The 43,335-nt window shown below is 57.9% G+C and carries 33 protein-coding genes and 1 pseudogene; 13 read left to right on the top strand and 21 right to left on the bottom strand.

Annotated features, from left to right (window positions below; genetic code table 11):
* Positions 1–304: 304 nt before the first annotated feature.
* Positions 305–1,546, top strand: coding sequence for a hypothetical protein (locus ACVWXE_RS08640; RefSeq protein ID WP_457490091.1), 1,242 nt, complete (start codon positions 305–307; stop codon positions 1,544–1,546).
* On the opposite strand, the gene ACVWXE_RS08635 is transcribed toward ACVWXE_RS08640, so the two are convergent.
* From ACVWXE_RS08635 to ACVWXE_RS08620, 4 genes are all read right to left on the bottom strand, one after another.
* Entirely contained in the window at positions 1,524–3,338 is a 1,815-nt protein-coding gene (locus ACVWXE_RS08635) for a SulP family inorganic anion transporter (RefSeq protein ID WP_414417687.1), read from the bottom strand. The two genes, ACVWXE_RS08640 and ACVWXE_RS08635, sit on opposite strands and share 23 nt — an antisense overlap.
* Positions 3,335–3,916, bottom strand: coding sequence for a rhodanese-like domain-containing protein (locus tag ACVWXE_RS08630; RefSeq protein WP_414330942.1), 582 nt, complete (start codon positions 3,914–3,916; stop codon positions 3,335–3,337). Before ACVWXE_RS08630 ends, ACVWXE_RS08635 begins: the two co-directional genes overlap by 4 nt.
* A gap of 56 nt (positions 3,917–3,972) precedes the next feature.
* Complete coding sequence (locus tag ACVWXE_RS08625; RefSeq protein WP_457444790.1) at positions 3,973–4,440, bottom strand: DUF29 domain-containing protein; 468 nt, start codon at positions 4,438–4,440, stop codon at positions 3,973–3,975.
* 131 nt (positions 4,441–4,571) lie between these two features.
* Complete coding sequence (locus ACVWXE_RS08620) at positions 4,572–5,288, bottom strand: MBL fold metallo-hydrolase (RefSeq protein WP_011433521.1); 717 nt, start codon at positions 5,286–5,288, stop codon at positions 4,572–4,574.
* Positions 5,289–5,432: 144 nt separating this feature from the next.
* On the opposite strand from ACVWXE_RS08620, the gene ACVWXE_RS08615 reads away from it, so the two are divergent.
* Positions 5,433–5,798, top strand: a complete 366-nt coding sequence (locus ACVWXE_RS08615; RefSeq protein ID WP_457490090.1) for an ArsR/SmtB family transcription factor — start codon at positions 5,433–5,435, stop codon at positions 5,796–5,798.
* 48 nt (positions 5,799–5,846) lie between these two features.
* On the opposite strand, the gene ACVWXE_RS08610 is transcribed toward ACVWXE_RS08615, so the two are convergent.
* Positions 5,847–6,794 (bottom strand): UDP-glucuronic acid decarboxylase family protein, encoded by a 948-nt coding sequence (locus ACVWXE_RS08610; RefSeq protein WP_457490089.1) that lies wholly within the window; start codon positions 6,792–6,794, stop codon positions 5,847–5,849.
* A gap of 24 nt (positions 6,795–6,818) precedes the next feature.
* Positions 6,819–8,225, bottom strand: coding sequence for a UDP-glucose dehydrogenase family protein (locus ACVWXE_RS08605; RefSeq protein ID WP_457490088.1), 1,407 nt, complete (start codon positions 8,223–8,225; stop codon positions 6,819–6,821).
* Between the two features lie 135 nt (positions 8,226–8,360).
* Here ACVWXE_RS08605 and ACVWXE_RS08600 point away from each other — a divergent pair, with 135 nt between their 5' ends.
* The 3 genes from ACVWXE_RS08600 to ACVWXE_RS08590 all read left to right on the top strand — a co-directional run bounded on the left by ACVWXE_RS08600 (position 8,361) and on the right by ACVWXE_RS08590 (position 11,160).
* On the top strand, positions 8,361–9,266 hold the full coding sequence (locus tag ACVWXE_RS08600) for a cation diffusion facilitator family transporter (protein WP_457490087.1): 906 nt from the start codon (positions 8,361–8,363) through the stop codon (positions 9,264–9,266).
* A 709-nt stretch (positions 9,267–9,975) separates the two neighbouring features.
* Entirely contained in the window at positions 9,976–10,665 is a 690-nt protein-coding gene (locus ACVWXE_RS08595; RefSeq protein ID WP_414350122.1) for a hypothetical protein, read from the top strand.
* 6 nt (positions 10,666–10,671) lie between these two features.
* Positions 10,672–11,160: a hypothetical protein gene (locus ACVWXE_RS08590; RefSeq protein WP_414350121.1), complete on the top strand. Its 489-nt coding sequence runs from the start codon at positions 10,672–10,674 to the stop codon at positions 11,158–11,160.
* 299 nt (positions 11,161–11,459) lie between these two features.
* Here the strand turns inward: ACVWXE_RS08590 and ACVWXE_RS08585 are convergent, their stop codons facing one another.
* On the bottom strand, positions 11,460–12,623 hold the full coding sequence (locus ACVWXE_RS08585; RefSeq protein ID WP_457490086.1) for a metallophosphoesterase family protein: 1,164 nt from the start codon (positions 12,621–12,623) through the stop codon (positions 11,460–11,462).
* Between the two features lie 114 nt (positions 12,624–12,737).
* On the opposite strand from ACVWXE_RS08585, the gene upp reads away from it, so the two are divergent.
* Positions 12,738–13,373 (top strand): uracil phosphoribosyltransferase, encoded by a 636-nt coding sequence (upp, locus tag ACVWXE_RS08580; RefSeq protein WP_414329961.1) that lies wholly within the window; start codon positions 12,738–12,740, stop codon positions 13,371–13,373.
* A gap of 72 nt (positions 13,374–13,445) precedes the next feature.
* Here the strand turns inward: upp and ACVWXE_RS08575 are convergent, their stop codons facing one another.
* The 6 genes from ACVWXE_RS08575 to ACVWXE_RS08550 form a co-directional block, all read right to left on the bottom strand.
* Complete coding sequence (locus ACVWXE_RS08575; RefSeq protein ID WP_457490085.1) at positions 13,446–18,905, bottom strand: response regulator; 5,460 nt, start codon at positions 18,903–18,905, stop codon at positions 13,446–13,448.
* Positions 18,906–19,096: 191 nt separating this feature from the next.
* Positions 19,097–21,589, bottom strand: a complete 2,493-nt coding sequence (locus ACVWXE_RS08570) for a methyl-accepting chemotaxis protein (RefSeq protein ID WP_457490084.1) — start codon at positions 21,587–21,589, stop codon at positions 19,097–19,099.
* Between the two features lie 291 nt (positions 21,590–21,880).
* A complete protein-coding gene (locus tag ACVWXE_RS08565) occupies positions 21,881–22,399 on the bottom strand; it encodes a CheW domain-containing protein (protein ID WP_011433530.1) in 519 nt (172 codons plus the stop codon).
* Between the two features lie 115 nt (positions 22,400–22,514).
* Positions 22,515–22,880 carry a response regulator transcription factor gene (locus ACVWXE_RS08560; protein ID WP_457490083.1) on the bottom strand — a complete coding sequence of 122 codons (366 nt, stop codon included), beginning with the start codon at positions 22,878–22,880 and terminating at the stop codon, positions 22,515–22,517.
* Positions 22,877–23,254, bottom strand: a complete 378-nt coding sequence (locus ACVWXE_RS08555) for a response regulator (RefSeq protein WP_457490082.1) — start codon at positions 23,252–23,254, stop codon at positions 22,877–22,879. Before ACVWXE_RS08555 ends, ACVWXE_RS08560 begins: the two co-directional genes overlap by 4 nt.
* A 188-nt stretch (positions 23,255–23,442) precedes the next feature.
* Positions 23,443–24,585 carry a response regulator gene (locus ACVWXE_RS08550; protein ID WP_414350115.1) on the bottom strand — a complete coding sequence of 381 codons (1,143 nt, stop codon included), beginning with the start codon at positions 24,583–24,585 and terminating at the stop codon, positions 23,443–23,445.
* A 233-nt stretch (positions 24,586–24,818) separates the two neighbouring features.
* Between ACVWXE_RS08550 and ACVWXE_RS08545 the strand changes: the two genes are divergently transcribed.
* On the top strand, positions 24,819–25,103 hold the full coding sequence (locus tag ACVWXE_RS08545) for a YggT family protein (RefSeq protein WP_011433534.1): 285 nt from the start codon (positions 24,819–24,821) through the stop codon (positions 25,101–25,103).
* A 22-nt stretch (positions 25,104–25,125) separates the two neighbouring features.
* Here ACVWXE_RS08545 and ACVWXE_RS08540 read toward each other — a convergent pair whose 3' ends face one another.
* The 3 genes from ACVWXE_RS08540 to ACVWXE_RS08530 all read right to left on the bottom strand — a co-directional run bounded on the left by ACVWXE_RS08540 (position 25,126) and on the right by ACVWXE_RS08530 (position 28,745).
* Positions 25,126–26,244: an electron transfer flavoprotein subunit alpha/FixB family protein gene (locus ACVWXE_RS08540; RefSeq protein ID WP_457490081.1), complete on the bottom strand. Its 1,119-nt coding sequence runs from the start codon at positions 26,242–26,244 to the stop codon at positions 25,126–25,128.
* 172 nt (positions 26,245–26,416) lie between these two features.
* The gene (locus tag ACVWXE_RS08535; RefSeq protein ID WP_011433536.1) at positions 26,417–27,241 is read right to left on the bottom strand and encodes an electron transfer flavoprotein subunit beta/FixA family protein; all 825 of its coding nucleotides are present in this window, start codon (positions 27,239–27,241) and stop codon (positions 26,417–26,419) included.
* 421 nt (positions 27,242–27,662) lie between these two features.
* Positions 27,663–28,745 (bottom strand): ABC transporter substrate-binding protein, encoded by a 1,083-nt coding sequence (locus tag ACVWXE_RS08530; protein ID WP_457490080.1) that lies wholly within the window; start codon positions 28,743–28,745, stop codon positions 27,663–27,665.
* A 310-nt stretch (positions 28,746–29,055) separates the two neighbouring features.
* Here ACVWXE_RS08530 and argS point away from each other — a divergent pair, with 310 nt between their 5' ends.
* Entirely contained in the window at positions 29,056–30,852 is a 1,797-nt protein-coding gene (argS, locus tag ACVWXE_RS08525) for an arginine--tRNA ligase (protein ID WP_457490079.1), read from the top strand.
* Positions 30,853–31,135: 283 nt separating this feature from the next.
* Here the strand turns inward: argS and ACVWXE_RS08520 are convergent, their stop codons facing one another.
* Entirely contained in the window at positions 31,136–31,501 is a 366-nt protein-coding gene (locus tag ACVWXE_RS08520; RefSeq protein WP_011433539.1) for a hypothetical protein, read from the bottom strand.
* A gap of 98 nt (positions 31,502–31,599) precedes the next feature.
* Here ACVWXE_RS08520 and ACVWXE_RS08515 point away from each other — a divergent pair, with 98 nt between their 5' ends.
* Entirely contained in the window at positions 31,600–32,817 is a 1,218-nt protein-coding gene (locus tag ACVWXE_RS08515; protein ID WP_457490078.1) for an RNA-guided endonuclease InsQ/TnpB family protein, read from the top strand.
* Between the two features lie 35 nt (positions 32,818–32,852).
* Here the strand turns inward: ACVWXE_RS08515 and ACVWXE_RS08510 are convergent, their stop codons facing one another.
* A complete protein-coding gene (locus ACVWXE_RS08510; RefSeq protein WP_457490077.1) occupies positions 32,853–34,529 on the bottom strand; it encodes a hypothetical protein in 1,677 nt (558 codons plus the stop codon).
* Positions 34,530–35,128: 599 nt separating this feature from the next.
* Here ACVWXE_RS08510 and ACVWXE_RS08505 point away from each other — a divergent pair.
* A complete protein-coding gene (locus ACVWXE_RS08505) occupies positions 35,129–36,157 on the top strand; it encodes a LysR substrate-binding domain-containing protein (RefSeq protein WP_457490076.1) in 1,029 nt (342 codons plus the stop codon).
* Here ACVWXE_RS08505 and ACVWXE_RS08500 read toward each other — a convergent pair.
* Positions 36,039–38,492, bottom strand: a complete 2,454-nt coding sequence (locus tag ACVWXE_RS08500) for a phospholipid carrier-dependent glycosyltransferase (protein ID WP_457490075.1) — start codon at positions 38,490–38,492, stop codon at positions 36,039–36,041. The two genes, ACVWXE_RS08505 and ACVWXE_RS08500, sit on opposite strands and share 119 nt — an antisense overlap.
* A 136-nt stretch (positions 38,493–38,628) precedes the next feature.
* Here ACVWXE_RS08500 and ACVWXE_RS08495 point away from each other — a divergent pair, with 136 nt between their 5' ends.
* From ACVWXE_RS08495 to ACVWXE_RS08485, 3 genes are all read left to right on the top strand, one after another.
* Entirely contained in the window at positions 38,629–40,206 is a 1,578-nt protein-coding gene (locus ACVWXE_RS08495) for a cryptochrome/photolyase family protein (RefSeq protein WP_457490074.1), read from the top strand.
* Positions 40,207–40,281: 75 nt separating this feature from the next.
* The gene (gene nrdR / locus ACVWXE_RS08490) at positions 40,282–40,824 is read left to right on the top strand and encodes a transcriptional regulator NrdR (protein WP_011433544.1); all 543 of its coding nucleotides are present in this window, start codon (positions 40,282–40,284) and stop codon (positions 40,822–40,824) included.
* A 263-nt stretch (positions 40,825–41,087) separates the two neighbouring features.
* On the top strand, positions 41,088–41,891 hold the full coding sequence (locus ACVWXE_RS08485; RefSeq protein ID WP_457490073.1) for a hypothetical protein: 804 nt from the start codon (positions 41,088–41,090) through the stop codon (positions 41,889–41,891).
* A gap of 489 nt (positions 41,892–42,380) precedes the next feature.
* On the opposite strand, the gene ACVWXE_RS08480 is transcribed toward ACVWXE_RS08485, so the two are convergent.
* Positions 42,381–42,602 (bottom strand): amidohydrolase family protein, encoded by a 222-nt coding sequence (locus tag ACVWXE_RS08480; RefSeq protein ID WP_041436618.1) that lies wholly within the window; start codon positions 42,600–42,602, stop codon positions 42,381–42,383.
* 69 nt (positions 42,603–42,671) lie between these two features.
* Positions 42,672–43,129 (bottom strand): annotated as a pseudogene (locus tag ACVWXE_RS08475) (amidohydrolase family protein); the annotation flags it as partial.
* Between the last annotated feature and the right edge of the window lie 206 nt (positions 43,130–43,335).

Below are 43,335 nucleotides of genomic sequence, written 5' to 3'. Positions count from 1 at the left end.
AGGACTTGGGTCATGGTTCTATCATAACTTCCGCATTCCTCCCGACACTGACCCTACGGGTACAGTGCGGGGCTCCTGCGATTTCTAGCTGAAATGAAATCTATTTGTAAGCTAACTGTTTGAGACTAAAAATTAGGTAGGGATCCCGCTACGGCCTGCTTCGGTTTCCCGGTAGGATGGCTAGGGTTCAGGAGAAGAGCTAGAGCGTACCTGTAGTCTAGGGTGTTGTGGTGGACAAAGGGGCAGACTTTAGCAGGGTTTAAGGACTTGGAGGAGTGGGATCCCAATGGCAACAAGCAGCAGCATGGTGAATCGTGGCGTATTGGCCACAGTGCTGGCTGGGGCAGGACTCAGCCTATGGGGGGCTTGGCGTTGGCTGTGGGATCCCTGGGGCTGGGCTCAGGTAGTGGCCGGGTTGCTGCTGAGTTTGGGCAGCTTGCTCTACTGGCTCAAGACCCGCCCCGCCGATCACCTGGTGGTGGAGCCCCAAGGCTGGCGCATCAGCCGCCACACCCCCGAGCACTGGGTCATTCAAGCGGAGTTTGTGGCCCGCAACCTCAACCCCCTCTTTGAGGTCACCTTGGCCCAGGTGCAGCCGCGACTGCATTTGCTCAGCGCCGGATCCCTAGAAGGCATTCACACCCGCCTACGCCTGCGCTCTCGCCATCCGGATCTTCCCCCCCGGCAAGACAACTACTGGCAGGCTTATATCCTCACCCCCCAGAGCCAGACTGGCCTAGAAGTCGAGATCGAGCTGAAGGGGAAAGGGCTAGCGGATCTGCGCTCTGGCTGGCTGGAGTTGGACTACATTCAGTACGGGCGGCAGCGGCGCACCCTCAAGACCAGCCACCTCATCCTGCCGTTGCAAGAGGTGGAGCCCTTGCCAGAGCTGAACTGGCAGAAGCAGGGATCCCTCCTTTGGGCCGCCGTTCCCACCCATCTGCTGACCCCCAGCGATGACTTGGCCGAGGTGCTGCAGCGGTACGTGAGCCCTCACGTCCAGCCTGGGGATGTGGTGGCTATTTCCGAGAGTGCCGTGGCCATTGTGCAGGGCAACTTTCGCCATCCTCTCCAAGTCCAACCCGGCTGGCTGGCCCGCACCCTGTGCTACTTCTTCCCCTCCAAGACCAGTCTTTCAAGCTGCTACGGGATGCAGACTTTGATCGACTGCTCCGGGGCCTGGCGGGTGGTGTGGGCTTTTGTGGTGGGATCCCTGGCCAAACTGCTGGGGATCCCGGGGGTCTTTTATGCCCTGGCGGGGGAGCAGGCCGATCTCATCGACGACGTTACTGGCACCCTGCCTCCCTATGACCAGTTCATCGTGCTGGGGCCGCGGGATCCGGCCAAGTTGGTGGGGGATCTGCATCGGCAGACGGGCTACGAAGTGGCCATCGTGGATGCCAACGATCTGGGGCAGGTCAAGATCCTGGCAGCCAGCCCCGGCGTAGAGCGGGAGCTGGTGGAGCAAGCCCTGGGCAAGAACCCCGCCGGCAATGCCGCTGAACAAACCCCCCTTGTGCTGATCAGGAAGATGACACCTGACTGAGGCTCTGCTGGGATCCGAGGGCTTGCATCGCCTGGTGAGTGGAGAGGAAGAAGCGCTCAGCGCCCACTTTCTCCACAAACCCAGCCTTTTGGAGGCGATCCATTACCGGCCCCTTCACCTCGGCCATGGCAAAGCCCACCCCTGCCTGCTGCAAACGTTCCACCAACTGGGTCAGCACTTCCAAAGCGCTGCCGTCGATGAAGTTGATGGCGCTGGCAACGAGCAGCACCTGCTCCACTGTGGGTCGCGCCGCCACCTCTCGCAGCAGATACTCCTGCAAGTAGGCTGCGTTGGCAAAAAACAGGCTCTCGTCCACCCGCACTGCCAAGATACGGGGATCGGTAATCACCTCATGGCGCTGCACGTTGCGGTAGTGCTCCGTACCGGGCACCTGACCCACGATGGCAATGTGAGGACGGCTAGCCCGCCAAAGAAAGAGCAGGATGGAGACTAACACCCCTATTCCGATCCCTTGCTCCACTCCGATCCCCAGCACACTGGCAAAGGTTACCAACCAAACCAGGGCATCGCCACGGTCGTAGCGCCAGCTTTGCAGCAGGGGGTGAAAATCCACCAGGGCCAGCACCGCCACCAGAACAATGGCCGCCAGGGTGGTCTGGGGCAAGAAGGTGAACAGGGGCATCAGCCAGATGACCGTCAAAGCCACCAACAGGCCGGTGATTAGGGAGGCCAGGCCACTGTTGGCGCCTGCTTGAAAGTTCACCACCGACCGGCTGATGCCTCCCGTTACCGGATAGCCGCCACTGCAGGCTGCTGCCAAGTTGGCTGCCCCCAAAGCCACCAGATCTTGGTTGGGATCCACCTTCTGCCGCCGCTGGCTGGCCAAGGACTGCCCCACGGCATAGCTTTCCGTGAAGCCCACCAAGCTAATGGCCAAGGCGGTGGGCAGAAGCGCTGTCCACTGTCCCCAGCTCAACGAGGGAAAGCCCAAGGGGGGCAACCCGGAAGGAATGGAGCCAACAACGGATACCCCTGCCCTCTCCGAGAGGTTTAGGCCCCAGACCAACAGGCTGGTCACGAGCACAGCCGCTAGCGGTGCCCCCTTGGTCAAAATCAAGGCCCAACCTGGAGGCACACCCCAACGCCGCAGTTGGTGGGGCAACTTTCGCTGAGCGTACACCAGCAGGGATACGGCCAGCAGCCCCAAGCCAAAGGTTACCCAGTTTACCTTATCCAGGCTTTGCCACAGCCGCTGCACCAACAGCAAGAAGGACTCCGTATTGGCGATCTTGACCCCCAGGAGGTGGCGGAGCTGGCTGAAGCCGATGATCAAGGCCGCCGCGCTGCCAAAGGCAGTCACCACCGTGTGGCTTAAGAAATTGGCCAAAAACCCCAGCCGCAACAACCCCATCGCCCCTTGAATCAAACCCACTTCCAAGGCCAGGCCTAAAGCCAACTGCCCGTACTCTGGGCTGCCCGGCAAGGACTCCGTCCCGCTGACGCGACCGGCCAGGGGCTCTAACCCCGCCGCCACCAAGAGGGAGATGATGGCCACTGGCCCTACCGCCAAGGCGCGGCTGGATCCCAGTAGTCCATAGACGATCACCGGCAAAATACTGGCGTACAGGCCCACTTGGGGGGGCAACCCGGCCAACAGGGCATAGGCCATGCTCTGGGGCACCAACAGAATGGCCACCACAAGGCCGGCGATCAGATCTCCCGGCAAATCTGATCGTTGATAGTGGAAGACCCAAAGGGACTCCTTAGCAAAGGGCAGGTACCGCGCCAGGATCCCTTGCCCCGAAGAGGAAGCAGAAGGGATCCCACTCATAGCGCCTGACCTCGGTTCCAGGGCATGCGAGCCAAGAGCAGAGCCATGCCACAGGTGTTGGTTACACCCGCAAACACCAGCCCAGCGCCCACAAAGCCACTCAGCAGCAGCCACCAGGGGTTGACAAAGGCCCCCAGAAGGGTTCCGGTGAGTACCAGGGATCCCGCCGCAATCTGCACCTGCCGCATGATGGAGATGGGCGCATTTTGGGTGCGGGTAACGGGCAGCTTGGCCGCTTTCCAAGCCTCGATCCCGCCCTTGAGGCTAATCACCTCCGGCCAGCCGCGGTCTAGCAACTGACAACCGGCGCGGATGGAGCGGCTGCCCATGCGGCAGTGCAACACCACCGGCTTCTCTGGCGTGGAAGCAGGCACTTTGGCCGGGTCAAAGGTAGATAGGGGCATGTTGATGGCCCCCGGGATCCGCTCATCGGCATATTCTCCCGGCTCCCGCACATCAATGAGCTGGACTCGCCCCTGATCCAGCCACTGTTTTAAGGTCAGGGCATCGATCTCCTTGAGACGGGGATCTCGTTCTTGCGAAGCGGAAGGGATAGGGTTTTGTTGGGTTACGGTCATGGTTGTCTCCTTGCTTCTAGCGTTGTCTAAAATGCAAAATGCAGCGATTTTTGGGATTAATCCCCCTCCTCAAGCAAATGACTGGGCTCACCGGGGTAAAACCGGCTATCCAGGATTTGCTCTGAGGAATAAGGGCAGGTTTTGGGGAAAATCTTTCTGGGCAGCTTGGTCTCCTCCAGGGCCAGCTTCAGCGCTCCCAAGTAAGACTTGGAGATGGCCTCTGGCAAATAGGGCTTGAGACTTGGGCTTTCTTCAAGAAGCTCCAGAACTTCCTGCCGCTGCAGCTGGAGGGTGAGGAGCCAGCTTGCGGATCTCCCCTCTGGCTGGTACTCCCACTTGAGGAGATGCCCAACCAAAACTGCAAGTCGGTTTCGCAGTTCCTGCCGCTGTTGCCTGCCCAACGATTCAATCTCCTCGACTAAATTGGGCAGATCCAGCTTCTCCCAGGCCCCATCCCGCAGAAATTGAGCTTGTTGCTGGATCCAAGCGTAGAAATCGCTCTCATAGAGACTTTCTCGATCCACGCTCAAACTCTCCATTTCTGGCAAGCCAATTGAGAGAAGGTTACCCAGAGCAGCGGGCCCTCACCATCGGAGTTTCACATGGGCTCCCCAGCCGGCGGGGGCTTACCCTGCACCTCGCTGCCCAGAAGGAATTAAACCGCTGCTGCCACTTGGCCGCACTGCTCGTTGGCCGGCACCGCTTCCTGGATCTTCTTCGGCTGGGGCAGGTTGAGGCTGTTCATCAGGGCAATGAAGCTCTCACGGGAACGCAGGTTGCCCGTTTCCGGATCCACAAAGCGCGGGTTCCAGCGCTTCTCCTCGCCAATGGTGGAGACGGTGTGCCCGCGATAGTCGTGGCCGGGGTAGACCAAAGTCTCGTCGGGCAGCGTAAACAAGTGCTGGGTAACATGGTCGTACATCAGGCCGGGATCCCCGCTTTGGAAATCCGTGCGCCCACAGCCGCGGATCAGCAGGGCATCTCCGGTAAGGACGCGATCCCCATTCACGCGGTAGGTCATGTGGCTGTCGGTGTGGCCCAGGGTAGCGATGGCTTCAATGACGACGGATCCCACTTGCAGCGTTTCCCCATGACCGATGAAACGATCTGCACATTGAGCCTTGGCCTGTACTGGCACCACCCCTTGGCAACCGGTCAGTTCCCGCAGCTTCCCGGTTCCCGTAATGTGATCAGCGTGAACGTGGGTTTCCAGGCAGTACTTCAAGGTTAGACCCAATTCCCGAATCAGCTTCAAATCCCGCTCCACCTGCTCCAGCACTGGATCCACCAGGGCGGCCTCGCGAGTTGCCGGATCCGCGATTAAATAGGTGTAGGTGCTTGTTTCTGCGTCGAACAGTTGGCGAAATAGCATAGTGCCCTCCTGTCTGGTATCGAAAGCCCGACGTGAACTTGGACTTTCTAGGAACACTATATAACTATCTAGTGTTAAAATCAAGTTGCATGGACGGCGCAAGCAGGTTTGTTGATTGGGGAAAAGTCGGTGAGCAGAGCGGATGTGAATGAGTGTCGCACAATCCTGACGCCGCAGGTTCTCGACAGCGTGGCAGAGTACTTCAAGGTTTTGGCGGAACCCAACCGCCTGCAGATCCTGTGTCAGTTGCGCTCGGGGCCCAAGAACGTCACCCAAATCTTGGAAGCTACGGGTATGGGCCAGGCCAATGTTTCCAAGCACCTCAAGATCCTGACCCAGGCAGGGATCGTCAGCCGTCAGCCCAAGGGGGTGAGTGTTTATTACCAAATTGCGGATCCCATGTGCTTTGAGCTGTGTGAAATGGTATGTCGGCAGTTGGTGAGTCGGCTGCAACAGCAAGCCCGCCAACTGGAGCCGCTGGCAGCCATTCACCCAGGTCAATCGAGCTGAGGCGAAAATGGTTCTCAAACGGGTTGGGATTTCGCGAGCACCCGAAGGTTATTCCAGCCCCAGCCGCCGACGAAAGTAAGGGATGGTCTGTTGCAGCCCAACTTGCAGCGGGATCCGAGGCTCCCAACCCAAGAGGGCGCGGGCTTTGCCAATATCCGGCTGCCGTTGTCTGGGATCGTCCGTCGGCAGAGGCCGGTAAACGATGGGAGAAGGGCTGCCGGTGAGGGCGAGCACCTGCTGGGCCAGCTCCAGGATCGTGAACTCCTCTGGGTTGCCCAAGTTAAAGGGTCCGGGGTAGGGGCTGTTCATCAGCCGGATCAAGCCTTCCACCAGGTCGGAGATGTAGCAAAAGCTGCGGGTCTGGGATCCATCCCCATAGACCGTCAGGGGATCCCCGCGCAGGGCCTGGACGATAAAGTTGCTCACCACGCGGCCATCGTCCTCCCGCATGGCGGGGCCGTAGGTGTTGAAGATGCGGGCTACCCGGATCTCCGTCTGGTATTGCCGCTGCCAGTCGAAGGTGAGGGTTTCTGCCAAGCGCTTGGATTCGTCGTAGCAGGCCCGCGGGCCGATGGGGTTGACGTGGCCCCAGTAGTCTTCCGGTTGGGGATGCACTTGGGGATCCCCGTACACTTCTGAAGTCGAGGCCAGCAGGAACCTCGCTCTCGTTTTCTGGGCCAGTTGCAGCAGGTGGTAGGTGCCCCAGAGGCTGGTGCGGATGGTGCGGATGGGATCCGCTTGGTAGTGGGGGGGAGAAGCGGGGCAGGCCAGGTGGTAGATCTGCTGGATCCCGGCCTCTTCCAAAGCGGGCGGCAAGGGATCCGCCACGTCGTGCCAGATGAGCTGAAAGGCGGGGTTGTCCAGATGGGCCTGGACATTGAGCTGCCGGCCTGTGGAGCCATTGTCCAGGCAAATGACCCAGTGGCCTTCTTGCAGAAGGCGGGTTACCAAGTGGGATCCGATAAATCCCAGGCCACCCGTAACCAGGATCTTCATGATTTCCCCTGATTTCCCCAGCACCTACCAGCCCACTCCAATGAGGGTTATGCCCGCCTGCCGCACCGCCTCCCGATCCAGACAGTTACGGCCATCGATGAGCAAGGGCCGCCGCATCAGCTCTGCAATCCGTCGGTAATCCAGCGACAAAAACTCCGGCCACTCCGTCACCAGCACCAGGGCATCGCAGTCCTGGGCCAGCCGGAACACATCCGTTTCCACCACCACATGGGCTAGCCCCTCCCGCATCCCTGAAGCGGACACAACGGGATCATACGCCTTCACCTTTGCCCCAAGGCGGTGGAGCTGCTCGATTAAGGTCAGGGAAGGGGCATCCCGCAGGTCGTCGGTGTGGGGTTTAAACGTCAGACCCAGTAGGCCAACGGTTTTACCCTTGAGCACCTTGAGGGCTTGCTGCAGCTTTTCCACCAAACGTTGCCGCTGTTCTCGGTTGACCTCCACCGTGGCCTGCAACAGCTTGGCCTCATAGCCGTAGTCAGCAGCGGTTTGAATGAGAGCCGCCAGATCTTTGGGGAAGCAGCTTCCGCCCCACCCTATGCCGGCGTTGAGAAAGGCGCGGCCAATGCGCCTATCTAGGCCGATCCCTTCCGCCACCTGGGTGATGTCGGCGCCGGTGCGCTCACAGATGTTGGCCATTTCGTTGATGAAGCTAATCTTGGTGGCCAGGAAGGCGTTGGCGGCATACTTGATCATTTCGGCAGAAGCCAGGTCGGTGACCAGCAAAGGCACGGGATCCCCTTGCAGGCCCTGCTGGCAGTTGAGGATGGGTTCATACAGCTGCCGCATGATTTCAATGGCGCGGGGGCTGTTGGAGCCAATCACAATGCGATCCGGGTAGAAGGTATCTTGGATGGCGCTGCCCTCCCGCAGAAACTCGGGGTTGCTCACCACGTCAAACTGCGGCGTCCAAGGCGAGAGCTCCAAGGTGAGAGATCTGGCCTCAGGATCCCTCCCCACTTCCCGGCTGCTCAGCCGCTGCTTGGCAGCTTCAGCGGCCCCGTCCAAAATGAGCATGCGCACCCAGTCCCCAGAGCCAATGGGCACAGTGGATTTGTTGACAATGACTCGGTAGCGCTCGTCCAGATGCTGGCCAATTTCCCGCGCCACTGCTTCCACGTAGCGCAGATCGGGATCCCCGCTGGGCAGGGCCGGGGTGCCCACGGCAATAAACACCACCTCGCTGGCCTGGATCCCAGAGCCCAGATCGGTGCTAAAGTGCAGCCGACCCGCCGCAGTTCCCTCCCGCACCAGCTCTTCCAGGCCGGGCTCGTAGATGGGCAGGCGACCCCGCTGCAGCCCTTCAATCTTGGCGGGGTTGTTGTCCACACAGATAACGCTATTTCCTAGGTGAGCCAGGCAGGCTCCTGTTACCAGGCCCACATAGCCAGCGCCTACCACAGCAACGTGCATACTCAGAGTTCGCTCCCCAATCGGCGGCCACTTGACTAAGCCTTAGCAGCTTGCTTTTAGGGTACCCTCCCTTACCCCTATTGAGGTCGGTGACAGAATAAAGCAGGATATCTGTGGATCCCCGCCCGAGCTGCAGTGAGCTTTCTGGATTCTGCTGCCATAGCCAGCCGCCGTCAGCGCCAAGTGCAGAGGGTGCTGTACGTCACGCTAGGGCTAAATGTCCTGGTGTTTCTGATCAAGTTAATCCTGGGGCTGACGACGGGATCCCTAAGCCTCATTGCCGATGCCCTGCACAGCTCCACCGACAGCGCCAGCAACATTTTGGGCTTGGTGGCCGTGCGCTTTTCTTCGCCAGAGCCCGATGACGACCATCCCTACGGCCATCGCAAGTTTGAAGCCATTGGAGCGCTGGGGATCGCCGCCTTTTTGGGGATGGCCAGCCTGGAGATCCTGCGCACAGCCGTGGAGCGGTTTTGGGAGCCCCAGCCCCACCTGCAGATTGACGAGCTAACCTTGGGGGTGATGGTGGGGGTGTTGGGCATTAACGTCTTTGTCACCCTCTACGAGCACCGCTGGGGCAAAGCTCTGTCCAGCTCGCTGCTGTTGGCCGATGCGCGCCATACCCTCAGCGACGTTGGGGTGACGCTGACAGTGTTGCTGGGGTTGGCCGGCATGCATTATTGGGGGATCCCTTGGTTGGATCAAGCCCTGGCTTTGCCGGTGGCGCTGCTGGTGCTCCGAAGCGGCTGGGAAGTGCTGCAGGAGTATCTTCCCTACCTCACCGACCGGGTGGCGATCCCCTCTGAGGCCCTGCGGGATCTGATCCTGAGCGTGCCAGGCGTGCTCGACTGCCATGACATCACTTCCCGCGGGATCCCAGGGGAAATGGTCTTTATCGAGATGCACCTGGTGGTGGAGCCACAGGACATTGAGTCCGCCCACCGCCTCACTGAGGAAGTCGAACACCTCCTGCAAGGGCGCTACGGGCCGGCGCGGATCCTCATCCACCTGGAGCCTCGCTCCCATATCGAGCAACCCTAGCAGGAGCTCGCCACCTGCCAACAGATAGCCTAGCCAAACCTCAGGGATCCTGATGTTTCCAAAAGAACACCAAAACGGTATCAACGCCTCTGCGAGCGTCCCTCAAAATCTCGGAAAAGCCCATTCTTTCTTCGGATCCCTCGACGCCTTGTGCCACAAGGCTTTCCGGCCCCAAAACCCCCTCGCCGAAACTCTTTTTGCCCCCTTTTTTCCGGATCCCTCGCAAACGGGTCTTGCATCCCTTGCCCTGCTTGGCTTTAATAGGGGTGGGGTTCCCCCTTCGGGGGGATCCCTAGAAATTGGAAACGTCAGGGCAATTGAGGATAGGGATTTCGATGGGGTTCCCCCTTCGGGGGGATCCCTAGAAATTGGAAACGGTTTGAAGGATTTCTTCCATAGTAAACATATTACCTCCGTTCCCCCTTCGGGGGGATCCCTAGAAATTGGAAACGAGAATCACATACCATTCTCGCCGGCGAGAATGGAAAGCACTAGAACTGTTTGATTGCTAGTTCCCCCTTCGGGGGGATCCCTAGAAATTGGAAACTCCACAAGTACAACAAGGATTCTCTGAGTATAAAGTATTTGTTCCATTTAGACCAACAGACAGCAAACTCAAACAAAGTATCAAAGAAATAATGCAGCTACCCAATGTATCTAGAGTAAAGTATTCAGGTGAAACACATGTAAGAGGAACAAAGAGGATAGTATGAGTGTAAGAAGAAAGTTAGTCTTTGATGGAACTCTTAGGTCTGACAGAATTAATCAAACAGAAGTATTTAACCAAGGCGACCTTATTCTCCTAGAAGTTAGTGGATTAGCTGACAATGAATTTATTGAAATGGCAGGTTCTCTAAATGTAAGAGTAAAACAAGGTGCTACTGCTGACCCATGTGATGACCCAATACCTATTCCTGAATATGTTGCTCAGAACTTACCTGCATTACCACCAGCAAGTAGAGAAATCTTTGATATGGGAAATTATGAGTATCCATTAGATATACCGGTATTCAATTCATATTCTTTGGTAAGAATCGATTATGAACTAAGTCAATGTGCATTAGACATGTCAGTTATACTTCTACCTAGCTTTGATGTTACTTGTAAAGTATGGGTATTATGGCAAGAAAAGGGAATAAGGAATCTATATCGTTACGTTTGTGAGAATGCTGCTAAAGATGATATTAGATGGACTCTGTTAGCAGCAAGTACATTAGCTAGTAATGCTGCATTAGCATATAATGTTAGTGCATTAGCTACTATATTAGCATTACCTACAGGAGGAACTAGTGTAGCATTAGCTTCTCCAGTATTAACAGGATTAGCATTAGCTAGTGCTGGAATAGCTACACAATTCTCATTACCTAGTCCAGGAATACCATCATTGTTACCACCGTAAAAGACTATGGCTATCAAAAAACAAGGCATCATCTCAGGTCAATACACTTTCTCTGGTGTAGAAGACAATGGACTAGTAACCTTAACTAGTCAAGTAGATGATATTTACATTATTGAAATTCAAGCACTAGTACAACTATTTGACTTTATTAGTCCTTATGATATTCCCATAATGGTAGAAAACACTATCTACCAAGTTACTAACGTTACTGATTATAACAGTGCATCTAATACTCTCATCTACAGTACAATCAGTACTCCAAGAGGAAATAAAACTATCATTGAGTGTGAGATTAAAGCAATTGGAATAAGACCTAATCCTGATTCATCAGTTATCTTTTCTACTCAAGAAAAGTGGATTATTTATCCAGGGAGAATTTATCGACTAGATAATGCAGGTATTCAATCTTTTACCTTTACAAATAATTCCATTGCTTATCTAAGACTAACAGGTAAGAGAATACTACCAACATCACTATTAGGTAACTTCCTATGAACGAATGGGATAAATACAGAGAAGAATTAGAAAGGTCAAAGCATGACTATTGTCTGTATGGTCCTGCATCATTAAAGCTTACGTTGACACCTATCATCGAGGATTTTAATTTGCCATTGGATGAAAATAGTTACTGGATAGCACAACATTGGCAAGCAATGCCTAGTTCCCCCTTCGGGGGGATCCCTAGAAATTGGAAACTATTTAAGAATTGCCCAAGAATCTTTCTCCCAATTGAGTTCCCCCTTCGGGGGGATCCCTAGAAATTGGAAACTTGCCAGTACGCTCCAAACACCGGCTCAGGATGGGGATGTTCCCCCTTCGGGGGGATCCCTAGAAATTGGAAAAGAATTGGAAAAGAAATTGGAAAAGAAATTGGAAGCGAACTGAAGCTGGGCCTGGTTATCAGGCGGGCAGCGAAAACAACGGCTGAAACGCTCCAGAAATCGGCCTGCTGGCTGGGGAAAGTCTGGGAAAGTGAGGTCTGGATCCCCGGCAGCCACCGCTGCCCAAAAGTAGCGCAATTGTGGGGCCAAGGCTTGTGCCTGTTCCAAAGGCAAATTCAGCGGTGCGGAGGTTAAAAACTTAACCACCGCTGGTTCGCTGCGCTGGGCCATCCACTCCCGGGAGAACGCTTGCAAATCGGGCCAATCGGGCAGGGATCCCACCCGGTAGCTCTGGATATGGACTTGGATTCCGGTCTCTCGATCCGACCGGATCTCGACAAGGCGGTAGGGGTGGGGAAAGCTGACCAAAGAGCCGGTGGTAATGTCGTAAACCCCCCCTCGTCGGGCGATGTGCTGGATGTGCAGATGTCCGGTGAACACCAGTTGCACCCCATAAGCTTGCAGCAGCCGCCGCAACTGAGAGGCATTCTCCAGCATGTAGCGACGCCCCCAGGGATGGAGAGACTGGCCGCGCAGATGCTCGACCACATTATGGTGCACCATCAGCAGCACCAGCTCTTCTTTGGCTGCCGCCAATTCTTTCTCCAGCCAGGTCAGTTGTTCTGGGGTTAGACACCCCACCAATTGACCCTGAGCATCAAAATGGTTGGAATTGAGGCCGATCAAACGGATCCCTGGCCGCAGAACCCGGCTGTAATCCAAAGACTGCCCATCCTCGTAGCCAAAAGCTCGGTAGTAGCGGGGAAAATCCGCCAAACCAATAGAGCGCCCGTTGGCCTTGGGCTGGGGCACATCGTGGTTGCCGGGCACCACAAAAGCCGGAAAGGGCAGTCGAGCCAGCCGCTCTGCCAGCCATGCATGGTTTTCCGGCTCCCCATGCTGAGTCAGATCCCCCGGCAACAGCAGAAAATCCAGAGGCAACTGCACCAGATGCTGCAAAACCTGTTCCAGAGCCGGGATGCTCACCTCTACCAGGTGAAATCGGCTGGGGTGATCCCAAAGGGTGGAAGGGAGGGCGACGTGGGGATCGCTCACCACAGCAAAGCGGATCTGCACGGATTAGTCCCCTTGACAACAGCAAGCAGATAGAGCCTTCGGCCCACCGGGGGGACAAGCGCTTCTGCTATTCTGGCGTCCATCACGGGATCCCGATTATCTCAGGAGCACAGCATGGTGGCCCAGGTGATTACCATCGATCACCCTCTGGTGCAGCACAAGCTCAGCCTCATGCGCCGTGTTGAAACTACAACCGCTGACTTCCGAGCGCTGATGCGGGAGATCAGCCTCTTGATGGCCTACGAGGTGACCCGCGATCTGCCCCTCAAGCTACAGCCCATTCAAACCCCGATGGCCCCAATGTTGGCGCCGATGTTGGCGGCAGAGAAAAAGTTGGTGCTTGTCTCCATCCTGCGGGCCGGCCAAGGGCTCCTCGACGGCATGCTGGAGCTGATCCCATCAGCACGGGTGGGGCATATCGGCTTGTATCGGGATCCCCATACCCTGATCCCCATCGAGTACTACTTCAAGGTGCCCACCGATATCGAGGATCGTGAGGTGCTGGTGGTGGATCCAATGTTGGCCACCGGCCATTCGGCAGCAGCGGCTGTAGCGCGCCTACGCCAAACCCGACCCCAGTCGATCCGCTTCATCTGCCTGGTGGCCGCCCCAGAAGGGATCCGGTATTTCCACGAACAGAACCCAGATGTGCCAATCTATACCGCTGCTGTAGACGATGGCCTAGACGAGCACGGCTACATCCTCCCCGGCCTAGGAGATGCAGGGGATCGCCTGTTCGGCACCCGCTGATGGGAGAGTGCCATGCCTACAGCACCCTATGTTGCTGCGCCACACTGAACGGGAACCGCACCGCTGTCGCGATTAGGAAGTTGGGTTGGGCGCCAACAACTGTTCTCCCCTCAACATGCGGGCAGCAGCGCTGAGCAGCTCCTCTTCCAGATAGGGCTTGGTGAAGTAGGCAGTTGCTCCCAGCTCCCGTGCTGTTTGCCGGTGCCGTTCTGCCCCCCGCGAGGTGAGCATGGCAACCGGAAGATGCTTGAAGTTGCTGTCTTCTCGCAGGCGGGTGAGCAGTTCTAGGCCGTCCATCCGCGGCATCTCGATGTCGCAGAAGATGAGGTCGCAGGGCAGGCCGCCGCGCAGCTTTTCCCAGGCATCCTGGCCATCCCGCGCCTGTTCCACCCGGTAGCCCACCTTCTGGAAAGACATCGAGAGCAGCTCCCGAACGGTGATCGAGTCGTCCACGATCAACACGGTGGTCTGGCGCACCTCTTCTGGGGTTGGCTCCTCATCCCGGTGATCCAGCCAGAAGCGGTTGAGATCCCGACGGCGACCGTGGGCTATGTCCACCAGCTCGATGATGTCGGCAATCGGCAGGACCCGCCCGTTCCCCAACACCGTTGCCCCAGAAATGCCCAGTGGCTTGGGCACAGGCCCGCGCAGTTGCTTGATCACGATTTCCTGCTCTTCCACGAAGCTGTCCACCTGCAGGGCAACATACTGGCCGGCACTTTGCAGGATGACAATGGGAATAATGCCCTCATCCTGGGTGATGCTGTACACCTCGGAACGGCTGCGGCTGTGGCTGCGGCTGTAGGCCAGCAGATTTGAGAGGGGCTGGAAGGGAAGGCGCTGATCCCGCCAGAGAATCGAGGGCCGCCCCTGCTCATCCGGCTGAACTTCGTCGGCAGGAACATCCAGCATCTCCTCCACGCCATCCAGGGGGAAGGCGATCAGGGCTTTGTCGCTGACACACACCATGGCCTTGGAAATGCTCAGGGTGAGGGGGAGGCGGATGGTAAAGGTGGTTCCTTTGCCCCGCACAGAATCCACTTGGATACTGCCGCGCAGATCGGTGATGTTGCGGCGCACCACATCCAAGCCAACCCCCCGCCCGGCCAGATCGTCCACTTCGCTGGCCTCGCGAACACTGAAGCCGGGGTGGAAGAGAACGTTGAACACTTCGTCTTCGTCGGCTTGCTCCGACAGCAGCCCCAGCCTTTGGGCCTTGGCCTTGACCTTCTCCACCGGGATCCCGGCGCCATCGTCCGAGACGATGATGATGGTTTGGTTGCCCTGATAGAAGGCCTTGACGGTGATCTTGCCCTCAGGGGGCTTGCCCGCCCGCCGCCGCTCCTCAGGGGTCTCGATCCCGTGTACCAGGGCGTTGTTCACCAGGTGGGTCATGGGGTCATAGAGCTCCTCCAGGATGGCCTTGTCGATGAGCGTGTCACGGCCTTCCACCACCAGGCTGGCCTGCTTGCCCGTTTTGATGGAGAGATCCCGAATGGCGCGGGGCAACCGATCGGCAACTTGCGAGAAGGGCACCATGCGCGCCCGGTTCAGGCCCTCTTGCAGTTGGGTGGTTACCTGCCGGAATTGGCGGGTGATCTGCTCGGCCTCATCCACGGCAAACTCGATGTCGGAGGAGGACTCGCGCACCCGCACGATGAGCTCAATGATCTCCTGGGCCAGAGCGTGGAAGGCCGTAAACTGATCCATCTCCAGCTTGTCGAACTCTTGGCCGGAGGAATGACTCCGCCTTCCTCGGCTGGATCCCTCCCCATTTCGACCGAAGCCCACCGTTACCGTGCCGCCATAGGCTGAGCTGCTGCGGCTGGAGAACAAAGCCGATTCCAGCAAGGAGCGGTCATACTGATCCCGCATGCGCTGGCCCAGATCCCCTAGCTGTTGCACACGGCCCAACAGGCCATCCAGAAACTGGCGCAGACGGGTTTGGTTTTGCTCCATGCTGTTGCGGATGACCACCAACTCTCCCACCAGGTTGTTGATGGAGTCGAGGTGGCGCACCTCCACCCGCATCACAGGGTTGCTGAGGGCAGCAGTTCGCCGTGAAGTCGGCCCAGTTGCCGCCGGGGCAGCTGCTGCTGGGGTGGGGGTTGCTGGAGCAGCAGCGGCAACTGGCGGCGAAGGTGCTGGCGCCGCAGCAGGTGCTTGGGCAGGAACCTCGAGATCGCCCAGGAGCGATTCCAGCTGGGCTGCAAAGTCGTCAGCAGCCTCGCCGCTCGCGGCTGCAGGGGATCCCACAAGGGGGGCGATAGCCTTTTCTAGCTCAGGGGTTACCGCCGGCTCGGCAGCGTCGAAGAGGGCGGCCAAATCGTCCAAACGGGGAGCCGGAGCAGCTTCCAGCGCCTCTTCCTCTGGGGTCTCGGCCTCGCCAACAGGAACGGCTAAGGATTCATCCTCTGCAAACAGGCTGGCCAACTGGCTTTCCAGATCGTCCTCCGCAGGCTGGAGGGCATTTTCTTCCTCCAGTGCGGCAACCGGCGGCTCTGGCTCAGACACGGGCACTTCCGCCAGGCTGCTCGCTTGCAAAGCTTCTGTGTCCTCCAGGAAGGTGGCAAGATCCAAGGGGGGTTCTTCTTGGGGCGCTTCCCCTTCTGCAAAGAACTGGCTCAACTCATCCAGATCCACCTGGCTGTCGCTATCCATGGCCGAGAGGGATCCCCTGGCCCCCAGGCTCAGTTCTTCTGGGTCGGATTCCTGGGTGAATAGGGCATCGAGACGGTCGAAGGAGAGCTCGGGGGAAGGGGCGACTGCCTCCTCAGCCGTGGGTTGCAGGTCTGCGAAAGACTCCTCCTGAACCGGGAACAGCTCCTCCAGAAGCGCCCACTCCTGGGCTTCTGCTGTGTCCCCAGCTGCTGATTGGGTCAGGGGGATGGAGTCCCCATCGGACGCCTCCTCGAGGGTCTCGCCGGCGAAGAGATCCCCTAGGCTCAGCTCGGCTCCGAAGTCTGGAATTGGCGATTCCCTCGGCTCATTGGCCATGTCGGGCGACGTGGGGAAGGGTTCGCCGATAAAGAGATCCCCCAGTTGCTCAGCTTCGGCAGCATCAGCCTCAGCGATGTCCAGGGATGGGCCAAAAGAGGGATCCAAAAATACGGAAGGTTCACTTGCTTCCGGCATCGACCAAGCCGGATCGGCTTCTGCCGCAGGGGTGGAAAAAAAGCTCTCCAGGCTGTCTTCGGCAGTATCGAAGGCAGCAGAGTCAGCGAACTCTGAGGATCCCACCTCGTCGGATCCCGACTCTGCCAGATAATCTGCTGGGATGGAAAAATCCTCTAGCTGGATATCTGCGGGAAATTCAGCCCAGAGATCTGCTGCGATTTCCCCGTCCTCAAGGGCTTCCTGAAGGGGTGGGGACGGTTCAGCCGCCCAAGGATCGGCCTCCGGCTCACCAGCGGGAACGGCCTCCAAGTCCGGAAGCTGAGACCCTTCCTGCCGGAAAGCACTCTCTACGGGAAGTTCCTCCAGCTCAAATAGGGCCTCTACCCCGGCACTTGCGGCTTCGTCTGGGACAAAGCCGGATCCCTCGCCCATTTCCGCAGCAACGCTCTGGGCAGTCGGCTCCTGTTCAGCATCCCAGGCAGGCTCAGCAGAGACAAACCCCTCTGCCCCTTCACCCACCACTTCGGCAAACAGCTCCGCCAGATCGGCCTCAGCTCTCTCCTCATCCAACCTTGGGCTCAGATCCTCAAAGGTCTGCAAGAGGGGCTCAGGAGAGGAGGGGATCAGCTCCGTTGGGAATTCTTCAATATCGGATAGCGCTTCTGCGTTGGCAAACAGCTCGTCAAAGGCTGAGGTGGCTTCTTCCTCCAGATCCAAGGGAGTGGCATAGAGCTCCGCTCCGCTAACGCGACCGAAGTCGTCCGCAACAGAGGCCAAGTCAGCTCCCTGCCCGTCCTCTTCTGGGCTTTCTGCCGGCACGGCAGCTGTCCTCCAGTCTTCCTCCCAAGCCGCTTCAGCTCGGATCCCTGGCCAACTCAGATCCAGATCCCCCTCTTCCGCGGGAACAGATCGGTGCTCTGAATCTGTTCCCGCCAGCGGGACGGAGTCCTCAGCAGTGCCCACTTCCCATAGGGATGAGAGCTGTTCCGCCGCCAGATCTCCGCTTGCCTCTGCGCTCTCCTGCTCCGGCGACAGGGCAGCTCCGGGCTCATCCTCTTGAAAGGATGTCTCAGCGAGGGTTACCGCTTCCCAGCTCAGATCGGGGGTAGCGCCTTCCTCCGCAGGGATCCCAGCAGCCGCAGCCCAATCCTCCGAGGCACCCTCCTCGGGTTGGGGGAACAGCGGCTCTGCCTCAGACTCCCAAGCCAGACCAAGCTCGAAGGGCTCGCAGACTTCTGGCTCTTCAGGGGCTGCCGGAACAGGGCGGAAAGCCAGCAACTCAGCCGAGGGTCGGATGGTGTTTGCCGCTCCGCCGGCCAGAGCTTGGTGCGCTTGCTTCAGATCTCGCAGCACCGGCAGGGCCAGTTGTCGCAAATCCTGGCCGGGATCCGCCAAAATCTCGCCGATCAAGCGGGTCAAATCTGTCCAGCCCCCCAGTTCCAGAGCCGAAGATTGCCCCAAATCCTGCAAAGATTGGGCCAGAGCTTGCAGAGCCGGTCGAGTGGCCGGGTCGTCAGGACGTTTGAACAGCTCCAGCATCTGGCGCAGCAGGGCCGGGATCTGCTGATGCACCACCACCTCAAGAGGATCCGGTGGGGCAGGAGGGGCGGCAGGGCGAGCCAATTGTTGCAGTTCTGAAGAAGGGGCAACCTGTTCGGCCTTGCCGTCTAGGATGAGCTGCTGTCCCTGCTTCAAATCCCGCAGGGCGACCAAAGCCAGAGCACGCAGGTCGGCATCGGGGTTGCCCAGGGCTTGCTCGAAAGTTTCCGTCAACTGTTGCCAGCCCGCCAGATGATGAACTTGTCCGATCTCCTTGAGAACGGCATTCGCCGCTGCCAAGCGCTCTCGGACATCTGGCTGATCCCGTTGTTTAAACAGCTCCAGCATCTGGCGCAACTGCTGCGGCACCACCTCCGCCATGTCCTGCTGTAGGGTGCGAACCGCCGGCGACGAGACGGGAGTTGGAGCAAGGCTGGGAACAGTGCCCTCGCCAAGAAGATTTTGAATGTGCCTTTCGGTCTCTTGAAAAACCGGCTCCAGTTCCGCCAGGGTGGTGTTGCTGACTTCTTGGGTGAGGCCGCGGGGGCTCTGCAGCTCCTCCAACAACATCGAAAGCCCATCAAAAGCCCGCAGCAGCAGGGTTTCCAGGTGCTGATCGACAGGCACTCCGCCTGGACGGGAGCGAAAGATGTTGAAAAAATCTTCCATGCGGTGGGCCGTCCGTTGGATGCTGGTGAGGCCCAGCATGGCAGCTCCCCCCTTGATGGAGTGAGCAGCTCGAAACAGCTCGTTGATCAGCTCGGGATCGCTCATGCTGTCCCGCAAGCTGAGGAGCACTTGTTCAATCGTTGCCAAGTGGTCGCGGGCTTCTTCGATGAAATAACTGAGGATCCGCTTTTGTGCTTCTTCATTCATGGCAGGAGGCCCTTCCTACAGCCCACAGGTATGCATCAGTAATAGCAGACCGGACAGATTGAGGCTCGCCTGAGCGAAGAGTCCGGCCAAAAGTCGGAACAGGGGGATCCCGGTGGCATTTGCTAAGGATCGATAACGTCTCCTGCATGGGGATCCTTGTCCCTAGAATGCCCTCAAAACAGCAGATTTGCTCATTCATCCCCAACCCGGAAGCGACCGACAGAAGTTTGCAACTCGCGGGCGATGCTCACCAACTGTTGGAGCGAAGCTGCCACCTTCTGCGCCTCCTTAGAGGTCTCGTTGGCGGTCAACTCCACCGATTGCATCACCTGCGCCACAGAGCGAGAGGTTTCCGTTTGTTGCACGGTGGCCTGAGAGATCGCCCGCACCAACTCGTCGATCCGGCGACTGACCTCGATAATCTCGTCCAGGCTGTTCTTGGCCTGCTCGGCCCGCCGCGTCCCCTCGATCACCAGTTGGGTGCCTTCTTCCATAGCCGTCATCACGTTGCCGGTTTCCGATTGAATCTGCAACACGATCTGCTCGATCTCCTTCGAGGCTTTGGCAGCTCGGTCGGCCAGTTGTCGCACCTCATCGGCCACGATGGCAAAGCCCCGTCCCGATTCCCCGGCTCGTGCCGCCTCGATGCTGGCGTTGAGGGCAAGCAGGTTGGTGCGCGAGGCAATTTGAGAGATCAAAGCCACAATTTTGGAAATTTCCTGCGAGGATTCCGCCAATCGCTTCACTTTGCGGGTGGTTTCTGCCACGGTTTCGCGAATTTCCAGGATGCCACTTACCGTGCGATCCACAGCTTCTCCACCCCGAGCGGCTGCTTCTGTGGCTTGGGCAGTCACGTTGGCCGCTTCGCGGGCGTTGCTGGCCACCTCTTGAATGGAGTCCGTCATCTCCTGAATGGAGTTGAGGGAGTTGGAAATCTCCTCCGCCTGGCGCAAGGCGTCGGCAGAGAGGCTGCGGGCAAAGTCCTCGTTCTGCAAGGCGGCATTGTTCACGGCGGCGGCGGCCCGCTTCACCTGGCTGACAATGTCTCGCAGACTGCGAATGGTCAGGTTAAAGGAGTCGGCCACAGCCCCCAGCACGTCGGCAGTCACCTCTGCCCGCACCGTCAGGTCTCCACGGGCAGCCCCTTCCACGTCGTCCAGCAGGCGAATCACCTGGCGCTGTAGGTCTTCCTTAGCTTGCCCTTGCTCGGCAGCCCGCTGGCTCAGTTCGGCGAAGTTGGCTTCAAGGGCAGCCGCCATCTGGTTAAAGCTGTCGGCCAAGCGCCCCAGCTCATCGTGGGTGTTGGCTGTGGCTCGTACTGAATAATTCCCCTGGGCCAAGGCGGCAAAGTGGCCGGCCAGCTCTTGGGCGGTGGAGCGAATTTGTTTGGCACTGCTGGCCCCGAGGATAACCCCTGCTCCTGTGCCGATCAGCCCGCCTCCAATCACCCCGGCAATCAAGCGAGCTCCCCCATTGGCCGGGATCCCAAGGCCAATCGCCAAGCCGGCAGCCAAACTCACAGCTCCTTGGATAAGCGCTATGGCCAATTGCCGATCCCCAATCGGTCGGTTGGCGATCCCAGCAGAGGTTCTTGCCCCTTGTTCACCTACACTGAGAATAGGGAGGGAGGCCGTGGGCAGCAGAACTTGGGCCGCTCCGCTGCCGGTCTCCGCCATTGGGCTCATCCCCCCAATCGCCCCCTCATCTGGGCGGAAGGCACCCACCGGCTCACCGCCATCCATGCCGGCAAGTTCGCGATCCAGGCTGTCTAGCTCGTCAAGCTCGAAGAGGGCAGAGCCGGGACTGGCAGTATCTTCATCGGGGGCAGGGATCGGCTCACTCATGGGGGCAGCCAATTCGGTCGGCAGGCCTTCTTCCAGGGATCCCCCTTCCTCTTCCTCAAGACCGGGCAGGGAGAAGCCCATCTCATTGGGAACATCGGCATCGCTGGCCAACTGCGTAATGGAGTCGGAGTCGCCTTCTAGGGCTTCCAGATGCTCTCGATCGAACTCGTTGAGAAAGGCAAAGTCATCTTCGACCACCGGATCGGTTTGAGGCCCGCCCTCTTCCGAGCCTACCCGTCGCGAGGTGGCCGGTGGTGTTACCCGAGGATGGGTTGGCATCTGGTAAGATGAACCCAATGGATCAGCTCCCGGCATTTGCAGGCCGGTCTCAAAGGGATCCCTGAATCTCTCTTCCCCCATGAAATCGCTGCCAAGGCTGTCTGCCTCCAGTGGAAAGGGATTCTGAGCAAAGGGATCCGCCTCCTCTTCCCCCATCTCCTCGAACTGCAAGAAGGGATCGGGAGCAGAGAAAGCCTCTTCCGAAAAGGCATCCGACCCACGGGCAAACTCATCTGGAGAGCGAAACTCGTCCGCTTCTGGGGAATCGGGAAGATCCGCCAGCTCCGGTGCCATTTGCAACAACTCTTCTAGACCCTTCCGGGCCGACTCCAGCTCATCGGGATCACTGGCTGTTTGTAAAATGGTGTTGTAGGTTTGGCGAGCTTCCAACAACTGCCCAGCTTGTTTTTGTGCCAAAGCCAGCAGCAGCTTGACAGCAGTATCTTGCGGTTCAGCAGCGGCCACTTGGTTGAACAACCGCACCGCCCGGACGTAGTCTCCCTGCCAAAAGGCGGCCATCGCATCGGTGTAGTCTCTCTGACTGTTCGCGCTCGGAACCATGGATCCTCCCTTCACTGCTTGCCTACCTCTGTTCACGCGTCAACACAGATGCAAACGGAACGCCCCCAACACCTCAAAACCCCATGGATGCAGGCTGTCCCCCCTTTTCCACATTCAGTCAAGCAAGAGTGGGCCTTTCTGCCGCCGTCTCAGGGCTTACCCTCAACAGCCTCGACACGCATCGGTAGGGGATAGATTTGGTCCAACTTTCCCCATTGTGGCTGGAGTTAGCTTGGATCTTTGATAGGAACTATACACTTTCCTCCCGCTGAGCTCCCAGGGGGCCGTCTGTCAACCCCAACGATTGGATCGCAGGATGGCCGACTGATCCAGCAATGGCAAGCGCGATCCCGTTCCGGGCACCACCCATTCCCCTCGCAAAAAAGGAGCCATGGACTCAGGAGCCGTGAGGGCAGGCCGCACCAATTCAGTCTTCAGCCACTCCATGCCTACAATTAAATCCACAGCCAAGCCCATGAGCAAATCCTGTTGATCCATCACGGCCACCACAGGAATCTCGGCTCGGTCGATGTTCAAGGGCGGGCTGATCCCCAAAAATTGCCCCAGGTCTGCAACCCAGATGATCTCGCCCCGCAAATTCAGCGTGCCCAGCAAAACTGGGGCCACATTGGGCATGGGGGTGATTTTCTCTGGGCCAATGCTCATCACCTCCACAACCGATACCGCTGGCAGCGCAAATTCCTCCCCGGTGGCAATCTTGAACTTTAGGAATAGCTCACCTTCGGGAGCCTCCATCTCCCGCAACTCTTGGGTCTCATCCCCCATCAATAAATCCAGATCCCCCAGCATGATGCTCCCCCGCATGGATAGTCTTGTGGACTGTTGATCCCGCCCCCCTCCCTGCTTAAAACGCAGAGTCGTTCTCAGGACCTACCGAAAGGCGTGGAAGCAGAAGGGGCAGCTCTCAGCCTCTCAGTAATTGCTTAATCGTACCCACCAGTTCCTGGGGCTGGAAAGGCTTGGCAATGTAGGCATCCGCTCCCTGGCGGATCCCCCAGTAGCGGTCAAATTCTTCGCCCTTGGAAGAACACATGACGATGGGCGTTTTTTGGGTGAGAGGGTCGGCCTTGAGAAGGCGGCACACCTCATACCCATTCATGCGCGGCATGACAATATCCAGCACGATCAGATCGGGTTTGCTCTGCTTCACCGCCTCTACGGCCTCCACCCCGTCTTCCACAGTCATCACCTCGAAGCCGTTTTCCTGCAGCAGCTTGCTGATCATCTCCCGCTGGGATTGGCTGTCTTCCACCACCAAAACGCGACTCATTTCCGATTCATCTCCCGCAATTGATGTTTGATGGTCGCCAGGAGCTCTTGGGGCTTGAAGGGCTTGGTTACATAGGCATCCGCCTGATTGCGCCTGGCCCACTCGATATCAAAGGTCTGGTCTTTGGTGGAACACACGACGATGCGAATGTGCTTGGTGCTCTCATCCCCCTTCACTTCCCGGCACACCTCATAGCCGTTCATGCGCGGCATGACAATATCCAGCACCACCACATCAGGCTTTTGCTGACGAATGAGCTCCATCGCCTCTACGCCGTCTGTTGCTGTGGAGACTTCCAAACCGTTCTCGGAAAGCAAGCTGGAAATGGTCTCCAGGTAGGTACGGCTGTCATCCACCACCAGCACTTTGCTCATCGCCGTCTTGCTCCTTTTGCACTCCCGCGCAACCGTCGGGCTGCTTTGACTGAGGTTTGCTCTTGTAACCTCACCTGGCTCCCTGGCTCCGGGCCGGCCATGCTACCCCTATTGTTTCGGTGAGGCCACTCTTCTGTCCAGTACTTCGCCTATAGTCTTCTGTGCCAACATTTTGGCTACCCCAACGCCTATTCGCCACCGCCCCGTTTGGGGGGAGGGCCCACGTAGGATTCGACAATGGTCAACAACTCCTTTTCCGCAAAGGGTTTGCTCAAAAATTCGTTCGCTCCGGCCATGCGGGCCTTAATCCGGTCGGTAAAACCATCCTTGCCGGTCAGCATGATCATGGGGGTTTCGCGGAACTGGCTGGATTTGCGCAACATGGCGCACAGCTCATACCCATCCAACTTGGGCATGGCCACATCGCAGAGAATCATGTCGGGGTTGAGAAGAAACACCTGTCCCAGCGCTTTGAGAGGATTGCCGATGGTGGTAACCTGGTAGCCCTCGTTTTGCAGGATGAACTCTACGGTTTTTTGGATGGCCATGGAGTCGTCGATGCAAAGGATGTGGCTGGGCTTATCGCTGGGTTTGAGGGGACGGCTGGGCTTGGGCTCCGCGATCAAGACGGGCTCGGACAGTTGAATGGCCCCTTGGCGGACGTAGGGATAGATGGCCTTGGCCACCGCCAGGGTGTCTCGACCCAGGTAGCGACCCATCTGGCGAATGCTGGTTTTGCCGTCTGACCACTCGCTCAGGGCTTTGAAGACGGGGGCGGGCAGGTTTTGCTGGAGCGGCAGGGGGTTGACGATGGTGGGAGCTTGGTTGGGAGCTTGGATGTAGGGGTGCAGCTTTTTCCACTCCTGCACTTGGGCTACGATCTCGGTGAGCAGGGGGGTAACGGGGAAGGTGGTCAATTGGGGGGCCAGGGGGGATCCGGCCTCAAAAATGAAGGAACCCTGGTGGAGGCTGAGCAGGTCGAAGAGGACTTCCCGCACCATGCCCAGCAGGATTTGCTTGCCCTGGTTGGGGTTGAGCTTGTGGCTTTCCAGCAAAGACCAGAGGCGGTTGTATTCGGGGGCGTTGACCGCGGCTTTGTGGGGAATTTGAATTTCCTCCAGGGCGGCTTCCAGCTTGAAGCGGTGCAGATAGTCTCTGAGGCGGGCAATGTTCCCTTCCGTTTCAGAGGCGTAGATAATCCGCCCATTCAGGAAGAAGACAAACCAGTAGACAGAGGGGCTGGCCTCTACAAAAAGCTCACCGGTGCGCTGGCCCAGCTCGATGAGCTGAAGGATGCTGCGGATATCGATCTCTTGTAGTTTTCCTTGCATGGGATCCCTGCCTGCAGTCCAGCAAGATACGTCCATTATGACGCTAGTCTTTAACTGTTGCTGCCCCGCCGGTAAGGCCATTTTCGGGAAGAGGGTTAAAGTTTAAAAAAGTTGGGGTTTGACTTGGGCCGAGCGCCTGCATTCCCCGAGGTATCTCTGGACTCCAGCAGACCCTCCCAATTAGAGCAGAATGGAGAGAACTGCCACCAGTAAACCTGTTCTTTGAGTAACCTATGCTGCCAATTCTCACCTCTTGGGTGCTTGGCCCACTGTTGGCGCTCTACACCCTCCTGTTTGTGCTGCGCATCTTTCTGTCGTGGTATCCGCAACTGGATACTTCTCGGTTGCCCTACTCGCTGGTGGTCGGCCTGACGGAGTTTCTGTTGCGCCCGACCCGTCGCCTGATCCCGCCGCTGGGAGGTGTGGACATGGCCCCTGTGGTTTGGGTGGGCCTGGTTACCCTGTTGCGGGAGGTGTTGCTGGGGCAGCAGGGGCTGCTGACAATGGCCCTGCACTGAGAGCGTTTTTGCCAACCATCTCTCATCGACTCTGCAAAATTGGGATCCGCTCGCCGAGGCTCTGGAAAGGCTGGCCCTCGGCGCCTTCTCGGAGCTCCTCCTGTCTCTGTCGCAGTTGCCGGATCAGCTCCGGCACCACCTGGTAGAGATCCCCGACAATGCCGTAGTGGGCAAATTTGAAGATAGGAGCGGCGCTGTCTTTGTTGATGGCAATGATCGTCTGGGATTTGTCCATGCCCACGCGATGTTGAATGGCCCCAGAAATGCCGCAGGCGATGTAGAGCTGGGGGCGGACGGTCTTGCCGGTTTGGCCCACCTGGTGGGCATAGGGGATCCACCCAGAATCCACGGCCTTGCGGGAGGAGCCGACGGCGCTGTTGGGGAAACAAGCGGCCAACTCCTTCAACAGCTCAAATCCCTCTGGGGATCCCAGCCCGTAGCCGCCGGAAACGATCACCTTGGCGCGGGTGAGATCTACCGCCTGGGACAGGTTGCGCACCGTTTCCACAATCTGCAGGCGCAGATCGCCGGGATCCAAGTTGACCGGCACCGGGATCACTTCCCCCTGGCGGGATCTGTCCCAGGGCAGGGGCACCATCACCCCTGGTCGTACTGTGGCCATTTGCGGGTTTTTCCAGGGGCCAAGGATGCGAGCCTTGAGAGATTCGCCGAAGCTGGGCCGGATGGCATAAAGGCAGTCGGGGAAGAGGCCGGACTTGCTGGGATCTTTGCTGTTGGTGTACTCGAAGGGGCCAATGTCCAGCTCGGTGCAGTCAGCGGTCAGGCCGGTCTCCAGGTGGGCGGCCAAGCGGGGGGCCAGATCTCGCCCGGTGGTGGTGGATCCCAGCAGGATGGTGTGGGGTGGTTGGGGCCAGCTTTTGATCAAGTCCGTGATCACCCGGCGGTAGGGCAAGGTGCGGTATTCGGCCAACTCGGGGTGATCGGCGATGAAGACTTGATCTGCCCCGTGACCGATCAGGATCGAGGGCAAATGGGCAATGTTGTGTCCAAGCACAAGAGCGCTCAAGGTGGCTCCCAGCTTATCGGCCAGCCGCCGCCCGGCCCCCAACAACTCTAAGCCAATGGGCTGCAATTCCCCATTCACCTGCTCCGCGAAGACCAATATCCGCTTGCGATCCATAAAACTGTGACTCCTAGGTTGAGATCGGGATTGAATCGGGTTGGGGTTGCGACGAGGTCAGCAGAGTCCTTCTGGGTCAACTTTTCACCGCAGCCAGCTGGCCTGGGGTCGATGATCAGACAGTGATGATTGAGGGGCGATGGGGGGCCGGTGGGGCGCAAGATGTAAAGATCTAGGAGGTTGCGGCGTAGCGGGAGAGGTCAACGGCCTGGGTCAGTTGGTTGACCAGTTGGGGGACGGATTGTCCCTGAAAGACCTGACAGTTGCCGCCAATTTCCCCCACTTTTTCGGTGGCAGCCACGATGGTTGGGGATCCCTTGAGACCGCAGCGCTCCGGGTCTGCCCCCACATCGTCCAAGTTGAGGATCTGGATTGCCTCGGCCCGTGCCATTTCATCCCGCATTAGCCGCTGCACCCGCTGCACACCCCGTAGAGTGGGGTAGGCCAAACGCCGAGCGGAATTGGCCACCGTAATCAAAACCGGCAGGGGTACCATTACGATTTGGGATCCCCCTTCGATGGCCCGCCGCGCCACCAGGATCCCATCCCGAATCTCGAAGGCTTCGCAATAGGTGACCTGAGGGATCCCCAACCGCTCCGCCAACTGCGGCCCCACCTGGGCCGTATCGCCGTCGGTGGTCTGGAGCCCGCAGAAGATCACATCGGGCCGGCCAGCATAGCGAACCGTCTGGGCCAGAGTATAGGCAGTGGCTAGGGTATCGGAAGCGGCCAAGCGGCGGTCGGTCATCAAAATACCCCGATCCACCCCGTGGGCAATGGCCTCGTAGAGCACCTCAATGGCCGGGGGTGGCCCCATTGTAATTGCCGTTACTCTCGCCCCGTGTTGCCGTTTGGTTTGCAGAGCTGCTTCCAGTGCATAGCGATCAAAAGGGTTTAACATCCGCTTGGCCTTGGCGCGATCGATCGTGCCGTCACTGTTGATGCCGGCCTTGGCGTTTTGATCGGGAACTTGCTTAATCAGAACAAAAGTTTCCAAGGGCCCAAACTTCCTAGCGACCCTCTTCAGATTAAAAGGGATCCCTGAGCACCACAAACTTATTCAGCTTTTTTTCGGGATCGGAAAAGCCACGCCGGCATTAAGCCCTCATAAGCTGCCTTTCCCAGCACATTGGTTTCCCAAGTTTAAGTAACCTTAAACAAAGTTTGAGATATTTCCTCACTGCTCTGGGTCGCTTGCGGTTCTCCCCTCAAGAGAAATTTGGGCTCCCTCCTGTGAACAGGACAAGCTTTGGGAATATCTCGCTTGGATGACAGAGCCAATCGCGACAGCGGGCCGTAGGCCTTTGAGCTACGTCTCTCACCGGTCATCGAGAAAAGTTGACCAGCTGGCAGGAAGGGCTAGCTGTCTGCAAAAGTCAACAGACAGAGGCCTCAAAGTTGGTACCGGATCATCCAGATCAGCCGATCATCCGCTCGGATTTTGGGGGAAGCAGGCTGTTGTCAAACACTTTCTTCAAAGGGGGCTTGCTAGACAAGCCAAAGCCATCCACCACCTGAGCAATTGAGGTTTCCATACGCGCGGGCACCACATCCCCCAAGCCAATTTCTCGCACCTCATCGGTAACAAACAGGCGCGGCATGGCCAGGGCGAGGCGCAATTTCTCAGTTGCCATATCCAGCACCTGCCCCTCGGCTTTGGCTTTGTCCAGAAGGGCCAACATGTTGCCATCGGTGTCGCGGATGGTGTCTTGCCAACCCTTAACATACGCCCGCAAAAAAGCTTTGAGCTGCTCCGGTTTTTCCTGCAGCAATTGCACACGAGTGATGAGCGCATTGCCGTACAGCTCAAGGCCATAGTCGTTGTAAAGGAAAGCCGTGATGTCCTCCAAGCTGACGCCGCCCCGCACCAGATTGGGCATGGCTGAGGTCATAAAGCCGCTGATGGCATCCACCCGACCTTGGATGAGGAAAGGTTCGCGCAACTGCGGCTCCATAGTTACCCACTCCACCGAGCCCGGATCGATGCCGACTTGCTTGGCAAAGACCGGCCAGAGCCGACGCGGCGCATCCCCTGCCGGTGCTCCTAGCTTCTTGCCCGCCAGTTGGGCCGGCTCCCCAATGCCCTTATCTTTCAAGGTGTAGATGCCAAAGGGAGAGCGATTGAAGTGGACATAGATCGCTACCAAGGGCACGTCCGGATTTTTGGCATTGAACTCGATCATAGAGTAGGGATCCCCTTCCCCCAGGTCGTACTGGCCAGCGGCAATCTTGGTGATGGAATCGGCGGAGCCATAGCCGCGCTCGTAGGTGACCTCCAGCCCCTCTTCGGCGAAGTAGCCCTTCAAGATCGCCGTTACAAGGGGGGTATCCATCGAAGAGGGCAACCAAGAGAGGGTAAACTTCAGGGGCGTCAGTCCCTGGGAAACCAGAAGCGGCCCGCGGCTCTGAGCCCTCGCCTTTAGCCCTCCAACGGCAACCCAAGAGGCAGCCGCAGCAGCAGACTGAATGAATTGGCGACGCGACGATTTCGGGATGGACATACTAGTAAACTCCACAGCAGCTGTCTCAGCAGAAATCCGCAAGCGGGAAGGCGAGCATTACCGCCAAACAACTTAGCAAAGCAGAGTTAAACTTTTGTATTCGGTGATACTTTGTACCCAAAAGCTTGGCCTAAAGCTCTGTCCCGTCAATTTGTCAGAGCCATCTTCGCAAAGCAGGCGAGCAAAAGCAAAGTCTGGCTGGGGGAGCATCTATTCTTTTGTCAGAGCCGGTTGGCTGTCGATATGATGATGCTTTTACTGCCCCAGGCATCCCTGGAACCTCTCTCGACGTCTGCCGACACGAACAGCCATGGCCACTCAACCCGTATCCACCTCGCTGATTCGGTTTCTCACCGCCGCCGTAGCCGAGAGCATTCGACGGGCCTCAGAGGCGGGGCAACTGGGATCCCTGGCCCCCCAGCAAGCCACAGCGATTGCCCCCGTGATCCAGATCCCCAGCGACCCTCGCTACGGCGATTACGCCTGTCCCACCCCCCTGGGCATGGCCAAAGCCTGTCGCATGGCACCGACACAGATTGCCCAAACCCTGCAGAGCCATCTGGATCTGCCGGACATCGAAACCCAGGTGGCGGGGGCCGGGTTTATCAACTTCCGGCTGGGGGATCCCTTTTTGGCCGAGCGCCTGCAGGAGCTGCTGCATCTGGGAGAACACTTCGGCAAAACAGCCACCCCCCATCCCGAGCGCATTCTGCTGGAGTTTGTCTCCGCCAACCCGACGGGGCCTTTGCATGTGGGCCATGGGCGTTGGGCTGCCGTCGGCTCCACAGTGGCCAACCTGCTGCGCTGGACGGGGCACCAGGTGGAGCGGGAGTTTTACATCAACGATGCCGGCAACCAAATGCGGCTCCTGGGCCAGTCCCTCGAGGTGCGGGTGCGGCAACTGCAGGGGGAAGACATCGCTTTGCCGGAAGATGCCTATCACGGCACCTACTTGATCGAGATGGCCCAACGTCTCTTGGAGCAGGTGAAAGCCGGGATCCGCCCTCTGCCCACCACCTTGGAGGAATATATTGATTTGGCCTACGGGGAAATGCTGGCCTGGCAGAAGCAAACTCTCCAGCAATTGCGCACCGAGTTCGATCACTGGTTCAGCGAACGCCGCCTGCACACCCCGGATCCCGAGACGGGCCTGAGCGCCATCCAACAGACTTTACAGGAGCTGGAAGAACGCGGCTTTCTCTACAGGGCCAAGGCTCCCCGGGGTGAGGATCCCAAGCCAGGGGCAGAAGAAGCCGTTTATTTCAAAACCCAAGAGTTCGGTGACGACAAGGATCGGGTGGTGCAAAAAGCCGATGGGTCTTTTACCTACCTGGCCGCCGATATTGCCTACCATCGGGATAAAGTGCAGCGAGGATATCACCGGCTGATCAACATTCTTGGCTCGGATCACCACGGCTATATCGGTCGTTTGAACGCAGCGGTAGGAGCTTTTAGCCCGGATGTCAAGCTGGAAATTTTAATTGGCCAATTCGTCAAACTGTTTAAAACTGACCCAGAAACCGGCGAGAAAACCGAAGTGCGCATGTCCAAGCGCACCGGCAACTTTGTCTCACTCAATGACCTGATCGAAGATCCAGAAATTGGCGTGGGGGTCGATGCAGCCCGCTGGTTTTTGCTTAGCAGCAGCATGGACAGCCCCATCAACTTCGATTTGGATTTGGCCGTCAAGCAAACTTTCGATAACCCGGTCGTGTATGTTCACTACAGCCATGCCCGCTGTTGCACTCTGCTGCGGCGGCTACAGGAAGAAGAAAAGGTTGAACTGACCAACAAAGTCCCTTTGACGGAGCAACAAAAACTGCCCTACAAAGAGCCAGAAGAGCGGGCCCTGCTGCTGCGCTTGTTGGCCTTGCCGGATGAGCTGATCGCCGCTGCCGAAGAGCGCGCTCCCCACAAGATCATCCGCTATGCAGAAGCCATCGCCGCCGATTTCAACAAGTTTTACGACAACTGCCGTATTTTGCCGCTCTTGAAAGAGGATCCCCTTTTGGCCCAAGCCCGCATCCAATTGGTGCAGGCCACGCAGCAGGTTTTGTTTAACGTCCTCACCGGCATTCTCGGCCTGAGCGCGCCGGAGTCTATGTGATTTACGAAGGAGTGCCGTAAGGCCCCCAGCTCACGCTCTGGGCGGAAGCCAGCTATAGCGGTCGCGAGTAGGTCAATTGCAATAAACCGTTCCACAACGCATAGTCATTTATCTCACCGTCAAGGTGAAACAAACGACCGGTTGCTTCCTGCTAAGGCCTCTGGCCCGCTAGCGCGATCAGTTGAAATAGATGGTAATAAAAACCACGACTGCTATCAGCCCCTTTGATTCCGGTAACGCCGATCCCCGTCTCGATGAGGGAGAGGAGATAGGGCTCAAGCGCCTAAGTTTCGACTCTGTGGGCGCGCAAGAGCAAGTTGGTTCCCAAGTCCTCTTGGGCTGCCCAAAAGGCGCAAATCCACCACGAAACCTCGTCTTGGCGATAAATGCCACAGGTGAAAGGATAAGGTTGCAAAATATTCGCCATCTGCGCTAAGGCCGGAACTTCCGCCATGTAGTCGGCCCACACTTGGGGATCCAAGGCTTCGTAGGTGAAATCGGAAGGAAAGAATGTGCAACTGGATTCCAGGCTGGGCCGGTTGGTCAGCAACAATTGAGCAGGATCTGAGGATTCACAGCCCAAGCGATCCCCGATCTGAAAGGTCAGTTGAAACAGGCGGTTAATCAGATCAAATTGCTCAGGGCTCATAAGTTCAGAATTCCTAACTTTCAGCTAGAAATCGCAGGAGCCCCGCACTGTACCCGTAGGGTCAGTGCCGGGAGGAATGCGGAAGTTATGATAGAACCATGACTCAAGTCCTGACCGTCTCCTGCAAGCTCAAGGTAGCCCAGTCGCAAGCCGCAAAGTTGGATGCGACAATGGATGCCTTTGTGCAGGCGTTGAACTGGGTCAACCAAAACACACCAGAAAAAGTAGTCAACGCAGTCAAACTCCAGTCCCTTTGCTATTACCAGATTCGCGCTCGGTTTGGCTTGTCCAGTAACTTGGCAAGGACTACGTCCCGCTTACGCGACCAGCAGGTCTGCAGACGGCTGGCCGGTGCCCGTAAAGTTGCCCGACAGAAAAACTGTCCGGTCAAAGCGTTCAAGAGAGGCTTTGCGACCTACGATGCCCGTATCTTTTCGTTCCGCGAGAAAGACTGGACGGTGTCGCTGACCACGGTGGAGGGTCGGGAGCGCTTTGAGCTGGCGATTGGCCGCTACCAGAGAGAACGGCTGGCGGGCTCCAATCCCAAATCTGCCACTCTGGTCAAGCGCAAAGACGGTTTCTACTCCATTCAAATCTGTGTGGAAACGGAGCCATCCCCACCGCAACGCACGGGCAGAGTGCTGGGGGTGGACTTTGGAAGGACAGATATTGCCCATACATCGGAAGGAGATCACTGGAATGGACAGCAGTTGAACAGAGTCCGCGACCGCTACTCCCGGTTGAGGGCGGTACTCCAACGCAAAGCCAGTAAGGGCACACGCAGTTCGCGGCGCAGATGCCGTCAACTGCTGCAACGGCTGTCTGGCAAGGAGAGGCGCTTTCAGGCGTGGGTCAATCATCGCATCTCCAAAGCTATTGTCTCTAGGGCAAAGGCGACAAACAGCGCTATCGCCCTGGAAGACCTGACAGGGATCCGGGAAAGGGTCAATCAACAGCCACGCAGCAAAACCGAAAGGCGCAGGGCCAACAGTTGGGCGTTCTACCAACTACGTCAGTTTCTGGAATACAAGGCGAGGGTTGCAGGGGTTTCTCTGGTTCTTGTGCCGCCCGCCTACACGTCGCAGACCTGTCACAAGTGTTTACACATCCATCCCGATCCTGCGCAATCCTACCGCAGTGGCAAGTCGTTCAAGTGTGGGCACTGTGGATGGGAAGGAGATGCGGATTTGAATGGTGCGAATGTGATTGCGCTCTTGGGGGCTGCCGTAAACCAGCCTAGAGGTCCGGGCTTGTTTTGTTCTCTGGTAGAGCAGAGCAGGCTCAGGGCTACTGAAAGCCCGCTCCGTACCGCTTAGCGGTCGGAGCCGGGTAGTTTACATTGGGATGGGCGTTAGAGTTGACAGGTGCGACGGCTGCGCTCCAGCTCCGGCTCGATCCAGGAGAGGGCGAAGTGACTCACACAGGGCAACTGCGGGAAGCGGCGGGCCAGCTCTGCTGTTTGGGTTTCCAGGCTGGGGCGTTGCCGCTGGGCTTGTCCCCATAGACCGGCAATGGCCGGGCAGACAAAGGTTTGGGGAGAGGCCACAGCCAGGACCTGCTCCACCTGCTGCGCCACACAGGAGCTATCCTCGCACTTGGCATAGGCCATTGGGTGCCATTCCATACCCGGATCAAAGCGGTCCCAGGGTTGCAGACGAGCGTCAAACCCTTCTCCTACTGCTTGGTTGCCTTCTGGGAAGAAGACAGCCCCCACCGGGATCCCCAGCCTCTGGGCGGGTTGGGCGGCCTGCTGTAGATAATCGAGAACGCCGTAGCGGGCAAACTCGACGCTTAGCTGCCAAAGCTGCTGCTGCCAACGTTCTTGGCGAACGGCGGCGCTGGGGGTGGGGGAAGGGGCAGGAGTTGGTGCTGCTGCCTCAGAACTGGAATCCGCCGGTTTCTCCAGACTCTCTGGTAAATCTTTTGCAGAGGAAAGCTGATCCCCCTGCCAATTCCTGCTGGCCATGTCTTGGGCAGCCCAGTCCAGTAACTCTGGGGAAAGCGCCCATTTCTCGGTCGGGCTGGGCCAGGGATCCCCTGGCTGCCGCCACCTGGGCTCTTCGGCATAGGTGGCATCCAACTGCTGCACATCCCTCACCGTCACGTAGCCCTGGCTCAAATAGCGCTCCAGCAGCGCCCGACCCGCCGGGTTTTCTGCCAAATTGAGGTAGGCTTTCCGAGCGGCCTCTCCGTGAATCCACAAGTCTCGGACGGTGGCTGCCACGCTGGATCCCCCTGAGCCACGCGGATAGCGAATGTAGTCGAAAAGGATCCCATCTGGCTGTCGCTGTAGGATGCGGCGGACTAACTCGGCAAAATCCCGCCGTGCCAGGGGATGAAAGGGATCCACAAATACCTCGCCAGGACTGCCCAGGTCTTCCGAAAGGGCTGTAGCGGGATCCAAGACGGTGGTGATGCCACGACCGTTGCGGGCCAGGGCCACCTGTCGATCGGGCCGTTGTCCGTAGCTGTAACCGAAATTGAGGGAAAACACCCAGGCATAGGCAGATAAGCCGCGGCGTCGTGCCGCCTTCAGAGCCAGATCCAACAAGTCGGCGTTGGGCTGTAAGCTGGGCCAGATCCCCCCTGCGCCATCCGGCAAAATGGAGCGACCATCGTAAAAGGTCTCGATAAAAACGCGGTTGTAGCCCAGGTTTACCACTTGGTCGAACACCTGATCCAACACGCCCGGATTGGCATCACAGGGATGCAGACGTACCCAGATAGCCTGGATCTGGGGCCAGCGTTGGCTGCGGCAGGCAATCAAGGCAGCGCCATGTTCGGCCAAAACTTGGGTGTACTCGGCCCAAGCAGCATTCGACTGGGCAGCCTGCTGGCGCAGTTGAGCCTTGCGCGCTACCTCCTCGGGCGGCTGTCGGCAGTAGGCGTCGAGCCGAGCGGCCAAGTGGGATCCCCTCTGTTCCGCACTGTCTACGGAACCAGAGCTGGGGAAAAGGGAATGGCCGGGCCACAAGAACTGAGCCTGGGCCGTGATTCCGGATCCCAGCAACATCAGCGCGCCCAGCACACCCGCAAGCCAGCGGCTCCCTTTGTTTTTTGGCAGTCTTAGCACTGATACATTCACGCTGAACTATCCTGAACATGGTTCAGGAAAGAAGCGATCGCATCCTGCCTATCTCCGTTCGCGTCAGCGGGACGGAGTCCAAACAGGAAGGCGGTATCCCGCAAAGCCCTGAGGAATACCCCCCGAGCGCTTTCCCCCTTCACTTCCCGGCAACCGTTGCGGTGGACTCAAGGATCAGGGGGAAACTTGGTCTACTATATCCCTCTCAATGACTTTTGCCAAACCGCCTAAAGCTCAGTAAATTCAGCAAAGTTCAGGGTTTTGGGGGTTAGAGGCATGCTCTCAACCTCCACGAGAATGTCTGCGATCGTACTCTTCTCCTGCCCAGAGAGCGGCTATTGAAAAAAAACAGCCGCCCGTGCCCACACCGGCGCAATCCCTTGGTCGATCTCTACCTTAAGTCCGAGTGGTAGGGGGTTGCTCTTCGGTTTTGCCCCTTCCGCCACTGTGACCGTTAGCCAGGCTCTCATGGGGATCTCGCCAAAAGGCATAGATTAGCGCTTATGATTTAGTAGTAAACCTTTAGCTTTTCTTGATTGTCCATGAAGGCCATTACCCTGCATCAACTGCAAATCTTCGAGGTTGCCGCCCGCCACCTGAGCTTTACCCGCGCTGCCGAAGAGCTCTACCTGACCCAACCCACGATTTCCATGCAGATCAAGCAATTGAGCAAAGCCGTGGGGTTACCGCTGTTTGAACAGGTGGGCAAGCGGCTGTATCTCACCGAAGCGGGGCAAGCTTTACACCAAACCTGCGAGAAGATTTTTGAACAATTGAATCAATTTGAGATGACCCTTGCCGACCTGAAGGGGTTAAAGCAGGGACGGCTGAGCATTGGAGTGGTCACCACTGCCAAATACTTTATTCCCCGTCTTCTGGGGCCATTTTGTCAGCAGTATCCCGGCATTGACGTAGCTCTTAAGGTGCTCAACCGCCAGCAGGTTTTGGAGCGGATGAGCAACAACATGGACGATCTCTACGTGATGGGGATGCCGCCAGAAGATCTGGACGTGGTGGCGCAACCTTTTCTGGAAAATCCTTTGGTGGTGATGGCCCCCATTCATCATCCCCTGGTGGGCCAAAAGCGGATCCCTCTGGCGCGCATTGCCCAAGAACCTTTTTTAGCCCGTGAACCCGGCTCCGGCACCCGCATGGCTGTAGAGCGGCTTTTTGAGAAGCATAACCTGAAACTCAACATCCGCATGGAGATAGGCAGCAGCGAAGCCATTCGCCAGGGCATTGTGGGTGGATTGGGCATTTCGGTTTTGTCTCAGCATGTGTTGGCCTTGGGGGGGTGGCAGCATCATCTGGCTATTTTGGATGTGGAAGAGTTTCCCATTCGGGGGTTCTGGTATTTGGTCTATTTGCGCTCTAAACGTCTTTCGGTGGTGGCCAAAGCTTTTGCCGACTTTCTTCTTTCCCAGGTTTCTCAAATGGAGCTGGACTTTGTGGCTAAAGAGCAGCACAAATCCAATTCAAATCCCAATCCAAATCCGCTTTCCGGCAAAGAGGCTGAAGCACAGCCGAGAGCTCTTGTCGCAACCCCCGGATCCCCTCAAAGTCGTGAGTGAACAATACTCGCAAAAACCCCAGGTAAGCCCGCGCCCACTCGTCTTCCGGATCCAGCTCGACGATCTGTTGAAAATGCAACTGAGCTGCTTCTGGTTGTAACAGCACCGCCAACATCAAGCCCAGTTGGTAGTGGCTCTGGATTTGCTGGCTCGGTTGGCCTTGGGCAGCAGCCTGTTGCCGTTCCCCCTCCAGCAGTTGCCGTACCAGGATGCGATCTGGATCCGTCAAAAAAGTCGGGTATTGCAGGGTTGTCCAGGCATTGAGGTAAAGGGAGAGGGCCTGCAGATCCCCAGCGGCAGCAGCTCTGGCCGCCTCGCGGAGAGGAAACAAGGGATCCGTTACAAGGGGGGATCCCTCCTTCGGGAAGCTCGACAGGGATCCTCTCCAGGATTGGTGTAGGGAATGGCGGATCCCTTTGGGCGACTGCCATTCCAGGTGGAGAAGGCCACCTCTTGGGAAGTCGGTTGTGGGCAGCGTCAAGATCTCTTCCACCAGCCAGCCGCCTGTTGAGTTGAGCTGCAGGCGATTCTGCCCCAGCACCCAGGCCCGCTTCTCCAAAACCCGTCCTTGCCCATCTTCCAGCCGCGCCCAAACCAGCGTCTGGGCCAAGTTCTGAGCTGGGCCTTGCCAGCGCAACTTCCAGGCCGGGATCCCCAGCTCCAACAGCGCCTCAACCTCCACCAGCTCCACCTCCTCAGCTTCAAGAGGCCACTCCTGTACCGTCACCTTTGAAAAGCGAGGGAAGTAAGTGTGCAGCCGACCCACCGTAGGCAACTCCACCGCCGGATCTTGTCGCCAGTCTGGGCTGCTGCGCAGGTGCTGCCGGATCTGCTCCTTAGTCGGGCCATAGGGGCCGATAATCCCCTGTTCCCCTTCGGCATCCACAAACCCATCCAGCAAGGAGAGCTCCAGCTCCGGCCAGGGGGTTTGCCCAGCAGCGCGGAATGTAACCGGCCAGCGCTGAAGAGCCGCCAAGTAGGTGAGGGTTTCGGAAGAGATCAGCTCTGTGTTGGGGAGAACCCCCAGCGTGGTGGTCAAGCCTGGCTGGATCAAGGATTGGATCCACTGCGTCAGCTCCTGTGTGGGGTGCTGCCCCTGCCAATGCATTTGGATCCCCTTCCACAGAGGAGCCACGCCTGGGGTGAGGGGCCGACCCAAATTGGCCAAGGCCAAGCAGCCCAGAACTAGCCCTGCACAGACTCCCCTTTGCAAAGCCCACGCACCCCGGCGTTCCTCCAACCACCGGCAAGCCTTTTGGATCCCGCCTGCTGATAACACGGCCAAGAGGGGCAGCAGGGGTAGGGTGAAGCGCACATCTTTGATATCCACCAGGGTGTAGAGAAGGTAGCCGGAACCGTAGGTGGCCCACAAGACTGCCTCTCGCCTGTCCAGGGATCCCCACCCGCTCAGCAACGGCAACCCACACAAAAAAGGGCTCATCTGCAGGGGCAAAAGGCGCAAGTAGGCAGTCCACCAGCACAGAGATCCCGCTGGGCAAGTGATGTAGTAGTGGGCAGTCTCGGCGTAAGCCCAGCCATTGCTGAGCACAAACAGCCAATTGGCCCCATACCAGGGCCAGCACAAAAGCAGCATCACACCCATCCCCAAGGCCAAGTGGGCCAGCCGCGCCGGCCAAGGGATCCCTTTCCGCCACCCCACCGCTTTCCCAGAGCGCCAGAGGGCCTGACCTGCAACTCCCACCAAAGGCAGCAGCAAAAACAGCACCCCTGTCCACTTGGTGAGCAGCACCGCCGCCACCCCCGCCCCCACCCCCACCGCCCCCCACCAGGAAGGCTTCTCCCCATAGGCCCACAGCGCCCAAAACGCCAGCGTCACCGCCACCACCAGCGGCAACTCCAACATGTACACGTGGGCCAAAGCCGTGATCCCCGGATAGAGGAGCACCAACGCCGCCGCCAGCCAGCCCACTTCCCAGGAGCGATAGACCCGCTGTCCCAGCCGCTGGGTTGCCAGAACCAGAACCCCCAGCAACACCAAGTTGAGCAACTGCCCGTCCGCCCGGCTGAAGGGATGCAGAGCCGCCAAGGGGATCCCCAGCCAATAGGCCAAAGGGGGGTAGCGCTGGTTCAAATGCAAAAACTGCTGCCCCCACAGCCCATCCCAGCGAAACCGCTGCAGGTGAAGCCCAAACGCCTGCGCCTGCAACAAATGCTGCGCCTCATCCCACGCCGGCGGCAAGGGATCCGTCCAATTCCAGATCACCAGCAGCAGCAGGGCCACCATCCCCAGCCCGGCCCACCACCGCAGGAAAGGGATCCCCGGCCTGTGGGGTCTCTCCGGCAATGTCTCTCTCTCCTCGTCTGTACCGTTCATGCTTTGAAAACAATCCGCAGAGATTCAGCAGACATTGGGATCCCTTGCAACTGCCACCTGGCCTTGCCCCCCAGAGCTAAACTCAACCTGTGTCATTCTCAGCGCTCCTCCCATAGACCGAGAGCTTCAGCATCCCATGATCGCTCCATCTGCCGGCCCAGAAGGGGTTTGGATCCTTGCGGATCAACTCCACCCCCAGCAATCCGCCCTCGCTTCCCTCTCGACCCTATCCCCAGACCGAGTTCCCGTCATTCTCATCGAATCTCACCGGTGGGCCAGCTCCCGCAACCACCACCAGCAGAAATTGGTGCTGGTCTGGTCGGCCATGCGCCACTTTGCCCAAGAACTGCAACAGCGGGGCTACCCAGTCACCTACGTGGAAGCCGACAGCTATGCCGAGCCCCTGCAAACCTGGGCCAAGCAGCATCAACTGCAGCAGATCCGCCTCATGCAGCCCGCCGATATTCCCGTCCGAGATGAAATAGAAAAGCTGAGATCCACCCTCCCCTGCCCCCTCTTGGTTGTGGAAAACAACCACTTCCTCTGGAGTACTCGTCAATTTATCGACTGGGCCTCAGGCCGCAAGCGCCTGCTTCTGGAAGACTTTTACCGCGAAGGGCGCAAACGCTTTCGCATTCTCATGGATGGCCCCAAGCCCCTGGGCGGGCGCTGGAACTACGACCGGGAGAACCGCCATCCCCCCAAACCGGGAATGCGCTATCCTCGGCCCCTCACCTTTTCCCCCGATGCCATTACCCAGGCTGTCATCGCAAAAGTTAGGCAACACTACGGCCATCACTTCGGATCCTTAGAAGGATTTGGCTGGGCCGTCACCCGCGCCCAAGCCCTGCAAGTGCTTGATCATTTCATTCACGAGCGCCTGCCCCACTTCGGCCCTTGGCAAGACGCCATGCAAACCGGGGAAGACTTCCTTTTCCACTCGCTGCTTTCTCCCTACCTCAACTTGGGCCTGCTCACCCCCCACGAAGTCATCGCTGCCGTCGAACAAGCCTACCATCGCGGCGGGATCCCCCTGCCCTCCGCCGAAGGCTTCATCCGCCAGATCCTGGGCTGGCGGGAGTACATGCGCGGCTTCTACGAATACCAAATGCCCAACGGCTATGCCCAGAACAACTTTTTTGGCCACCAGCGACCCCTGCCAGAGTTTTTTTGGACGGGCAAAACCGACATGGCCTGTCTGCAGCACACCCTGGATCAAATTCGCCGTCATGGTTATGCCCACCACATCCAGCGGCTAATGGTGCTCAGCAATTTCGCCCTCATCAGTGGCATTCAGCCCCAGGCAGTAGAAGCGTGGTTTCAGGATGTGTTTATCGACAGCTACGACTGGGTGATGCAGCCCAACGTCATCGGCATGGGCCTTTTTGCCGATGGGGGCATGCTCTCCACCAAACCCTATGCCGCCTCTGCTCAGTACATCCGCAAAATGAGTGACTACTGCCGCCATTGCCGCTACAATCCCAGCGAAAAGGTTGGCAAACAAGCCTGCCCCATCAATACGTTGTATTGGGACTTCCTGTTGCGTCAGCGATCCCTCTTAGCCCCCTTGGGCAGAATGAAATGGGTATTGATCCATTTGGATCGCATGGAACCGGAGCTGAAGGCCCAGATCCAGGCGCAAGCCGCTGCTTGGTGGGATCCCTTGCAATCTGCACTCGACGAACAGAGTCCATCTCATTTGCAATCTGTCTAAGCACCAGAAGATTAAGCATCCGGTAAAATTGAGGCACCCTCCTACCCACCTGTCGCTTTGTAAGGACTGCAAGCCATGAAATGTCCCCGCTGCAGCAAACAAGAAATCCGAGTTTTGGAATCTCGTTCGGCAGAAGGTGGCCAGAGTGTGCGGCGGCGGCGAGAATGCATGTCCTGTGGCTACCGCTTCACCACCTATGAGCGCATCGAGTTCATGCCCATCATGGTCATTAAACGGGATGGATCCCGCGAAAGTTTCAACCGCAACAAGATCCTGCAAGGGGTGATGCGTGCCTGCCAAAAAACCCCCGTCACCGTCAGACAGATGGAAGAGCTGGTCAATGAGATCGAAGAAAAACTGCAATTGGAAGATGCCCAAGAGGTAACCAGCCTGCGCATCGGCGAGATGGTGCTGGAGCGCCTGCAACACCTAAGTGAGGTGGCCTACGTGCGCTTTGCCTCCGTTTATCGCCAGTTTCAGGGTATAAAAGACTTTGTCAATGAGCTGGAACAGTTGGAACCACCTCTGCGACGGGATCTGGAGCGGCTGCTGCAGGACTCCTCTGCCTCAGATTCCGAATCTTCAGGCTCCCCGGACTTGGTGGGGGAGTATTCGTGACGTGGGAACGACAGCGCAAGCCGGCCCTCCCTGGAAGCAGCGGGGAAATGGCGCTTGTGGGCGGGAAAAATTGCTGTGAAGAGATCGCCCATTCCAAAGGCTTAGCGGTATGCTTGGGGTAGCAATCGCGGCTTACACTAAAGCTAGAGCTGCACGCCTTTAGATTGCCGGTGTTCAGCACTATCCTTGGAGATCCCTGATATCTTGGATCCCTCTGTGTCAAGCTGTCCCAGCCCCCTGTCCTTCCGAGTCGATCCCAATTTATGCAATACGGTTTTCGGGGTTCTAGCCCCTCTGGCGCTCGCAACAGCAACAGTAACCCCAGTGGCTTTCGCTCCCCTGCCGCAATGGAGACGGGGCCAGGGGTGGTGCCGATTCAGGTGTATCAACAAGTGGCCGAAGAGTTGGAGTCTGCCCGTCAGCAGGTAAGCCTGCTTTCCTCGGAAAACCAGCACCTGCGCGCTCTGCATCAGCAGTTGTCTGGAGAGCTCGCTGCCATCACCCGAGAGTTCCAGGGGCAATTGGGCCACACCCTGAAGCGCCTGCAGCAAATCAGCCTACGGCTTGCTGACGCAGATGGCCAGGCTGCCCAAGTTGCTGCAGCTTCTGAAGCCTCTTTCCAACAGAACAGCCCGACTGCCAATCCCGGCCAACCGGAAGCCCCTCCCAGCTACGATTTTTTGAATCGCCTCAAGCGCCGACAGGCCCGCAACGAGACCCCCTCCTTCTCATCCAACGGCTTTGCCCCGTCCTCCTTTGATTCCCTTCGCCACCCTTCCACCCACACCTCTGCCGAGCCCTACCCCCGCACTGGCTACCAGGTTCCTTCCCTGGACGAGTTGATGCAGGATAGGGGCGGCCCGGATCCCTATCTCGGCGAGGCAGACTCCTCAGCCTATTCCACTGGCATTTATCAGCGGGTACGGGAGCAACATCACGGATCCCAGGGCTCTGCCGTACTTTGGATGGCCGCTGCAGTCGTCTTAGTCATTGGATCGTTTGGGTTGGGATTTGTAGCCGTACAGCCGTTTTTGCGCAACAACCCACCGCCCGTGCAAGCACCCTGAGAGCTATTCACAGGATGCTCCAAAAGCCCGCTGGCGGGGTTAGGATGCCCCCAATGCGCTCCGCACCACTGACGAATGACCAGGGGTTATATCTGTGATCCAGGCTGTCGCTGCTCCTCTGACGCCTAACACATTCTTCGAGCATATGCCCGACGAGGGCCGCTTTGAGCTGTGCAATAGAGCATGACTCTAGTCAATAATAAGCTCAACTATACTGAAAATAATGTATAATATGTTCAGTACGGATTACTACCAGTTGATCTTTCTGTTTACTTTCGAGTCTGCCAACATGGTAGCCAAAGCAAAGCAGAAAATTGGTAGTAAGACGACACGGAAACTGCGCTTTGGGTATTCTACTCGAAGCTTTGCGGGATACCGCCATTCTGTTTGGAAACAAACAGAATGCCATCGCTGCATAGTTGAACAGTGATGTTCAGCAGTGTTCAGCGTAAATGTATCAGTCACGGTCAAAATGCAGCCCACAGGTTCTCACAAGCAGGTGGCGAGCTTTTTGGCATAGCGGTTAGCGGTGCCCACGCGCAAATCCAGCAAGATCAAATCCGCTTTTTTGCCCACCTCCAAGCTGCCGATTTCCCCTTCCAGACCCAGACAGGCGGCACTGCCTTGTGTAGCCATCCACAAAGCCTGTTGCGCCGGCAGAGCAGCTCCATCCCCCGATCCCAACCGCTGCAGAAACACCGCCAACCGCATCTCCTCGATTCGATTTCTTCAGCCCCCACATGCACACAGTGGGCGGCCAAGGTCTGAGCACTCAGGGATCCCCAGCGTTTCAAACACTGCACCGGGGTCAATCCATAGCGAGCCTGTAGAGTTTCCACTCCCCGGCGAGTTTCCGCCAAGTGGGTGTGCAGCCCCACTCCATACCTTTGGGCTAGAGCGGATCCCTGGACAAAACTCTCAGGATGGCCAGAATAAGGAGCATGGAACCTGACCCAGATGTAAATTTGCCCCTCCCCGCGTCCATGCCAAACCTGGATCAAAGCCTCCGTGTCCGCCAGGGATTCTCCCACTCCCCTCGGTTCGTCGATCACCTGTGGGCTGAGGATCCCTCGTAACCCCGACTGCAAGCTCACTGCTGCTGCTAGATGTCGATAGATGCCAAGAGTAACTACGGATAGGGATCGTGAAGTTGGATTACATCCCCCCCTCTCCCATGCCGTACACGAAGACCGCTCTGGCAGAACGAGCCAACTGGTGTAAAGCAGGTAACATGGCAAGCTAATGGTCGACAAAACTGTTACCTCACTAGCTTGCCTTCACCCAATGGTGTCAGCTTTCAGGTAGAGAGGCTTGACGGAAGCCACCCCCCCTATTGATTGGGTTCCTCTTGATTGGGTTAGGGTGGTGGGCCTGGCACCGAGCTAGGTTGCCAGCAGGTCGCCCTGCCAGTAGGTTCGCCGCTGATGCGTTTCACGTCCGAGTT

The organism is Thermostichus sp. MS-CIW-41 (genome assembly GCF_054058915.1).
Note: the sequence above shows the minus strand (reverse complement) of the source record. Positions and strands in the feature narration are given on the sequence as shown.

Coding starts and splice junctions, on each gene's coding strand:
- ACVWXE_RS08640 (WP_457490091.1), top strand. CDS start 305: ATGGTGAATCGTGGCGTATTGGCCACAGTGCTGGCTGGGGCAGGACTC.
- ACVWXE_RS08635 (WP_414417687.1), bottom strand. CDS start 3,338: ATGAGTGGGATCCCTTCTGCTTCCTCTTCGGGGCAAGGGATCCTGGCG.
- ACVWXE_RS08630 (WP_414330942.1), bottom strand. CDS start 3,916: ATGACCGTAACCCAACAAAACCCTATCCCTTCCGCTTCGCAAGAACGA.
- ACVWXE_RS08620 (WP_011433521.1), bottom strand. CDS start 5,288: ATGCTATTTCGCCAACTGTTCGACGCAGAAACAAGCACCTACACCTAT.
- ACVWXE_RS08610 (WP_457490089.1), bottom strand. CDS start 6,794: ATGAAGATCCTGGTTACGGGTGGCCTGGGATTTATCGGATCCCACTTG.
- ACVWXE_RS08605 (WP_457490088.1), bottom strand. CDS start 8,225: ATGCACGTTGCTGTGGTAGGCGCTGGCTATGTGGGCCTGGTAACAGGA.
- ACVWXE_RS08595 (WP_414350122.1), top strand. CDS start 9,976: ATGAGTGTAAGAAGAAAGTTAGTCTTTGATGGAACTCTTAGGTCTGAC.
- ACVWXE_RS08590 (WP_414350121.1), top strand. CDS start 10,672: ATGGCTATCAAAAAACAAGGCATCATCTCAGGTCAATACACTTTCTCT.
- upp (WP_414329961.1), top strand. CDS start 12,738: ATGGTGGCCCAGGTGATTACCATCGATCACCCTCTGGTGCAGCACAAG.
- ACVWXE_RS08575 (WP_457490085.1), bottom strand. CDS start 18,905: ATGAATGAAGAAGCACAAAAGCGGATCCTCAGTTATTTCATCGAAGAA.
- ACVWXE_RS08570 (WP_457490084.1), bottom strand. CDS start 21,589: ATGGTTCCGAGCGCGAACAGTCAGAGAGACTACACCGATGCGATGGCC.
- ACVWXE_RS08565 (WP_011433530.1), bottom strand. CDS start 22,399: ATGCTGGGGGATCTGGATTTATTGATGGGGGATGAGACCCAAGAGTTG.
- ACVWXE_RS08560 (WP_457490083.1), bottom strand. CDS start 22,880: ATGAGTCGCGTTTTGGTGGTGGAAGACAGCCAATCCCAGCGGGAGATG.
- ACVWXE_RS08555 (WP_457490082.1), bottom strand. CDS start 23,254: ATGAGCAAAGTGCTGGTGGTGGATGACAGCCGTACCTACCTGGAGACC.
- ACVWXE_RS08550 (WP_414350115.1), bottom strand. CDS start 24,585: ATGCAAGGAAAACTACAAGAGATCGATATCCGCAGCATCCTTCAGCTC.
- ACVWXE_RS08545 (WP_011433534.1), top strand. CDS start 24,819: ATGCTGCCAATTCTCACCTCTTGGGTGCTTGGCCCACTGTTGGCGCTC.
- ACVWXE_RS08540 (WP_457490081.1), bottom strand. CDS start 26,244: ATGGATCGCAAGCGGATATTGGTCTTCGCGGAGCAGGTGAATGGGGAA.
- ACVWXE_RS08530 (WP_457490080.1), bottom strand. CDS start 28,745: ATGTCCATCCCGAAATCGTCGCGTCGCCAATTCATTCAGTCTGCTGCT.
- argS (WP_457490079.1), top strand. CDS start 29,056: ATGGCCACTCAACCCGTATCCACCTCGCTGATTCGGTTTCTCACCGCC.
- ACVWXE_RS08520 (WP_011433539.1), bottom strand. CDS start 31,501: ATGAGCCCTGAGCAATTTGATCTGATTAACCGCCTGTTTCAACTGACC.
- ACVWXE_RS08515 (WP_457490078.1), top strand. CDS start 31,600: ATGACTCAAGTCCTGACCGTCTCCTGCAAGCTCAAGGTAGCCCAGTCG.
- ACVWXE_RS08505 (WP_457490076.1), top strand. CDS start 35,129: ATGAAGGCCATTACCCTGCATCAACTGCAAATCTTCGAGGTTGCCGCC.
- ACVWXE_RS08500 (WP_457490075.1), bottom strand. CDS start 38,492: ATGAACGGTACAGACGAGGAGAGAGAGACATTGCCGGAGAGACCCCAC.
- ACVWXE_RS08495 (WP_457490074.1), top strand. CDS start 38,629: ATGATCGCTCCATCTGCCGGCCCAGAAGGGGTTTGGATCCTTGCGGAT.
- nrdR (WP_011433544.1), top strand. CDS start 40,282: ATGAAATGTCCCCGCTGCAGCAAACAAGAAATCCGAGTTTTGGAATCT.
- ACVWXE_RS08485 (WP_457490073.1), top strand. CDS start 41,088: ATGCAATACGGTTTTCGGGGTTCTAGCCCCTCTGGCGCTCGCAACAGC.
- ACVWXE_RS08480 (WP_041436618.1), bottom strand. CDS start 42,602: ATGCGGTTGGCGGTGTTTCTGCAGCGGTTGGGATCGGGGGATGGAGCT.